We start from the raw sequence: 56209 nt of genomic DNA on the forward strand, positions 1-56209 counted from the left end.
GCCTGAACCGCCGTGTACGGAACCGTACGCACGGTGGTGTGGGAGGACGGCGGCCGTGAGGCCGCCTCCTACCCGATCAACTAACTATCTAGAGCTTGTTTACGATCTCGCGAGCTAGAGCAATGCAAGGCGCTACGCCAGTAACAGCCTTCGGCTGGTCAAACCGGCGAGGAAGCGGACTGGGCTCGCACGCGAGTGTACTTTTGTACATGAGCATTACTCGCTTCACTCGCCCTTCGGGTCGCGCTAAAGCGCGTTGCCGCAAGCGGCTTCCGACCGGGCGGGGGCACCAGCCGGTTTTTAACGCAGCAGGGCCGACGCGCAGCAGATCGTAACAGGCTCTAAGCAGGATTGGCCGACCAGCCCTGCAAGCGCACCAAACTTTCGCGGTAGGGCTTGAGGCCCATGCTCAACAGCACAATGGAGCTGAACACCGCAAAAGCGGTAACGATCAGCAGCGAGTAACGCAGGGCGTTGTCATCGGCAAATACATAGTCGGTGACCAACGCCACCGCCGTCGGGCCTATGCCCAGGCCGATCAGGGTGATCACAAACAGGTAGATCGCCGAAGCCTGGCCGCGCATTGAGTTAGGCATGATCTCCTGAATGGCCGCCGGGGCCACGCCAAACGGCATGCTCAGGAAGAACACCGTCGGTGCCATCAGCACCGCGGCCCACAGCGCACTGTCCATCAGTGGGAAGGTCAGCACACAGGGCACGGCACCCAACGCGGCATACAGGCCGACGCGCATGTTGGCGTCACTGCTGCCACGCTTGACCATCCAATCCGCTAGGCGACCACCGAAGACGATGCCCAGGCAACCAAACACCGCGACAATGCTGCCGTAGACGATGCCCACCTGACCGGCATCCCAGCCATAGGTGCGAATAAAGAAAGTCGGCACCCAGGCGGCACTGCCATAGCCAGCAAACGCCAGGCCGGCAAAACCGAAGTTATGGCACAGCACGGTGCGCCGGTTCGCACGGATATAACGGCCAACGTCCGCCAGCGGCACCGCCACCCCTGCACCAACACCGCGCCGCGCCGGCTCCTTGACCGCCAACATAAGCAAGGTGAACAGCACACCCGCCGCGCCGAGAATCAGGAAAATCAGCTGCCATGGGCGCACCTCGCCGAGTACCGGCAGCATCACATCGCCCTGGGCCGAGGCAAATTTGATCACCAGGCCGCCGAGCAGAAACGCGATACCGGAGCCGAGGTAAACCCCCATCGAATACACGCTGATGGCTGTGGCACGGCGCTCGGCTGGGAAACTGTCGGCAATCAGCGAATAGGCCGCTGGCGACAACGCGGCCTCGCCCACACCCACACCAATGCGGCAGATCAGAAACTGCCAGTACAGCTTGGCCATGCCGCAGGCCGCGGTGGCCGCACTCCAGAACAGCACGCCAATGGCAATCAACCCGCGACGGCTTTTGGTGTCAGCCAGACGGCCCAGTGGAATCCCGCAGACGGTATAGAACAGCGCAAATGACAAGCCCATCAGCAGGCTCATCTGCGTGTCACTGATCATCAAATCGCGGCGAATCGGGCCGACCAACAGGTTGAGAATCTGCCGATCGATAAAGGACAGCACATACGCCACCATCAGGATGGCGACAGTCACCCAGGCACGGGTGGAAGAGGGATAGCCGTTATTGTTGTTGGGCACTGGCAGTCTCCTCGGCACCGCTGGTGCGGTGCACGACGGTTGAAAGAACTGCCAGCTTAGGCCGAGATACAGGGCGATGAGTATCGCCCTTAGGTGTTATCAATCAGACGAATGCGCGGCATCCCTTCGAGCGAATGACAGCCGCGCCACATTCAGTTAGAGCATCAATGGAGCGCGTTCACTCAGGGTTTTCAACGCTGCAACCCAGCTTGGGTGATCATTCAGGCACGGCACCAGCTGCAGGCTCTCGCCGCCCGCCTCGACAAACTGTTCGCGGCCACGGTCGCCAATTTCTTCCAGGGTCTCGATGCAGTCGGCGACGAAGGCCGGGCACATCACCAGCAGCTTCTTCACCCCCTTCGCAGCCAGCTCATCGAGGCGCGCCTCGGTGTAGGGTTCAATCCACTTGGCACGGCCCAAGCGCGATTGGAACGACACCGACCACTGCTCAGGTTTTAGCCCCATGCGCTGGGCAAACAGCTCGGCGCTACGCAGGCACTGCGCGCGGTAACAATTGGCCAGCACCTCGGGTGAGGCCGTACGGCAGCAATCATCGCCCTTCAAGCAATGGCCCGTGGCGTCCAGCTTGTGCAAGTGCCGCTCCGGCAAGCCGTGAAAGCTCAGCAGCAAATGGTCGAAATCCTGCTCCAGATAGGGCTTGGCACTGTCGACCAGAGCATCCAGATATTCAGGCTGATCATAGAACGGCGGCAGGATGGAGAAGCGTATTGGCAGCTGCTGCTCACGCACCACCCGCTTGGCTTCTTTAATCACTGTGGTGGTGGTGCTGTCGGCAAACTGCGGGTACAGCGGCGCCAAGGTGACCTGCTTGATGCCCTGAGTGGCCAGGCGGGTCAGCACGGTTTGCAGTGACGGCTCACCGTAGCGCATGGCCAACTCAACCGGGCCGTGCGTCCAGGATGTTTTCATCGCCTGTTGCAAGCGCTTACTCAACACCACCAGGGGCGAGCCGTCTTCCCACCAGATCGAGGCATAGGCATGCGCCGAGGCCTTGGGACGGTTGATCAGAATCAGTGAAACGATCAGCCGGCGCAGCGGCCAGGGCACATCAATCACATAGGGGTCCATAAGGAACTGGTTGAGGTAGCTGCGCACGTCAGCCACGGAGGTGGAGGCAGGTGAACCCAGATTCACCAGTAACAAGGCGTGATCGGTCATGCGTAATCCTAGTTAGGCTGGCCCAGCAAATCCGCCAGTGCCACATCCAAATGAGTGAAACGAAAACTAAATCCTTGGTCCTGCAGGCGCGTCGGCAAGGCGCGCTGGCCGCCTAACAGCAACTCTGCCAGTTCGCCCAACGCCAGGCGCAGGACAAACGCCGGGGCCGGGATAAAGGCCGGCCGATGCAGCTCACGGCCCAGCGCCTGACTGAAGGCGCGGTTACGCTCAGGCGTCGGCGCGCAGGCATTATAAGGACCGCTGGCCTCCTGCTGCTGCAGGAGAAAATCAATCAGGGCGATTTGATCGTCAATGTGAATCCACGGCATCCACTGCCGACCATCGCCCAGCGGGCCGCCCAAGCCGAGCTTGAACGGTAATAACAGACGCTTGAGAAAACCACCGTCACGGGCCAATACCAACCCGGTGCGCAGCAGCACCACACGCATGCCCAGGGTCTCGGCACGCCGGGCAGTTTCTTCCCAGGCGCCGCACAGTTGCGCGGCAAAGTCTTCGCTGACCGGCGGCGAATCTTCATGCAGCTCGCGCTCGCCGCCGTCGCCATACCAGCCCACTGCCGAACCGGACAGCAACACGCCCGGCTTTTGCTCACGGCTTTGCAGCCAGGCCAGCAGTTGTTCGGTCAGGCCAATCCGGCTGGCCCACAACAGGGCTTTGCGCTTACGTGTCCAGGGACGATCGGCAATTGGCGCGCCCGCCAGATTGACCACGGCATCCAGCGGTTCTTCGGCCAATTCTTCGAGCCGAGCAATACCGCGCACGGCCTCACCACACAGGGCTTTTACCTGCTCGGGACGACGGCTCCACACCGTCAGCTGGTGGCCTTGCTGCAACCAATACCGGCACAGCGCACGGCCGATTAAACCCGTACCACCCGTCAGAAGTATGTGCATCAGTTGTTCCCTCGCATGGCCGTTGCATCGCCTTTGCATAAATGACCGCTCTTGGCGGATTTATGCGCTGCTGTGGCTTTAATCCGGCCACAGGTTGTCTTAACTATAGAAAAGACCGGACATATACCGGACTAGCTTATACACAAAAACAATATTGTATAGCTTTTGTCTAAAGCGTAGCCTAACGCTTGAACACATGAGGTAGACCATGACCACTCTTCTCCCGATCGCCATTATCGGCACCGGCATTGCCGGGCTGTCTGCCGCACAGGCACTGCATGCCGCCGGCCACCCGGTGCAACTGTTCGACAAGAGCCGCGGCAGTGGCGGGCGCATGTCCAGTAAACGCAGCGATGCCGGCGCACTGGACCTGGGCGCACAGTACTTCACCGCCCGCGACCGCCGCTTCGTCGACGTGGTGCAGCAATGGCAAGCCCGCGGTTGGGTCGCCGAATGGACCCCAAGTCTCTACAACTTCAATAACGGCCAGCTCACTGCCTCGCCGGATGAGCAGGTGCGCTGGGTCGGCAGCCCACGCATGAGTGCGATTACCCGCGCCATGCTCGGTGCCCTGCCGGTGAACTTCTCCTGCCGCATCACCGAAGTGTTTCGCGGCGAGCAGCATTGGCACCTGCAGGACGCCGACGGCAATAGTCACGGCCCATTTAGCCACGTCATCGTCGCCACCCCGGCCCCACAAGCCAGCCCCCTGCTGTCGAGCGTACCGAAACTCGCAGGCGCGGCCGCCAGCGTGCCCATGGACCCAACCTGGGCGGTCGCATTGGCATTCCCCACCGCGCTGGAGACCCGGGTTGAAGGCTGCTTTGTGCAGGACAGCCCGCTCGACTGGCTGGCCCGCAACCGCAGCAAGCCCGGACGCGACACACAACTCGACACCTGGGTGCTGCACGCCACCAGCCAGTGGACCAAGCAACACTTGGACATGCCCAAAGAAGCGGTGACTGAACACCTGCTTGGGGCGTTTGCAGAACTGATTGGTTGCGCCGTCCCCGCCCCCGCGCTCAGCCTGGCACATCGCTGGCTCTACGCGCGCCCCGCTAGCGCGCATCAATGGGGGGTACTGGCCGATTCCGACCTGGGCATTTACGCCTGCGGCGACTGGTGCCTGTCTGGCCGTGTTGAAGGCGCCTGGCTCAGCGGCCAAGAAGCCGCGCGACGACTGCTCGAGCACCTGCAATGACCCCTCAAGCACGCAGTACGCCGGCCAAACACCGGCTTAACCCGCGCAAGCTGCTGCTGTCGAAGTGGACCGCCACACAGCCGCAGAACCGCGAGAAGCATTTCCTCGTCACCGAACTGTTCTGTGACGAGGAAGGCACGGTGCTGCAGATCGAACTGCAGGCCGTACTCAATCAGCGCTGCCAGCGTCTTGACTGGCGCGTGCTGGAAAACTCCGAGCAGTGGCGCATGGGCTGGAAGTAACAGCCACACAAAACCATACCGTAGTTGTACAAATTTATTGACTTGTACAATTATAGTCCTATGATGAACCCAAGTTGTACATCCACCAGGATCTGTACAAGTCGTCATAGGAGGTTGCCCATGCGCTCACCAGAAACCATCACCGGCAAACCCAAACTGGGCATCAGTGCCTGCTTACTGGGCTCCGAGGTTCGCTATAACGGCGGGCACAAGGAATCGCGCCTGTGTAGCCGCACACTCAGTGAATACTTTGATTTCGCCCCCGTGTGCCCCGAAGTAGGGATTGGCATGAGCATCCCCCGTGAGCCGATCCGTCTGGTCGGTGACGCGCAAGCGCCGCGCGCGGTGGGTACCGTTAACCGCGAGGTGGATGTCACCGCACCGTTGACCGCATACGGCGAGCGCATGGCGACTGAACTGACTGATATCTGCGGCTACATCTTTATGCAGCAGTCCCCGTCCTGCGGCCTGCACCGGGTCAAGGTTTACCAAGACAACGGCCGTCCCAGTGAACCAGGCCGCGGCATCTTCGCCGAGGCGTTCTGCGCCCGTCACCCCAACCTGCCTGTAGAAGAAGACGGCCGCCTCAACGACCCGGTCCTGCGCGAGAACTTCATCACCCGCGTGTTCGCCTACTCCGAATGGCAACAACTGCTGCGCGATGGCTTGAGCCGCCAAAGCTTGATTGCCTTCCACTCGCGCTACAAATACCTGCTGATGGCCACTAACCCGCAGCAATACAAGCTACTCGGGCGCATGCTCGGCAACCTCGGCCAGCACGACCTCAATGAGTTGGCCCCACGCTATTTCAGCGAGCTGATGAGCGCGCTTAAAAGCTGCGCCACCCGCCGCAGCCACAGCAACGTGCTACAGCACATCAGCGGCTACCTCAAGCAAGCCCTGAGCAGCGAAGACAAGCAGGAAATGCAGCAACTGATCGGCCAGTACCGTCACGGTGTGGTGCCGCTGGTGGTGCCCATGACCCTGCTCAAGCACCACTTCCGCCGCCACCCTGACACCTACATCGCGCAACAGGTTTACCTGCAGCCGCACCCGGAAAACCTCAGCTTGCGTAACGCCCTATGAGTCTTGAGTCGAGCCACCCTGAGGCGAGCGCCGACGACTACCAGGCAGCCATCGCCCAGGGTTTTATGCCGATCCGCGATGTCGCGCGCATCACCGGCGTCAACGCGGTCACCCTGCGCGCCTGGGAACGCCGTTACGGCCTGATCGTGCCGCACCGTACGCCCAAAGGTCATCGCCTGTATTCGGATGAACATGTCGCGCACATTCAGGCGATCCTGACCTGGCTCAACCGCGGCGTTTCGGTCAGCCAGGTCAAGGGCCTGCTACGCAGTAACCAGCCAGCCTTTGCCGAAGCCAGCTCGCAGTGGGAAGCAAAGCGCCAGCAGTTGCAGGAAGCCATTTGCAACCTCAACGAGCGCCGCTTGGACGACTGTTTCAACAGCGAGCTGGCGCTTTACCCACCCAACACGCTGTGCGAACAACTGCTGCTGCCGCTGTTTGAGGAGCTTGAGCTGCGCTGGCGCAACCAGTTTGGAGCGCAGGCCGAGCGAGTGTTTTTCTATTCCTGGCTGCGCAGCAAGCTCGGTGCGCGCCTCTACCACAACAACCGCCAGCACAATGGCGCGCCGCTGTTGTTGATCAACGTTTCTGACCTGCCCATGGCACCCGGTCTGTGGCTGACCGCCTGGCTGGTGAGTAATGCGGGGGTTGCCGTCGAGGTCTTTGACTGGCCGCTGCCACCGCCCGAATTAGCCCTGGCGGTCGAACATATTCAGCCGCGTGCCGTGCTGCTGTATTCCAGCCAGGCACTCAACAGCACGCACCTGCAACGCCTGCTGGGCGGCTATGACTGCCCTTGCCTGCTGGTCGGCCAAGTGGTGCAGATCCACGCGGACGAACTAAAGGCCATTACCCAGCAGAATGCCGAACTGAGCCTGGCGGGCGATCCATTGGCAGCGCTGCACAGCCTCACCGACCTCAACCTGCTGCACAGCTGATGGGACATTCCATGCTGCAATTGATGTGGTTCCGCACCGACCTACGGGTCCAGGACAACAGCGCCCTGGCCGCCGCCATGAGCAAGGGCCCGACCGTGGCGCTGTACCTGATCAGCCCGGCTCAGTGGCTGGCGCACGATGACGCGCCAAGCAAGGTCGACTTCTGGCTACGTAACCTGAAAAGCCTGGCGGGCGAGCTGAGCAAACTCAATGTGCCGCTACTGGTTCGCCTGGCCGACGATTGGAGCGCCGCGCCACAGGTGATCGGCGAGTTATGCCAGCAACTGCAGATCAGCACGGTGCACGTCAACGAAGAATACGGCGTGCACGAAAGCCGCCGCGATCAGGGCGTGGCCGATGCACTCGATACGCTGGGGATCCACTTCAATAGCCAGCTCGATCAGATCTTCTTCAAGCCCGGCAGCGTGCTGACCAAATCCGGCACTTATTTCCAGGTCTACAGCCAGTTCCGTAAGGTCTGTTATCAGCGGTTGCACAGCGCCTTACCGAGTGTGATCGCCACACCCAAGGCTCAAGATCCTCTGACGATCAACAGCGATACCGTACCGGAACAAGTCGCCGGGTTTGCCACGCCCAGCGATACCCTGCGCCAGCTCTGGCCGGCAGGTGAGGCCGAGGCGCGCAGGCGCATGGATGATTTCGCCGCAGAGCAGATCGACTTCTACCAGAGCGCCCGCGACTTCCCCGCCAAACCCGGCACCAGCCAACTGTCCGCGTACCTCGCCGCCGGGGTGATCTCGCCGCGCCAGTGCCTACATGCTGCGTTGGCCGCCAATCAGGGCGAGTTCGACAGCGGCAACATCGGCGTAGTGACCTGGATCAACGAGCTGCTCTGGCGCGAGTTCTACAAACACATCCTGGTCGGCTACCCGCGCGTATCCATGCACCGCGCCTTCCGCCCGGATACCGAAGCGCTAGCCTGGCGTGATGCGCCGCAGGAGCTGAAAGCCTGGCAGGAAGGCCGTACCGGCTTGCCAATCATTGATGCGGCGATGCGCCAACTGCTGGCCACCGGCTGGATGCACAACCGTCTGCGGATGATCGTGGCGATGTTTCTGACCAAAAATCTGCTGATCGACTGGCGCGAAGGCGAGCGCTTCTTTATGCGCCACCTGATCGACGGTGACTTGGCGGCGAACAATGGCGGCTGGCAGTGGAGTTCCTCCACCGGCACCGATTCGGCGCCCTACTTCCGCATCTTCAACCCGCTCAGCCAGTCGCAAAAGTTTGACCCTGACGGGCGCTTTCTGCGCCAGTGGTTGCCCGAGCTGGTTGGCCTGAACAAAACCAATATTCATAACCCGGCGGCCATGGGCGGGTTGTTCGGGATTGCCGACTACCCCGCGCCGATTGTCGACCTGAGCAAGAGTCGCGCGCGTGCGCTGGCCGCCTTCAAAAGCCTGCCGCACTTTGCCGGTGAGGAGGCCTCTTGAGCGACTTTCTACGCCAGTTCGCCCAGGACTTTGCCGGGCTGAACAAAGACAACCTCGAGCGCCTGGGCCAGCTCTACAGCGACGACGCGCTGTTTTGCGACCCGCTGCATGAAGTGCGCGGGCTGGCCAATATGCAGCGCTACTTCGCCGAGATGTACGCCAACGTCAGCGAGCTGCGCTTTGACTTCTATGGCTTTGATCAAGCGCGTGAAGGTGAAGGCTACCTGCGCTGGACCATGAGCTACCGCCATCCGCGTCTGGCCAAAGGCCAACTGATCCGCGTGGAAGGCTGCTCGCACCTGCTGTGGCAAGATAAGAAGGTCTATCGTCACCGTGACTACTTCGACGCCGGCAGCCTGCTCTATGAGCATCTGCCTTTACTCGGCTCGGCGATTCGCTGGCTGAAAAGGAGGTTGGCATGAACGCACGCCGTATTTGGTTAACCGGTGCGAGCAGCGGGATCGGCGCAGCACTGGCCGAACAGCTGCTGCAGCAAGGTCATCGTTTAGCCCTCAGCGCCCGCAGCCTTGAGCCATTGCAGGCGCTGGCCAAGCGCTACCCGCAGCAGGTGTTAGTGGTGGCCGGCGATCTCAGTGATGCCACTCAAGTGCAGGCCATTGGCGAGCATATCGCCCAAGTCTGGGGCGCCCTGGATTGCGCCATCCTGAATGCCGGCACCTGTGAGTACGTTGAGGTCAGCAGCTTCGAAGCCGCCATGATCGAGCGGGTGATGCGCGCCAATCTGTTTACCGCCAGCTACTGCATCGAAGCCGCCCTGCCCTTGCTGCGCCTGGGCAACAATCCGCATCTGGTCGGCGTGGGCAGCTCGGTGACCTTTATGCCGCTGCCGCGCGCCGAGGCTTACGGGGCATCGAAAGCCGCCATGCGCTACCTGATGGACACCCTGCGTATCGATCTGCGCGCCGAGAACATTGCCGTCACCCTGGTCAGCCCCGGGTTTGTCGACACCCCGCTGACGCAGAAAAATGACTTCGCCATGCCCATGCGCTGGCCGGTGGATAAAGCCGCCCGCTATATCGCCGAGCGCTTGGCGGCACAGCCTTATGAAATCGCCTTCCCCGGCCCCTTTATTGCCATTCTCAAGCTGCTGGGCCATCTGCCCATGCGTTTGCAAGTGGCCATCGGCGCCCGCCTGGCGCGCACTGAAGCCAAAACCAAGGACAATCCATGAAAATCGCCATTATCGGCAGCGGCATTGCCGGTTTGACCAGCGCCTACCTGCTTAACCGTCGCCACGACATTACGGTATTCGAGGCCAGCGACTGGATTGGTGGGCACACCCACACCGTGGACGTGCAGGTCGATGGCCAGACCTACGCCGTGGACACCGGCTTTATTGTGTTTAACAACTGGACCTACCCGAACTTTATCCGCCTGCTCAACCAGCTAGGCGTCGGCTTCAAGGACACCGAGATGAGCTTCTCGGTCAGCGACCCAGTGAGCGGCGTGGAATACAACGGACATGGCCTCAACAGCCTGTTCGCCCAGCGCAGCAACCTGATTTCACCGAAGTTCTGGGGCATGGTGCGCGACATCCTGCGTTTTAACCGCGAAGCCTTGAACGACCTGAATCAGCAACGTATTGCCCGCGACATGACCCTCGGTGACTACCTCAAGGCCAATGCCTACAGCGAGCGTTTTATCCAGCATTACATCGTGCCCATGGGCGCGGCGATCTGGTCAATGTCGCTGCAAGACATGCTGGCTTTTCCGCTGCAATTCTTCGTGCGCTTCTTCAAAAACCACGGCTTGCTTTCCGTCTGCGACCGCCCGCAATGGTGCGTGATCGAGGGTGGATCGAGCAGCTATGTCGCGCCGCTGACCGAATCGTTCAAGCAGCATATCCGCCTCAACTGCCCGGTCACTCGGGTTGATCGTGATGAAGACGGTGTAACCGTGCACAGCGCACAAGGTAGCGAGCGCTTCGACAAGGTGGTGTTTGCCTGTCACAGCGACCAGGCCCTGGCGCTATTGGCGCAACCGAGCCGGATTGAGACTGAAATCCTCGGCGCACTGCCTTATGCCGACAACGACGTGGTGCTGCACACCGACACGCGCCTACTGCCGAAACGGCCACTGGCCTGGGCCAGCTGGAACTATCGCCTCGGCGGGCCAGTGGATCAGCCCGCAGCCGTGACCTATGACATGAATATTTTGCAGGGCCTTCAGAGCGACACCACCTTCTGCGTAAGCCTGAATCAGACCGCCTTGATTGACCCGAGCAAAATCCTCGCCCGCTACACCTACGCGCACCCGCAATACAGCCTCGCCGGCACACAAGCCCAGGCGCGCTGGGAAGAGCTGCTGGGGGCCAATCACAGCTACTTCTGCGGCGCTTACTGGGCCAATGGCTTCCACGAAGACGGCGTGGTCAGCGCGCTGCGCGTGGCCCGTGAATTTGGTGAGTTGCTGTAGTGAAAAGCCCAGCAGCAATGAACAGCGCCCTGTACAGCGGCTGGGTGCAACACCGGCGGTTTAGCCCGCGCCTGCATAACTTCCGCTACCGCATGGGCCTGCTTTACCTGGACCTCAGCGAGCAAGAGCGGGTGCTTGCACTGTCTCCGCTGGCCGGCCGTGGCCGCTTTTCAGCCTTCGCCTTTCGCGAAACCGATTACCTGCCGCAGTTCACCGGCAGCGGCATGCGCCTGATCGACGCCGTGCGCCAACGGGTCAGTGAAGCCCTGGGCCGCACGCCACTGGGCCACATTTGTTTGCTGACTCAACCACGCAGCTGGGGCCTGGCCTTTAACCCGGCAAGCTTCTTCTATTGCTATGAGGCCGACGGCCATTTGGCGGCGATTCTCTGTGAGGTCAGCAATACCCCGTTCCGTGAGCGCTATCACTATGTCGTGCCGGCCGAGGGCACAGGGCATCAGCATGTGGCCGTAACCAAGGCCTTTCACGTCTCGCCGTTTCTACCGCGCGACCTGGAATACCGCATGAGTTTCAGCCCGGCCGGCGAACGCCTGGGTATTCATATGGCCGACTGGCAGGCGGATGAAAAAATCTTCGACGCCAGTCTCAGCCTGCAACGCACGGAGCTGAACCGGGCCAGCTTGCACCGCTACCTGGTGCAGTTTCCCTGGATGACCGGCAAGACCGTTGCGGCCATTTACTGGCAAGCCCTGCGCCTGCTACTCAAACGCATCCCCCTGTTCACCCATCGGGCCGCTGAAGGTGATTTCCGCGTTGCCCGCACCGCATCAAAGGACGTCCCCCATGAAAAGCTCTAGCCTTGCGTCTGCCAAACACACCGTGCGCGCCGGCAGCGGCATTGGTGCCAGCCTGTTGCGCCGGGCGGTACTGCGTCAGCTTAAGCAGCTGCGCCATGGCCAACTGCTGGTCATCGAAGGTGAAGAACGCTTGGAGTTCGGTGACGCCCATTCCAACCTCTGCGCCGAGATCCACGTTCAGGATGGTGCGCTCTGGGGCCTGGTCGCCGGCAATGGCTCGATCGGTGCTGGCGAGGCGTATATCCATGGTTACTGGACGTCCCCAGACCTGACTGCGGTGGTTCGCCTGTTCGTCAGCAACCTCGATGTACTGGATGCGATGGAAGGCGGTTTAGCCAAGCTAGGGCGCCCACTGATCCAGGGATTGCACTGGCTTAACCGCAACACCCGCAAGGGCTCGCGCAAGAATATCTCCGCCCACTATGACCTGGGTAATGATCTGTTTGAGCTGTTCCTCGACCCGAGCATGATGTACTCGGCGGCCATGTTCCGCAGCGTCGATGACAGCCTGGAACAGGCGCAACTCAACAAACTCGAACGCATCTGCCAGAAGCTCGCCCTGAAACCCAGCGATCACCTGCTGGAAATCGGTACAGGCTGGGGCAGCATGGCGATCTACGCAGCCACCCACTATGGCTGCAAGGTCACCACCACCACGCTGTCGCGTGAGCAGTTCGCCTACACCGAGCAACGCATCAAGACGCTGGGGCTGCAGGGGCAAATTACCCTGCTGCTAGAGGATTACCGTGACCTCTCCGGCCAGTACGACAAGCTGGTATCGATCGAAATGATCGAGGCAGTCGGCCACCGTTTTCTGCCCACCTATTTTGAACAGTGTGCGGCCTTGCTCAAGCCTGATGGGTTGATGCTGCTACAAGCCATCACCATCCGCGACCAACGCTATGAACAGGCGAAAAACGCCGTCGACTTTATCCAGCGCTATATCTTCCCCGGCGGCGCGCTGCCGTCGGTGAACAAGATGCTCGACGTGATCAGCACCAAGACCGATATGAACCTGCACCACATGGAAGACTTCGGCCTGCACTACGCACGCACTCTGCGCATCTGGCACGACAACCTGCGCCACGCGCGGCACAAGCTGGAGCAACAGGGCTACGACGATTACTTCTTCCGCCTCTGGGAGTTTTACCTGTGCTATTGCGAGGGCGGCTTTATCGAGCGCACCATCGGCACCGCGCAGCTGCTGCTGGCCAAACCAGCGGCCCGTCCAGCGCCACTTTTGGGAAATCTAGATGGCTAAGTTAATCGTCAACACCCTGCTGTTTCAGCTCGGTTGGTTCGCCTGCGTATTTGGCGGCGACAGCCTGTGGTTGCTGATTGTCGCAGGCGTGGTGGCCGTGCATCTGCTGTGGACCAGCAGTTGGGCAGCCGAAGGCAAGCTGTTGGTCAGCGTGTTTATCGCCGGCAGCGCGCTGGATAGTTTTCTGCTTAACCTCGGGGTGTTTGATTTCGGCGAACCGCGCACCTTGATTCCGCTGTGGCTAGCCTGCCTGTGGCTGCTAATGGCCACCACCCTGAATCATTGCCTGGCCTGGACGGCGCGACCCTGGTGGCGCGGCAGTTTGCTAGGGGCCATCGGCGCACCCTTGTCCTATTACGCCGGTGCACAAATAGCCGGGGTTGGTTTGCCGTATGGCACCTGGCAGAGCCTGTTGCTGATCGGCGCGATCTGGGCCCTGGTCATGCCCGTGCTGCACGGCTTCGCCAAGCTCTACCGTGCGCAATATGAGCAAACTCAAAGAACCCGCAAGCCCGCTTAGGTTGCAGCGCCAGCAAACCCTAGGATTTTTGTAGAGCTCTTCGCTGGGTGGCTAAAAATCATCCACCCTACGTCGGCAGCAGGCGTCGCCATAACGCCGATGGCGTACACTGCACGGCATGAGCCAAGAGATTCCGCACACCCAATTATTGGACGCCCCCGCAGTCAGTTGCAGCAACTGCGCGGCCTGCTGCTGCCAGCTGGAAGTCATGCTGATCACCGATACCGGTGTGCCTAAACGCTATATCGATACTGACGACTGGGGCGGTGAAGTCATGCTGCGCCTGGATGACGGCTGGTGCGCCGCGCTGGATCGTAACACCATGCGCTGCACCATCTACGAGGTGCGCCCGCTGATCTGTCGGGAGTTTGAAACTGCCTCCCCCGAATGCCTGGATGAGCGCAAGGGCATGGCCAGCATCTACCGCTAAATGCGCCGTCTGCTGAGATAAAAAAACCGGATTGCTATCCGGTTTTTTTCAACGCGCCCGAGCTCTAGAAGCTCATGCGGTAATGCAGGGTGTAACTCTCAACCCCATCATTAGGCTTTTTAAGCCCAGCGTTCGAGTAATGCAGAGCACGCACGCCGACTTCCTGCCCGGCGAAGCGCACACCGAAACCGATGCGGTCTTCAAACTGGAAGGACGAGCCCAGGTCGTTGTCCTCCAGCTCGGTGCTGCTGAATGCAGCAATACCAATGCCCGCCTCGACATAGGGTTTGAAGCGCTCGCCAGCAAACTCGTAAACGAATACCGGGCTCAGCGACAGGCTGTGGTTACTCGCCGTTTGGTCGCCCTCCCAGTAGGTGTAGGCCCCATCCCAGTAACCGGTCAGGCGACCGACATCACTGGCAAACCAGCTCTGCTGGAAATCAAACTGCGCCCCCAGGCGATAGGTCATGGTCGAGTCCCCGCTTTGCCCAATGGCCACACTCAGGTCCATTGCCTGCACCGCACTCACCGGCCCCCAAGCCAAGGCGGCCAGCGCCGCAAGGGTGATAACTTTTCTCATGGTTATTATCCTTTTCCATTCGATACGAAAAACCGCGTAACCGCTGCCAAAGAGTATAGAAATAGTTAGGGCCGTGAACAGTTCAGCCCTGATAAAACCTATGGCAGTGCACACACCTGGGCCGCTGAACCCCACAGCAAGGGCAGCACGTGCTGCATGGCCTGCGGTTCGGCACTCGACCAAAATTGCGCAGGCTGCGCAGGGCCCGTGGCGAGCAGGTCACGCTCGGCCAACAGCCGCTGCACCTGGCGCGCTACAGCCGCCCCCGTATCGATCAAACTGACCGACTCAGGAACCAGGCGGCGCAAAAGCGGTTTGATGAAAGGGTAATGGGTGCAGCCGAGGATCAGCGTGTCGCACCCTTCAGCCAATAACGGCGCGACATAACCTTGCAACAACTCACGCGTGGCGGCAGCGTCCAGCTCACCGGCTTCGATACGTTCGACCAACCCCGGACAAGGCTGGGTAATCACCCGCACATCACTGGCAAAACGGTCGAGCAAGGCGGCGAACTTGGCGCTTTTCAGCGTACCGGTGGTGGCCAGCACGCCCACCACGCCACTTTGCGTGGCGGCTGCCGCAGGCTTGACCGCCGGTTCCATGCCCACCAACGGCAGCTGCGGGTATAACTCACGCAACTCGGCCACCCCGGCCACCGTGGCAGTGTTGCAGGCCAGCACCAGCGCCTTCGCGCCCTGAGACAGAAGAAAGGCGGCCAGCACCCGGCAGCGCTCGCGGATAAATTCCGGGCTCTTCTCGCCATAGGGCACATGGCCGCTGTCGGCGACATACATCAGCGATTCGTTGGGCAATAAGCTGCGAATCTCGCGCAGCACCGACAACCCGCCAACACCGGAGTCAAACACCCCAATAGGCGCGGCTCTTGATGCGTTACTGGGCATCACTGCCACAGACACTGCAACCCGGATCACGCTTGACCCGCAGCTCACGGAAACGACAGCCCAGCGCATCGATCAATAGCAGGCGACCGACCAGTGGCTCGCCAAACGGTGCCAGTAATTTCAAGGCTTCTAACGCCTGCAGGCTGCCGACCAAGCCCACCAGCGGGCCAGCCACACCGGCTTCGCTGCAGGTCAACTCGGCTTCACTGCCATGGCCGTAGATGCAGTGGTAACAGGGGCTGTCCTCACGGCGCGGATCGAACACCGAGAGCTGACCTTCCAGGCGAATCGCCGCGCCGCTGACCAGCGGCACCTTGGCCGCCACGCACGCGGCATTCACCGCTTCACGGGTGCTGAAGTTGTCCGAGCAATCCAGCACCACATCGACCGCTGCTACAGCGGCGGCCAGCGAGTCACTGTCCAACCCCTGACGATGGGCCTGCAGGCGCAGCTGCGGGTTGAGCGCCAGCAGACGCTGGCTCGCCGAATCGATCTTGCTTTGGCCAATACTGGCGGTGTCATGAATGATCTGCCGCTGCAGGTTGGTCAGGTCGACCGTATCGAAATCCGCCAGGTGCAATTCACCGACGCCGGCCGCCGCCAGATACAGCGCCACCGGTGAGCCCAAACCGCCCAGGCCGACGATCAGCGCGCGGCTGTTTTTCAGGCGCAGCTGCCCGTCGATATCGATCTGTTGCAGGAGAATCTGCCGGCTGTAGCGCAGCAGCTCCTCATCACTCAGCATGTCGTGCGGATTCATGGCATCACTCATTATCGAAACGCCCCAGACTGATGCGCTCATGGCCGCCCAGGTCACGCCGGCTCTCCACGGCGCTAAAGCCACGCGCACTGAGCAGCTCACGCACCGCCGCCGCCTGATCGAAACCGTGCTCCAGCAACAACCAACCACCCGCCTCAAGATAGCCAGGCGCCTGCTGGATGATCAGGCGAATATCATCCAGACCATCCGCACCCGCCACCAGCGCGCTGCTCGGCTCGAAGCGCACATCGCCTTCGGCCAAGTGACGATCATCGGCGGCGATATACGGCGGGTTACTGACAATCAGTTGAAAACGCTGGCCGGCCAGGGCGCTAAACCAATGACTCTCAACGAAGCTGGCATTCCCCAGTTTGAGTCGCGCGCGATTGCGTTCGGCCAGAGCCACCGCCTCGGGGATGCGATCGACACCAGTGACCTGCCAGGCTGGGCGTTCGCTGGCCAACGCCAGGGCGATGGCCCCCGTACCTGTGCCTAGGTCCAATAAGCGCGCCTGCGTGGCGGGCAGCAACGTGAGGGCGCTTTCCACCAGCAGTTCGGTATCCGGACGCGGAATCAGGGTGTGCTCAGCAACCTCAAGCTCCAGGCTCCAGAAGCCCTGCTGGCCGAGGATATAGGCCACTGGCTCACCGGCCTGACGCCGTGCAAGCGCAACCTGGTAGCACTCAAGCTGCGCCGCCTCAACCTCACGCTCAGGCCAGGTGCGCAGGTAGCTGCGTGACTTACCCAAGGCATGGGCGAGCAATAATTCAGCGTCCAGCTGCGGCGTTGGCGAGTCGGGCAGTTCAGTGTGGGCGAGCAAGTGTTCGATGGTGGCCATGGCATTCATTCCGTAGCCCGGATGCACTCCGGGGCAGGCTTCAACGGGCGCTCCCGGCTTGCATCCGGGCGACGAGAAAACGCGAATCAGTCGCCCAGTGCCGCCAGCTGATCAGCCTGGTATTCAACCAGCAGCGGCTCAATGATCGCCTCAACCCCGCCAGCAATCACTTCGTTGAGCGAATACAGGGTCAGGTTGATGCGGTGATCGGTGACCCGGCCCTGCGGGAAGTTGTAGGTGCGAATGCGCTCGGAGCGGTCACCGGAACCCACCAGCAATTTACGCGAATCAGAAATTTCCTTATGCGCGGCGGCTTCCTGCTGGTCTTTCAACTTAGCCGCCAGCCAGGCCATGGCCTTGGCGCGGTTCTTGTGCTGCGAGCGCTCTTCCTGACATTCGACCACTGTACCGGTGGGGATGTGAGTGATGCGGATCGCCGAATCCGTGGTGTTCACGTGCTGACCACCCGCGCCCGAGGAGCGGTAGGTGTCCACGCGCAGGTCGGCCGGGTTGATGTCGATGGCCATCTGCTCATCCGGCTCAGGCAATACGGCAACGGTACAGGCCGAGGTGTGAATACGGCCCTGGGATTCGGTTTCTGGCACGCGCTGCACGCGGTGCGCGCCCGACTCGAACTTGAGCTTGCCGTAGACGTTATCGCCCTCGACCCGAGCAATCACCTCTTTATAACCGCCGTGCTCGCCTTCACTGGCCGACAACACTTCGACGCGCCAGCCCTGCTTCTCGGCATAGCGCGAGTACATACGGAACAGGTCGCCGGAGAAGATCGCTGCCTCATCGCCGCCGGTGCCGGCACGTACTTCGAGGAACACGTTGCGCCCGTCATTGGGGTCTTTGGGCAGCAACATACGCTGCAGCGTGGCTTCCAGTTCGAGCAGCTGCTCTTTGGCCTCGGCCACTTCTTCTTCGGCCATCGCGCGCATGTCCGGGTCGCTGTCTTTGAGCAGCGCCTGGGCGCCCTCAAGATCGTTCTGCACCTTACGGAACGCGCTGAACGCTTGGTATACCGGCTCAATCTCGGCGTACTCCTTGGAGTAGGCGCGAAATTGCGTCTGATTGCTGATTACTTCAGCGTCACCGAGCAGCGCGGTCAGCTCTTCGAAACGATCCTGCAACAGGTCGAGTTTATTGATCAGTGACGCTTTCATTACAGACCTTTATTTTTGGCCGAGCCGGGCGACACGCCCTCCTCGAGGGCAAACAGTTCTTGGGCCACGCCCAGCGCATCAACGCGGCCGTCAGCAGAGAATTTCTTTAGTTGCACGCTGGGGGCATGCAACAACTTGTTGGTCAGGCCACGGGCCAGTTGTGCCAGCACGTCCTCGGCCGATGTACCGTTGCTGAGTAGACGCAGGGCCTTGTTCAGCTCCTCGTCACGCAAACGCTCGGCTTGCTGGCGATAGGCCTTGAGCACATCCACGGCGGCCAGTTCACGCAGGCGCTGCATAAAGTCCTGCGCGCCAACGCTCACCAGCTCCTCAGCCGCTTCGGCAGCGCCCTGACGGCTCTTGAGATTTTCCGCGATCACCTCATGCAGGTCATCGACGGTATACAGGTAGACGTCATCCAGCTCGCCAACCTCGGGTTCAATGTCGCGCGGCACGGCGATATCGACCATGAAAATCGGTTTGTGCTTGCGCTGCTTCAGCGCCCGCTCGACCGCGCCCTTACCGAGAATCGGCAGCTGGCTGGCGGTGGAGCTGATGACGATATCGCTGTTGACCAGCTCGTCCGGGATTTCCGAGAGCAGCACCGCGTGCGCGCCAAATTGTTCGGCCAGGGTGCTGGCCCGCTCAAGCGTACGGTTGGCCACCACAATGCGCTTGATGCCCTGGTCGTGCAGGTGGCGTGCGACCAGGCTGATGGTTTCGCCCGCGCCGATCAGCAGGGCCTGGCTGCGGTGCAAGTCAGTAAAGATCTGCTTGGCCAGACTCACCGCGGCAAACGCCACCGACACGGGGTTTTCACCAATCGCGGTATCGGTACGCACGGTTTTGGCGGTGCTGAAGGTGGCCTGAAACAAACGCCCGAGCAGCGGCCCGAGGGTGCCGGCTTCACGGGCCACAGCAAACGCTGACTTCATCTGACCGAGAATCTGCGGCTCTCCCAGCACCATCGAGTCCAGCCCCGAGGCCACGCGCATCATATGCCGCACCGCTTCGTCATCGGCATGGATATAGGCACAGGCACGCAGTTCGTCGAGGCTCAAACGGTGATAGTTGGCCAACCAGGCAAGCACTTCATCAGCGCTCAGGTCATCCTGCTCAAGGTATAACTCGCTGCGGTTGCAGGTCGAGAGAATGGCCGCTTCCCGGCTGGACGTGTTGTGGCACAGCAGACGCAGGGCCTCAACCAACTGCTCGGGCGTGAAGGCCACGCGTTCGCGGACATCCACCGAGGCGGTCTTATGGTTGATACCGAGGGCAATAAAGGCCATGCACGATCGCTGACTGGGAGTGGAAGCCGGCAATTGTCCTACTTCGGCAAAGCGAGAACAACCACTGCTAGCTATTGTCCTAATAGCCAGGTTTATCCGACTCACTCAGGATCATGGCCGCCCATGGGCTTGCCCGAACGCTTGTGTCATGATGCCGAAACCGCAGGTTGGTCACATACTCGTCCTATGAATAGATCCTTTGCCTTGCTGACTGCCGCAGCTTTTTTGAGCGGTTGCCAGACCTTTGCCCCCTCTACCCCGGATGGCACGCCACCCGTGGAAGACCCCGCCGTGACTACAGCAAAAGCCGAGCCGCAGGTGTACCGCGCCTTCAGCCAGGAAACCCTGCTGTCGCTGCTGGTTGCCGAACTGGCGGGCCAGCGCAATCGTTTCGACATTGCGCTGGAAAACTATGTCGAGCAGGCCAATGCCACTCAGGATGCGGGGGTCGCCGAGCGCGGTTTCCGTATCGCGGAGTACCTGGGAGCCGAGCAATCCGCCTTGGAAACCAGCCTGCTGTGGGCCAAGACCGCACCCGAGAATATCGACGCACAGCGCGCTGCGGCGGTGCAACTGGCCCGCGCCGGTCGCTATGATGAATCCATGACGTTTATGGAACAGGTCCTGCAGCGTCAGGGTGACACCCACTTCGACTTCCTTGCCCTGTCCGCCGCCGAGACTGACCCGGACACACGCGCCGGCCTGCTGCAGAGTTTTGATCGCTTGCAGGCAAAGTACCCAGACAATAGCCAGCTGCAATTTGGTAAAGCGCTGCTGTTGCAACAGGATGAGCGCCCCCAGGAAGCCCTGGAGCTGCTTGAGCAACAACCGAGCAAAAACCGCCCGATTGCCTCCATCCTGCTGCATGCGCGCCTGCTGCAAAGCCTGGAACGCAACGCTGACGCACTGCAATTGCTGGAAAAAGGCATCAAGCTGCACCCCGATGACAGGCGCCTGCGCCTAACCTATGCACGCCTGCTGGTAACCGAAGACCGCCTGGACGATGCCCGAGGCGAGTTCTCCTCACTGCTGCAAGAAAACCCCAATGATGATGACCTGCGCTTCTCTCTGGCACTCGTCTGCCTGGAGGCCGAAGCCTGGAAAGAGGCCATTGTCTATTTAGAGGAACTGGTCGAGCGCGGTAACCACGTCGACGCCGCACATTACAACCTGGGCCGCGCCTATGAAGAGCTTGGTGACACTGCCAGCGCCCTGATCGAGTACGCCTTGGTTGGCCCAGGCAACGACTATCTGCCAGCCCAGGCTCGGCAAAGTGATTTGTTATTCCAGCAACAGCGCGGCGATGAAGCCTCTGAGCGCTTGCGCCAGGCACGTGACAGCCAACCTGATTACGCCATCCAGCTGTACCTGATTGAGACCGAGGCCTGGTCCAAACAGCAGGACACCGAACACGCTTGGCAGTTGATCGAACAAGCCCTGGAGCAGTTTCCGGAAGACCTCAACCTGCTCTACACCCGCGCCATGCTGGCGGAAAAACGCGACAACCTGGCCCTGCTGGAGCAAGACCTGCGTTTTATTCTCGAACGCGAGCCGGATAACGCCATGGCCCTCAACGCCCTCGGCTACACCCTGGCCGACCGCACCACGCGTTACGCCGAAGCCAAGCAGTTGATCGAGCAAGCCCACCAGCTCAACCCGCAAGACCCGGCGATTCTCGACAGCCTCGGCTGGATAAATTACCGCATGGGCAACCTGGACGAAGCGGAACGTCTGCTACGCCAAGCCATGCAGGCGTTTCCCGACCATGAAGTCGCCGCCCACCTCGGTGAGGTACTGTGGGCTCAGGGCAAACACCAAGAAGCCCGCACGCTCTGGCGTGAAGCCCTGAAACAGCAACCTGACAGCGAAATCCTGCGCAGCACACTGTTGCGCCTGACCGGAGCAGAGACACTCTGATGCTTGCGCGCCACCTGATAGTTTTCAGCCTGATTACATTACTCGCCGGCTGCGCCGGCCTGACTTCACGCGAAGCCCTTGAAGGCCAGGGCAACGCGCAAAGCTGGCAAGCGCATAAGCAGCAGATCAGCGGCCTGGATGCCTGGCAGATCAACGGTAAAGTCGGCATCCGCGCCCCCAAAGACTCTGGTAGCGGCACCCTCTTCTGGTTGCAGCGCCAGGATTACTACGACATCCGCCTGTCCGGCCCGCTCGGCCGCGGCGCCGCTCGCCTCACCGGCCGCCCCGGCGCCGTTTTGCTCGAAGTGGCCAACCAAGGCCGCTATCAAGCCGAATCACCAGAACAACTGTTACAAGCCAAACTCGGCCTTAACCTGCCCGTTTCACATCTGCTTTGGTGGATTCGCGGCCTGCCCTCCCCCGACAGCAAAAGCCGCTTAAACCTCGACAGCCAAAGCCATCTGGCAAACCTGAGCCAGGACGGCTGGGATGTTGAATACCTCAGTTACACAGAGCAGAACGGCTTCTGGCTGCCAGAACGCATCAAGCTGAACGGCTTCGATCTGCAAGTCACCCTGGTGATCAAGGACTGGCAGCCACGCCAGCTCGGTCAATGAGCGTCCCGGCGATTCCCGCTGCCGCTGAATTGATTCTGCCGGCACCGGCCAAACTTAACCTGATGCTGCACATCCTCGGCCGCCGCGCTGACGGCTACCACGAACTGCAAACGCTGTTTCAGTTTCTCGACTTTGGCGATGAACTGGGTTTTGCCCTGCGCCAGGATGGTCAGATTCATCTGCACACGCCGATTGAAGGAGTGCCCCACGACAGCAACCTGATCGTGCGCGCCGCGCGCCTGCTGCAACAGCAAAGCGGCTGTAACCTGGGCGCCGACATCTGGCTCGACAAGCGCTTGCCGATGGGCGGTGGTATTGGCGGCGGCAGCTCGGATGCCGCCACCACTCTGCTCGGTCTCAATCATCTCTGGCAACTGGCATGCAGCGAAGATCAACTCGCTGACATGGGCCTCAGTCTGGGCGCAGACGTACCCGTATTCGTGCGCGGCCATGCAGCATTCGCCGAAGGCGTCGGGGAAAAACTCCAGCCGGTGACCCTCAGCGAGCCCTGGTTTCTCGTGGCAATTCCGCAAGTACTTGTCAGTACTGTAGAAATTTTCTCTGACCCTGAGTTGACACGGGATACTCCGCCCATTAAAGTTCGCAGCCTTCTTGAGGGGGGTGGTCATAACGACTGCCTGCCGGTGGTTCAGAAGCGTTACCCAGAAGTACGTAACGCTTTGATTTTGTTGAACAAATTTGTTCGAGCAAAATTAACCGGCACTGGAGCTTGTGTGTTTGGGAGCTTCCCAAACGAGGACGATGCTGATAAAGTCGCCCGCCAACTTCCAGGCACTTTGCCAAGCTTTGTTGCTCAAGGCCGTAACATCTCGATGTTGCACCGAAAGCTGGAAAAATTGGTCAAGAAGTGAATCTACGCTGTAAGTTGTAAAAGCAACGGGTTGTATGTAGGGGCGTCGCCAAGCGGTAAGGCACCAGGTTTTGATCCTGGCATGCGTTGGTTCGAATCCAGCCGCCCCTGCCATTTTCTGTACTCATCCAGGTATACCCTCAGCCGGCAGGTACTGCGCGTGTCCAAGATGATGGTCTTTACGGGGAACGCTAACCCCGATCTGGCGCGACGTATCGTACGTCAGCTGCACATTCCCCTCGGTGATGCTTCTGTCGGTAAGTTTTCCGACGGCGAGATCATGATTGAAATCAACGAAAATGTCCGCGGTAAAGACGTTTTCCTGATTCAACCGACGTGCGCGCCAACCAATGACAACCTGATGGAACTGGTCGTGATGGCTGATGCCTTCCGCCGCTCATCAGCCACCCGAATTACTGCTGTTATCCCCTACTTTGGCTATGCCCGCCAGGATCGCCGTCCGCGCTCCGCTCGTGTGGCTATTAGCGCTAAAGTTGTGGCTGACATGCTTACCGTAGTAGGTATCGACCGGGTTCTTACCGTCGACCTGCACGCGGATCAGATCCAAGGCTTCTTCGATATTCCAGTAGATAACATCTACGGTTCGCCTGTACTGGTGGACGATATCGAAGACCAGCGCTTCGAAAACCTGATGATCGTTTCTCCAGATATCGGCGGCGTCGTGCGTGCACGTGCTGTTGCTAAATCTCTGGGTGTAGACCTGGCGATCATCGACAAGCGCCGTGAAAAAGCCAACCACTCGGAAGTGATGCACATTATCGGTGATGTTGAAGGCCGTACCTGCATCCTAGTCGATGACATGGTAGATACCGCCGGCACGCTGTGCCACGCGGCTAAAGCGCTGAAAGAACATGGCGCATCCAAAGTCTTCGCCTATGCAACGCATGCCGTGTTGTCTGGTCGCGCGATCGAAAATATCGAAAAATCTGTACTCGACGAGCTGGTGGTGACGAACACCATCCCGCTGTCCGCTGCTGCGCAGTCCTGTTCGCGTATTCGCCAACTGGACATCGCACCGGTAGTCGCTGAAGCAGTACGCCGCATCAGCAATGAAGAATCGATCAGCGCGATGTTCCGTTAATTCGTAATACGCCCTGAACGCACACGCCCTGCCCTAACGGCATGGCCTTTCAACCAACCGTCCCGTCGCTGGTCGCAAGCGTAACGGACGGTTTGGTTATTTTGGAGAAATGAAATGACTGTTGAATTTACCCTGAATGCTGAAGCGCGTTCTGACCTGGGGAAAGGTGCGAGCCGCCGCCTGCGTCGTAACGTGGCCATGGTTCCTGCCGTAATTTACGGCGGCGACAAAGCCCCACAATCGATCAGCCTGCTGGCTAAAGATTTCGCCAAACTGCTGGAAAACGAAGCAGCCTACAGCCACGTGCTGAGCCTGAACGTTGCCGGCAGCAACGAAAACGTAATCATCAAAGCCCTGCAGCGCCATCCAGCCAAAGGCTTTGTCCTGCACGCTGACTTCGTTCGCGTTGTCGCTGGCCAGAAACTGACCGCTATCGTTCCCCTGCACTTCATCAACCAGGAAACTTCGGTTGGCGTTAAGCAGCAAGGCGGCGAAGTCTCCCACGTCCTGGCTGAAGTAGAAGTTTCTTGCCTGCCGAAGGACCTGCCTGAATTCATCGAAGTCGACATGGCTGCCGTTGAAGTTGGCCAGATCGTTCACTTGGCTGACCTGAAACTGCCGAAAGGCGTTGAGCTGGTTGCACTGGCTCACGGTAACGACCTGGCAGTGGCTAACATCCACGCCTCCCGCGTTGCTAAAGACGCAGAAGAAGGCGCTGCCGAGTAAATCTCGCAGCGTCGGAAACCAGCTCGGCATGCGACTATGCCGAGCGATTTCCACGAAAGGGCTCCTGACATGACTGCCGTACAACTGATCGTTGGCTTAGGTAACCCTGGCCCCGAATACGACCAGACCCGGCATAATGCAGGGGCCCTTTTTGTTGAGCGCCTGGCTGACAGCCAGCGCATCAACCTCAATGCCGACAAAAAGTATTTTGGCCTGGTGGGCAAATTCAGCCATCAGGGCCGCGATGTTCGCTTACTGATCCCCACCACCTTTATGAACCGCAGCGGCCAGGCCGTAGCGGCATTAGCGAATTTCTTCCGCATTCCGCCGGAAGCCATTCTGGTGGCCCACGACGAACTCGACATGCCCCCCGGCGTCGCCAAACTCAAACAGGGTGGCGGGCACGGCGGGCATAACGGGCTGCGCGACATCATTGCCCAGCTCGGCAATCAGAATAATTTTTACCGCCTGCGGCTTGGCATCGGCCATCCAGGGCACAGCAGCATGGTCTCCAACTTCGTCCTCGGCCGCGCACCACGCAGCGAACAGGAACTGCTGGATACCAGCATCGACTTTGCCCTAGCCGCCCTGCCAGAAATACTTGCAGGTGACTGGAGCAAGGCCATGCACAAGCTGCACAGCCAGAAAGCCTCCTCTTAACTCTTTACCGCCATTCGCGCGAGGGACACACCATGGGATTTAACTGCGGCATCGTCGGCCTGCCCAACGTCGGCAAGTCCACCCTGTTCAACGCCCTCACCAAATCAGGGATTGCGGCAGAGAACTTTCCGTTCTGCACCATCGAGCCGAATAGCGGCATCGTGCCGATGCCCGACCCACGCCTGGCAGCGTTGGCAGCCATCGTTAACCCTAAGCGTATCCTGCCTACTACCATGGAATTCGTCGACATCGCCGGCCTGGTAGAGGGCGCATCGAAAGGTGAAGGCCTGGGCAACAAGTTCCTCGCCAACATTCGCGAAACAGATGCCATCGCCCACGTAGTGCGCTGCTTCGAAGACGACAACGTTATTCACGTTGCCAACAGCGTCGACCCCAAGCGCGACATCGAGATCATCGACCTCGAACTGATCTTCGCTGACCTCGACAGCTGCGAAAAGCAACTGCAAAAGACCACCCGCAACGCCAAGGGCGGCGACAAAGAAGCTGTCGCACAGAAAGCCCTGCTGGAAAAGCTCATACCCCACTTCAGCGAAGGCAAGCCTGCGCGCACCCTGATGAAGACTCTGGGTGACGACGAAAAGCAGCTGATCAAGGGCTTCCATCTGCTCACCAGCAAGCCGGTGATGTACATCGCCAACGTCGCCGAAGACGGCTTTGAGAACAACCCACTGCTCGACATCGTCCAGGCCATTGCAGACGCCGAAGGTGCCCCCGTGGTGCCCGTGTGCAACAAGATCGAAGCAGAAATCGCCGAACTCGATGACGGCGAAGAAAAAGACATGTTCCTCGAAGCCCTAGGCCTGGAAGAACCCGGCCTAAACCGCGTGATCCGCGCCGGCTACGAACTGCTCAACCTGCAAACCTACTTCACCGCAGGTGTCGAAGAAGTCCGCGCCTGGACCGTGAAAGTCGGCGCCACTGCCCCACAGGCAGCCGGCGTAATCCACACCGACTTCGAAAAAGGCTTTATCCGCGCCGAAGTCATCGCCTACAACGACTTCATCCAATACAAGGGTGAGGCTGGCGCAAAGGAAGCCGGCAAATGGCGCCTGGAAGGTAAGGAATACATCGTTAAGGACGGCGACGTCATGCATTTCCGTTTTAACGTGTAAACAAACATTCGGATTCTATCGGATCTTGTCGGACACCAAACCCCTTGTATTTAGCCGATTCAAGGGGTTTTTCTTTTCCACCAACATCCCTCAGAGCACATTGTGATCCACACCTTTACCGGGTACGCTACCGGGTATAGCAATCTCATACCCGGAAAATTAACCGGGTATAGCGCGCCGGAGCAAATATGCCACTTACCGACACTCAGTGCCGCACTGCAAAACCCAAGGAGAAGCCTTACAAGCTCACAGACGGCAATGGCCTCTATCTTGAGGTAAAGCCAAACGGAGTTAAGGCTTGGCGCTATCGATTCGAACTGAGCGACGGTAATACGAGAAAGGAAAGCGTATTTGCCATTGGGGAATACGTGGTCGCCCCCAAGGGTGAAACACCCGAGCAGGCTGAAGATCGCCGCAATGGTCGGCTACTTACGCTTTCAGAGGCGCGCGAAGCGCGCGTTAGAGCACGCTCACTGGTCGTACAAGGCATCAACCCTGCCCATCACCGACAACAAGAACGGGTTAAGCGCGACCATGAGAAAGCAACCACCTTTGACGCAGTGGCCAAAGAGTGGCTAGCTCTAAAGGACTGGGAGGACATAACCAAATCCAGACGGCTTGGAATGCTGGAACGTGTCGTCTTTCCTAAAATCGGGGAACTGCCTGTAAAAGCAATCACACCAGCACACATCCTGGACGTACTAAGATCGGCCGCCAAGGACAACGGGCTATCAGTAGCCAATGAAGCAAAACGCACCATGTCTAGCATCTTCGAGCTAGCCATTGCCACCCTTCGCGCCAGTACCGACCCCGTTCATCCAGTGCGCAAAGCGCTACCCAAAAACAAAACCCAACACAAGCGAGCACTTTCCACAGATGAGATCGGCCAGCTGCTCAGGGACGTTGACTCCCATGGTGGCCGCCATGAAACGCTCTGTGCGTTCCGACTTATGTGGATGACTCTGAGCAGGCCCAATGAAGCAGCTGAGGCTCAATGGTCAGAGTTTGACCTTGAAAAGGCCCTATGGCGCATTCCTGCCGAACGAATGAAAAAGCGTAAAGAGCATATAAACCCACTGCCCACGCAGGCAGTGGAGATGCTGCAGGCTCTAAAAGGCGTTACGGGGAAGTACGCTCATCTGTTCCCGCACCGAGACGTCCGCACCCGCCCTATGGTTTCAGCCTCGTTTCGCCAGATGCTTAACGTTCTAGGCTGGGGCGGCAAATACAGCCCACACGCCACTCGAACTACAGGCAGCACCAGACTCAATGAAATGGGCTTTTCCGCAGACTGGATCGAAATGCAACTGGCTCACACCGAACAAAATACAGTGCGCGTCACCTACAACCATGCGAAATACCTGACCGACAGAGCACAAATGATGCAGCAATGGGCTGATTTGCTGGATCAATGGAAAAAGGAAAGCACTTAGATGGGCGCTGATGGCGGACTGGGCCGAGTTCTGCACGAGCCAAAAGTGACTACTGAGCCCCCAGAGCAGCCAGTAGCAACAGGCAAAAACCGGCCAGTAGCGGACAATGTTTGAGTATGAAATTGGGGGTGATTCAGTTGATGAGTGTAAAGCAAGCGCCGCTGCAGCGAGATGGTTAAGAGGCCGTTCATATGGCCGGCATTTTTTTGCCTGAAAGGACCATAGGACTTCTGATCCCATGATCGAGTAAAAACTTAACAAGGCGAGATCGGCTAAGGCTGCCGAAATTGACGTTGAGTCCGCGCCCAGAGAAGTCACGGCCGCTGACGAAGCTAGGAGGTTGTTTTTACATTCCCGGTCGCTCATGTGGCCTCAAATCGAAGACCAGCACCTCGGCTTGCTAGCCATGATTGAACTCCGAGACCTGGGTGTGTCGGATCTTTAAGCCATCACCAGCTTTCAGACGATGACCGTTAACACTGATCTGAGACCGAGCGTACCTGCTTAGGTTTTGGCTTTTTGGCCAGTGTTGAACCTTGGGCCGTCACCGGGTTGCTGAGTCGTCCATGGTTATTGCTTTATTACGTGACAGTGACAGTAACTGGGTAAAAAGCGGATTTTTAGTTCATTAATAGTGAACTTAATTACTAGTATTATTAGTTTGATGTTATCTATGAGGCTCTGCACACTACGCACCCCTGTTGACCGAGAAGCCAGTATTACGCGCTAGCGAGCTTGTTTGTGAGAGCTCTGCGGCTACGTGACAGCTTTGCAAAATCGCGTAGACAGGTTTCTTTGCCGCGTATTCCGTGCTTTGGACCTTCTGATAATGAATGCTACCGACGATACCCGTCCTTCTCCTGCCTATAACTACTCAGTTGTCCGCCAATTCACGCTGATGACATTGCTCTGGGGCATTCTTGGCATGGCCATGGGGGTGTTTATCGCCGCCCAATTGGTCTGGCCGGAACTGAACTTCGGTCTGCCCTGGACCAGTTTCGGGCGTATCCGACCGATTCACACCAACCTAGTGATTTTTGCGTTCGGTGGCGGGGCGCTGTTTGCTACTTCGTTGTATGTGGTGCAGCGCACCAGTCGGGCAGCGCTGGTTTCCAATGGCCTGGCGCGCTTCGTATTCTGGGGTTGGCAAGCTGCAATCGTAGCCTTGATGGTGAGTTATCCATTAGGCATCACCACCTCCAAGGAATATGCCGAGATGGAGTGGCCGATAGCCTTGTGGGTGGCCATCGTTTGGCTGGCTTACACCTACCTATTCTTTGGCACTATCGCGCGGCGTACGGTCAAGCACATCTATGTCGGCAACTGGTTCTACGGGGCATTCATCATCGTCACGGGCATGGTGCATGTGGTTAATCACCTGTCGGTTCCCGTCAGCCTGCTGAAGTCGTACTCGATCTATTCCGGTGCCACCGATGCAATGATCCAGTGGTGGTATGGGCACAGTGTGGTGGGCTTTATTCTATCTGTGGGTTTCCTTGGCATGATGTATTACTTCGTGCCCAAACAGGCTGCGCGACCGATCTATTCTTACCGGCTGTCCATTGTTCACTTCTGGGCCATCATCGCCCTGTATATCTGGGCTGGCCCGCACCACCTGCACTACACCGCCTTGCCGGACTGGGCGCAGACGCTGGGTATGGCGATGTCGATCATCCTTCTGGCACCCAGCTGGGGCGGCATGATCAACGGCATGATGACCCTCTCGGGTGCCTGGCATAAGTTGCGCACCGACCCGATCCTGCGTTTTCTGGTGGTTTCGCTGGCGTTCTACGGCATGTCGACCTTCGAAGGTCCGATGATGGCGATCAAGACCGTCAACGCCCTGTCGCACTACACCGACTGGACCATCGGCCATGTTCACGCCGGGGCTTTGGGCTGGGTGGCAATGATCTCCATCGGCACGCTGTATCACATGATCCCCAAGCTCTATGACCGCGAGCAGATGTACAGCGTCGGCTTGATAAACACACACTTCTGGCTGGCCACCCTGGGCAGCGTGCTGTACATCGCCTCGATGTGGGTCAATGGTATAACCCAGGGCCTGATGTGGCGTGCGGTCAATGAGGACGGCACTCTGACTTACTCCTTCGTTGAGGCCCTTGAGGCCAGCCATCCAGGCTTTATTGTGCGGCTGGTGGGCGGTGCGATCTTCGCCAGTGGCATGTTGTTGATGGCCTGGAATACCTGGATGACCATACGCTCCAGCGAGCGCACCGCACATAAGTCGGTTGGAGTGCATGCCTGATGTTTATTCTCGGACTCGTGGTGTTCTGCGGCGGCCTTTATTACTGCATCGGCCTGAGCTCGTGCGACGAGCTGGAGCAAGCCGCACTGCTGCCGTTCGCCGATGACGCACTGGCCGCGCGCAATATGACCGCCGCCACCGGCCGCGTCTGCGACCGGGTAATGGAGCCGCTGGCAGAGCCAGTGGCGTGTCCGCGAGCGAGCAGGTGGGATGCCTGAATCCGGAGTTTCCATACCCACGGAGGGGACCCGTGCCTTACCCCTTGGCACGCTTCAGGGCTTACGCGTGTGAGCCCTTTTTCTCACTACAGATGCACCGAACCATGCCCCAACCTCGCTCTGCGCTGCTGAACTGGCTCTACGCTTTCGTCCCTCAGTCGATGAACACCCATCCCCGGGAGTGGCTGCGTGCCGGCCTGGGCGCGGGGCTGGGCGTGTTGTTGACTACCTGGCTCTGTCATCAGCTATTCGGCCCCACAGTGGCCGCGCAATTAGTCGGTCCGCTGGGGGCCTCGGCGGTGCTGTTGTTCGCGGTGTCTTCGGGGATGCTTGCGCAGCCCTGGTCGATCATCGGCAGCTACCTCACCGCGACGGTGGTGGCCCTATTGGTTGTCCATTGCACTGGCAGTTCTATGCTCAGTGCCAGCATAGCGGTCGGTTTGGCCCTGATCCTCATGTGCCCGCTGCGTTGCCTGCACCCGCCGGGTGGCGCTGTGGCGTTTTGTGTTGCCATAGGTGATGGACATATTCGCGGCCTGGATTGGCAGATCATCTACCCGGTGATGCTCAACGCCTGTTGCCTGCTGGTCTTCGCCTTGCTGTACAACAACCTGAGCTGGGTGCGCTATCCACGGGCGCACGCTGTGCCTACCGGCAAAACTCACAATACCGATGATCTGGCACCGCAGGAGCGCGTCGGCATTACGGCTGGTGACCTCGATCATGCCCTGGAAGATATGGGCGAATTTATTGACGTGACCCGCGAGGATTTAGAGCAGCTTATCCGTGCCACTGAGAAATACGCACTGCGGCGCAGCATGGGTAATATCCGCGCCTGGCAGATCATGTCCCTGGATGTGCGCAGCGTGACGCCGAACACCACATTGCGCCAGGCGCTGCGTCTATTCGAGCACCACCATGTGCGCAGTCTGCCGGTGCTTGATGAACAGCGTCGACTGGTCGGTGTGGTCAGCCTGACGGACTTGCTCGGTCATTCACGCAGGGCTCGCCGCCTCAAATTTCCTGGACGTGGGAATATTCCGGTCAGCCGTGTGATGAGCCAGCCGGCGATCTCGACGGACAGCGATACCCATGTGGTCGAGCTGATTCCACTGCTGTCGAGTATGGGGCTGCATTGTCTGCCGGTCTTGGAAAAAGGCGAACTCGTGGGCATCGTGACCCAGACGGATCTGATTACGGCCTTGCACCGTGACCTGATTGCCCATCTGGGCTGAAATCCGGGCATTGCCGAGAGTCATTCCCGGGTGGGTATGTGGATCAGATAATCGGGTCCCAGCGTTGGGACCAGTCCGTATCGCTTCTGACGACTTCGCGTAGCAGGGCAAAGGCCTGCTGCAGCACCGCCGAATCACGTTCGCGGGAATACACCAGATAGGTCGGATAGCTGAACTCTGGTGCTTTCTCCATCCGTGCCAGTAAGCCGCTGTCGAGGTAGCTCTGCACCACGCGGGTGCGAAAGTAACCGCTGCCGCCATGTTCAAGGATGTACTGCAAGGCCAACGGTCCAAGGTTAAAGCCCAGGGATGCCTTGGCTTTTCCCGGCAATGCGGCATCGTGCTGACGTCGGAACGCTTCACCCCAGTCAATGTAGATATAAGGCTCTGGATTGGTGGGTAGATAAACCTGGATCAGCTTTTCTTCCAGTAACTCCTCGACTTGTAGGCTTGGCCAATAGCTCGGTTGGTAAACCAGGGCCGCATCCAGTGTGCCCACTTCCAACTGATGCAACAGGCGTTGAGCATCGCCAACGTCGGCCCGCACGGCATGGGTGCTAATACCCTCGCGTAAGGCCCGTACCCATTTGAGCATCAACGGGTTGCAGAGACTGACCTCGCCGCCCACGTGGAGGATGTTGTGATAGCCCTTGACCAGGGGCAGATCCCGTTGCGCGGCTTCCCAGGTGAGCACCATCTGGTTGGCATGCACGACGAAAACCTCACCGTCGGCGGTCAGCTTGGCCCCGGCGCGGTTACGGACAAACAGTTTGCAGCCAAGCTGACTCTCCAGGCTCTGGATGCGCGCGGTAATAGCGGTCTGGGTTACGTGCATGCGCTGGGAGGCTGCAATAAAGCTGCCGCCACGGACGATTTCGAGAAAGGTGCGGGCGAGATCAATGTCCATGGATGGGGCCAGTGGCGGTTTTGAGGTCGCATTATAACCACCTCCCCCTGTTGTCAGGCGGTAAGAAACTACAGTCATGCCTGGCCCGGTTAGCGCACATCTGAGGGCGATTCAAACACCACCACAGCTGCACCTACATCTCCCTGCTGGCATCTCGATTTTGAAGGTTACGTACGTCTGAGATTGTTCTCCAAGATTTCAATGCGGTTACCTGTGTGTCGCAAATCGAGTCTGCGACGTGCGGGGGTTATCGCGGCTAGCGCATGCGACACAAGATACGTATCGCAGCGCGAGCTTGCGGCACATCTAGGGTGTCGCAGTTAGGCTATGTTGTCGTGGCAAGCAGCTTTCGTGCGGATGGGGCTGTCTGTGGCTGTTTCCAATAGAGGGGTCGAAATCACTGGACTGAATTGAGCTGAAACGAGCAGGCGAAGAGAGCGGTGGCCTGTACTAAGCGGCTTTGGCACGAACCGAAACGCTCAAAGGCGGGTTCACATCCCACATCGCTGGATGTGGCAAATTGCGCAGCGTGGATTGCCTGAAGTCAAAGTCCACTTCTGGCCGACTCCAGCCTGACGAGACAGGCGACTCCCGGCCACAAGCGGTCATCTGCCGTCTACAAAATCCGTGGCGATTCAGTCGTTCTTAAAATGTTCATGTCTGGCCGAAAGTAGCTAATTGATCGACAATTAATATACCCCTTTGCTACCGGCACGCCGAAATGGATCAGATACTTTCGATTCTCTCCGAAACCATCCCCAAAGCCCGTACTCTGGAGCAGCTCACACGGCCCTTGCTGAGCCTGCTCAGCAAAGTCACTGGTATGGAATCGACCTACCTAACGACCATTGATACCGATGCAGGCGTCCAGCGTGTCGAGTTCGCCCGCAACGTCGGTGACATGGTTATCCCTGAAGGGCTGGTCGTGCCATGGGAAGATACGCTGTGCAAGCGGGCACTGGACGAGAACCGCATGTACTCGGACAACGTTGCTGAGTGCTGGGGTGACTCAGAGGCCGCAGCAGCTTTGGGCATCAGGACCTATGTGAGCGCGCCTATCAGATCGCTGGATGGACGTGTACTGGGTACAATCTGTGCCGCCAGCTCAGATCAGGTGGCCCGCACTCCAGACGTGGAGCCACTGCTGATGCTGCTCTCTGGGTTGCTGAGCTACTCCCTAGAACGTGAGCTGCTGGTGGAGCGACTTCAAGTCGCCAACGCCGAGTTGGCAACACTGGCGTTGATAGACCCCCTGACCGGCCTGTCCAACAGGCGTGCCATCCTAAACGATATCGTTCGCTTGTTCGCCCAGGCCAAGCGAGAGAACACTTACCTGCTAGTTGGGGTCATCGATCTGGATGGCTTCAAGCTCATCAACGACACCTACGGTCACCAAGCTGGAGACCAGTTTCTGCGTGGCGTAGCCACCCAACTGCAACATTGCCTCAGGACCAGCGATACAATCGGGCGTGTTGGTGGGGATGAGTTCATCGTAATAGCTATGAGCACTCCATTCGAACACCTGGACATGGCAAACGACATGCAGCGTGCCGCCGAGCTAATGCAGAATCGCCTGACCAACGCGACAATAGGGCGATATGGGTTAGGGCAAGATATTGGCGATATCGACTACATCGGCGCAAGCGTCGGTGTAGTGGCGGTGATGCCGGACAGCATGACTGCGGACGAGGCAGTCATGCTGGCAGACCGCGAAATGTACAAGGTGAAGCAACAACGTAAACATCAAAAATTGTAGAAACCATTCTGCAAAGTGAATCACCAACTTTTGTAGATACCAGATGACTGCTTTTGGCCGACTCCAGCCCGTTGCGCCTTTGGTTACGCAGCTGCAAAGCAGCCATTCGATCCGAAAAAATCTCAACCACACATTACTGCAATGACATCACCACCAAAGAGGCTTGACCCATGTCATTGCACTGTCCTCGCTGTCATTCTCCCAAAGTTGCTTCATTCCATCAGGCCATGAAAGTCGGCGCAGCCATCGGCACCGTAGGCGGCGTTGCGCGTGGTGTCAGCGCTGCACTGGCTGGCGGCCAAGCAGGTGCGCTGATTGGCACTATCGCAGGGCCTTTCGGCGTCACTCTCGGTTACGTATCAGGTGCCATCCTTGGCGGCCTAGCCGGCGGGGTTGGCGGTTGTGCGCTCGGCGCGCAGCTGGGCGATACGCTCGACCGCCATGTATTGGCCCACAACCTCTGCTTGCTCTGCGGTCATCGCTTCAACCTGCCGGCCTGATTTCGGCACCACCTCCCCTTCATGTCAATCGTCCGGACGGTGCTGCGCTGTGCGCGGCGCTTTATGCCGGCCTGCAACCAAAGGAATCTCAACTATGGCTCATCTCGTCGAAACTATTGCCTACGCTGGCGCTGCTCCGTGGCATGGCCTGGGCAATCAACTCACGCAAAAACAACCCATCGAAGTCTGGCAACGCGAAGCCGGCATGGACTGGCAGATCCAGGAAAGCCCTGTGCATTTCAAATCTGACAGCATCGGCCCGCTGGGCGCTATCCACTCGTTCCCTGAGCAGAAGGTGCTGTTCCGCTCGGACACTAAGGCACCGCTGTCGGTGGTTTCCAACCGTTATCACACGGTGCAGCCGCGCGAGGTGCTGGAGTTCTACCGGGATCTCACCGAGGTCTCTGGATACGAGCTGGAAACGGCTGGTGTGCTCAAGGGTGGACGCAAGTTCTGGGCGCTGGCACGTACCGGTCAAGGCGCTGCAATAAAGGGTCATGACCAGGTAAACGGCTATCTGCTGCTGGCCACATCCTGCGACGGCACCCTTGCCACCACTGCAACGCCCACAACGGTGCGTGTGGTGTGCAACAACACCCTGACCATTGCCCTGGACGGCACCAGCCGTGCGATTAAGGTGCCGCACAACACGCGCTTTGACTCAACGGTGGTGAAGAAACAGCTCGGCATCGCCGTCTCGCAATGGGACGATTTTATGTACCGCATGCGTGCGCTGGCTGAGCGCAAAGTGCAATGGCATGAAGCGCTGGGCTTCTTTATGAACGTGTTGTGCGAGACCAGTCCAACCAGCGTAATGCCAGAGGTCTTACCCAACGAACGCGCGCTTCGCAAGGTCCAGGAACTGTACGAAGGTCGTGGCCGTGGCAGTCAGCTCGACTCGGCACGTGGCACCGCCTGGGGCCTACTCAATGCCGTCACCGAGTACGTCGACCACGAACGCCGTGCGCGCAGCAACGAGTACCGCATGGACTCGGCCTGGTTCGGCCAGGGCGCGCAGATCAAGCAGCGCGCACTGGACAGCGCGTTGAAACTGGCCGCTTAGCCACACGACAGCAGTCACCCGGCCGACTTCGCCGGGTGGCTGTTCGACGCCAAACTGAAGTTCGTCGATACTGACCGCTCATCATCTAGAAGGAACTTAACCGTGAAACAGATCGCTATCGTTGCCCTACTCGCGCTGATCATCAGCGGATGCGACACCCCCAAAGAAGAGACTGCTCAGGCCACACAAACCCCAGCAATGTGTGCCAAAGACACCGACTGCAAAGGCGACCGCATCTGCGAGAGCGGACAGTGCACGTCACCAGCGGCACAGCCCCTGATTGCGGCAAAACCTGAGCCCCTCCAACCTGCAGCCCCCAGCGTTGCTTATGAAACCGTGCTGGTTTCTGACAGCGAAACAGGCCCATTCACGGTCACGTCCATAGAGGGTGGAAACGCCATTTATTACCCTTCCAGGGCTGGCGCTATGAACCTGCTTGAGTCGGTCGTTGAGTACCCAGATGGCACAGGCTATGTGGTGATTGAAAAGGCTTATGCCTTTGGGCCGACTAAGTACGTGCTGATTGTCTCGACAGGGGAAAACGGTATGTCCTGCCCCGCGTCGACCTACGTCCTTAGCTTCGACACACAAAGCGAGTATGTCGACGGCAGAGCCAGGATTGATGGCTGCTCGGAAATTGTCGAGGCCTTTGCTGACGGCAACAAGCTGAGCATTAAGAAAGAGGGTGAAACCACCGTCGTTTTCAACGGCAAGGTGATGTAACCACCCAGCCTATTTAACGCCCCATCTTTGCCCGCTATAGCCGGGTTAAAGAATCACTCCCCAAACACCCTGTGAAGGCAGCCTTCACAGGGTGTTTTTTTATGCCCGTGAGGTAACCACATGAAAGCCACTTCATCGAACGGCAACACCAGCAGCACCAGCAAGCCGCGCCCGGCGCTGCGCCTGATCAGCACAAAGGAACTACCACGTGAAGATTGGTTGGCGGTGCGTAAACAGGGTATCGGCAGCTCGGATGCCGGCGCAGCCGTTGGCCTCAACCCCTATAAATCTCAGCTCGAACTGTGGATGGAGAAAACCGGTCGTGACACCACGTTACCGAAGGCCGATCCGCACGACGAAGAAAGCCCAATGTACTGGGGAAATGTGCTGGAACCGGTGGTGGCCTGGCATTACAGCAAGCGCACGGAAAAGAAGGTGCGGCGTATCAACGCCGTGCTGCAACACCCAGATCCTGAGCTGTCCTGGATGCTGGCCAACATCGACCGCGAGGTTATTGGTGCTGACGACGTGCAGATCCTCGAATGCAAGACGGCCGGCATAAACGGCGCACGCCTCTGGAAAGAAGGCGTGCCTGAATATGTGCAACTGCAGGTCATGCACCAGCTCGCTGTCACCGGCAAGCAGGCGGCAGATGTAGCAGTACTGCTGGGTGGCCAGACACTGGAGATCCACCGCATCGAACGGGACGAGCAGATGATTGCTCGCCTGATCGAGCTGGAGCGCAAGTTCTGGCACTACGTCGAGACCGACACGCCGCCGCCTGCTGATGGCTCAGCGTCGGCCGAAATGGCACTGCGCGCGCTCTACCCGGAGGACAGCGGCCAGACCGTCGACTTCAGTGGCCGTGCCGGTTTGGCAGCGGCCTACCTGGAACTCAAGGCGGTGCGCCAATCCATCAGCGAGAAGGAAACGCGCGAAGCCCAGCTCAAGCAGATGCTGCAACAAGCCATGGGTGATGCCACCCGCGCGGAGTTCAGCCACGGCTTTATCAGCTGGAAGAAATCCAAGGACAGCATCGTCTTGGATGTCGAAAGCATGCTTAAGGACAAACCTTACCTGCAAGCGCGTTACAGCAAAACCAAGCAAGGCAGTCGGCGCTTCCTGATCGGCTAATCCCCCCTCATCCCCACCCCCTTGGCCAGTCCATGCAGATAGCGCTGCGTGGCTGGCCTTTTTTTGTTTGCAGGAGAACCACCATGCTCAAAGGTCTAGCAATCACCCCGCCAGTACTTGGGCGGATTTCTATCGGTAAGGTCATCGAGAAAAACGGCAAGCGCCTGCCGGAAAAGGATGATCAATTCACCATCACCTCACAGGTGCAAGGCAAGGACGGCTGGCTGCTGCATCCGCTCAATGACGAGCTGCGCAAAAGTCAGGAAGACAAACTGCGCAGCATCCCGGTGCGCCTGCTGTTCAACGAACCGGAACTGAACTTTCGCGCTGACTACACGCTGTTTGATCGACAGACCGGGCGGCCGTTGTGCGTCGGTAATGGCGAGACGTGTAAGCGAGTTACCCAGGACGGCATGCAATCACTGCCCTGCCCTTCGCCGGATGCCTGCCCACTGGCCAAAGGCGGTGCCTGTAAGCCTTACGGCCGGCTGAACGTGCTGATCGGTGATGACGATCCTTTGGGCAGTTTTGTGTTCCGCACAACCGGCTTCAACAGTATCCGCACCCTGGCTGCTCGGCTGCATTACTTCCAGGCTATCTCGGGTAACCGCTTGGCCTGCCTGCCGTTGGAGTTGCGTTTACGTGGCAAGTCGACTCGGCAAAGTCACGGCACACCGATCTTTTACGTCGACCTCACGGTACGTGGCGACATCGACATGAGTGAAGCGCTACGCGTTGCCAATGAGCTGGATGAGCAACGGCAAGCTGCTGGTTTCGATCAGGCTGCGCTGGATGAGGCGGCACGTCGAGGCTTTGGCAACGGTGCGTTCGAGGACAGCGAGGAAGACAGTGGCGCAGTGATAGAGGAATTCTTCTGTGCTGAAGGCGCAGAACAGCCAACAACCAAACCCACTCCGCAGCCAAGCGGAAAACCTAGCCTGGCTGAGAAACTGGAAAGCCAATGCCAGCACCAATCCCTTAACGCCTGAAACCGGCCAGCCGACCCATGGAGCACGAGATGAAACTGCACAAGCTAAAAGCCGGTGAAGCCGCTGGCACCTACCTGGTCGAGTCTCCGGTGAGCGAGGCCGACATCCTGCTGATGGCCAAACAGCTGGCCAGCCAACGCCTGCGCCGGGGACGGCAACTGACGGCACCACGGGACGTATTCAGTCATCTGCAGGCGCTACTCGAAGGCTACGAGCACGAGGTCTTTGCCCTGCTGATGCTGGATTGTAAGCACCGGATCATTACCTTTCACGAGCTGTTCCGGGGCACCTTGGACGGAGCAAGCGTCTACCCCCGGGAGATCGTTAAAGTCGCCTTGAAACACAACGCTGCTGCCGTGATCCTGGTGCACAACCATCCCTCCGGCGATCCCGAACCCAGCCAGGCGGACCGCACGCTGACCGACAAACTAAAGGAGGCGCTGAATCTGGTCGGAGTTCAGACGTTGGATCACATCATCGTGGGACACGAAGGCTGTGTGTCATTGGCGGAACAGGGCTACCTATAAGGAGGCGATATGACGCTACTGTTACGCATGGTCGCAGCCGTGATTGTGTTTGCCGGCATCCTCGCTGGCTGCCTGGCGATGTTGCTGGTGGCGGTTCTGATGGTGCGCTTTGTGCCGCTGTTGATTGCGGTGGTGCTGGCGTGCTGGATCTACCGGAACCTGCAAACCCGAACACCTATATAACCCTTATATAAGTGCGGGCAGTCGAAAGGCTGCCCGCACCGGCTCCGATTTTTCTTTTGCTCTGAACACTAGGCTGCTCAGCGAGCCCGCCTTGCATACACGCCTCACACAGCGTTTCAGCCTGCGCCAGCACCAGCTGGGCTGCCTCTTCCTGCTGGTCGGGTGGGTATTTGTATTTACGCAGGATGCGCTTAACCATCAGCCGCAATAAAGCCATGGCCACTACCGAGCGAAACGGCTAATGCAGAGCAATGAACACACACCAGGCGCTCAGCCTCGGTGACACGCCGCATCCGCTCCCTTCCAATACTGAGCGCATGCCCGGATAGTCCATCGGCGGCACAGATGCGGCGTTGGCGGCCTATACCGGGTCAGCGCTGCAGTCCGAACCGCTGCGAGCCCTGCACACTGTTTTCTTCATTTTGCCGAGCACCTGTACACACAAGTCGCTGTGTGGCATGACGCGGCAGGCCAATACCACGCCCGCAGCTTGTTCATCGGCGCTGACATGAGAGCGGCTCATGACGCCTGCGGCATAACTGCCTTCGACAATTTGCACCTTGCAGACTCCGCAGCCACCACCGCGGCAACCGACGGGGATGCCACGCCGACCCAGGCGCGCCATTCCATCGAGCACTGACTCGCACTCGTCGCAGGCGTATTGCTCGCCGGTATCTTCAATCAGGACTTGATGCTTCATCGCGCACACTCACTAAGCAGAAGTGGCCATCGGTAACAGCCCCAGGGCTTTCAGGGCGGCATTCGCGCAGATCTCGTCCTGCTCCTCAGTGCCACCGGAAACGCCGATGCCGCCAATGCAAACACCATCGAGAATGATCGGTACGCCACCACCGAGAACCACCAGGCGCGGACGACTGGTAAGGCCGATGCGCAGTCGCTCATCGTCACCGATCTTGCCCATCCACTCCTTGGTGGCAAAGCCAAAGCTGGCGGCGGTATAAGCCTTGTCGATTGCCAGCCCCTCGGAATGTAGAAAGGCTCCGTTCATGCGCAAATAGGCCAAGGTATTGCCATTGCGATCGACGACCGCCGCATTGACCTTGATCCCCAGCCGCTCGGCGCGGCTTAACGCCGACTCAACCGCAAGCGATGCACCTACCCAGCTCAAGGTGGCTATTTCATCGCAATACAGCTCTGGGGTTTTCATCCGGCCACTCCAAGCTTGGCGGCACGGGCACTGATTTCCTGCTCGCGCAATGCATCGGCACCCAACCCGCCGATGGACCAGTCCTGCGGTTCGACGCGGGTACACCTGCCGCGCACAAGTCTGCGTTCAACCTCCAGGATGTCGACCAGCAAGTTGGTAAAGCCGCTCATCAACTGCCGACGCTCGTCCAGCGGGCGCCCTTCCAGCACGATGAAGTCAAAATACGGCGCATGCAGGCCGTTAGCGCTGACAACGTCACCGGCCACGGCGCACTCATCTGCCGCATGCAGGGTGACAAACGCCCGTACTCGCTCTATGGGGGACTCCAGCACCTGGCTGTAAAGCTGAGAGGCGGCTTTTAACAGCTGGACTTTTTGCTCGGCCGAACAATGGCCTTGCACAAGGTGAAAGTTCACGACTGGCATATTGACGATCTCGCTAGATGTTCTTGGATTTATTAGCTAACAGCTCGACCCGGAAACACTCAGGGCAAACCACGACGGCGGCCGGAATCCAGCATCAGGGTCGAGCCCGTCATCGCATCGGCCTCGGACGCCAGCAGAAGGCTCACGGCCCAGGCCACTTGTTCTGGCGTGGTAAAAGCGCCGATCGAGGACTCCTGACACATCTCCTGCAACACCTCCTCGGCACTGATGCCACGCTGCCGGCCACGGTCGGCCGCCACCCTGTGCAAACGCTCGGTGTCGGCTGGCCCCGGAGCAAGCAAGTGAGCGGTCACCCCGCGCGAGCCATAAGCCAGACTCAGCTGACGCACGGCATTGACCAGCGCCGCATTGGCAATCCCAGCCGATGCTGCATAGGCCGTGGGCTCAAAACCGTAGTGACCGCCGATGGCGACCAGACGCGAGCCTTTTACCAGGCGTTCATCCACCGCCCGGGTCAGCCGCAACAAGCCGCCGACCTTGATATTCACCGCATCCACCAGCGCCGAGGTCGGTGCATCGATAATGCCGCCGACCACCGCCACACCTGGGCCATGGACGATCATTCGTACTGGCCGATCCAGCACCGCGCGAATCTGCTCCACAGCCTCATCACTGGCGATGTCGGCCACACAGGGAATCAGCCCAGGATTCAGGCTGGCCAGTTCATCCAGCGCCGCTGCGCTGCGCGCAACCGCCACAACATCCAGGCCGTTGGCACACAGTCGAGCCACTATCCGCTGACCAAAAGCACCAGTAGCGCCGACCACCACGGCCAATTCTTTGTCCATATTCATCATCCGCCCCCGCTACAAGTAAGGTGCTGCCGCGCATACCCTGGAACCGTCACGTGGGCAGCACAACTCCACGCTCCCGAGCCATGGTCATGGCAGTGTCCGGAATCATGTCTTCCTGACCGCCGATCATTTTCTTGCGGCCCAACTCGACCAGGATGTCGCGCGCAGGAACACCAAACTGCTGGCTGGCGCGCTTGGCGTGCAGCAGGAAGGTGGAGTAGACGCCGGCATAGCCGAGGGTCAGCGACTCACGGTCAACCCGCACAATGTGCTCCATCATCGGCACGATGATGTCTTCGGCCACGTCCATCAGCTTGAACAAATCAGTGCCGGTTTCGATGCCCATTCGTTCGCACACAGCAGCGAAGACTTCCAGCGGTGTATTGCCAGCACCCGCGCCAAGGCCGGCAACTGATCCATCAATGCGGCTCGCACCCGCCTCGATGGCGGCAATCGAGTTGGCCACACCCATGCCCAGGTTGTGGTGGCCGTGGAAACCAATCTCGGTCTCAGGATTGAGCACTTCACGCAGAGCGCCAATACGAGCCTTCACATCCTCAGGTAGCATGTAACCGGCCGAGTCGGTGACATACACCGTCTGCGCACCGTAGGACTCCATCAGCTTGCCCTGCTTGGCGATGCCGGCCGCATCATTGAGGTGCGCCATCATCAGAAAGCCGGTGGTGTCCATGCCCAGCTTGCGGGCATAGGCGATGTGCTGGGGCGAGGTGTCCGCCTCGGTGCAATGGGTAGCCACGTGCACGCTGCGCGCGCCGCAATCGTAAGCCGAGTGCAGCTCGGCCATGGTGCCGAGACCCGGAATCAGCAGCACGGAAACCTTGGCCTGCTTCATCAGCGGTGCTACCGCGCTGATGTATTCCTCGTTGGTGTGCGGGGCAAAGCCATGCTGCAACGAGTTGCCACCCAGGCCACCACCATGGGTGACCTGAATGTACGGCACACCGGCAGCATCCAGCGCGGTGGCGACCTTGACCATCTGCTCGACACTGATCTGCTCACGCTTGGCGTGCATGCCATCACGCAGGCACATGTCATGCAGGATTACCTTGCGGCCCTTGAGGCTCGAATTGTTGGACTGGCTCATTACGCGACCTCCGGTGCTTTAAGTTGAATGTTGCCGGCGAGGATTTCCTCAGCAAACATTTCTGCGGTACGCGTGGCGGCTGCGGTCATGATGTCCAGGTTACCGGCATAGGTCGGCAGGTAGTCACCCAGGCCTGCAACCTCCATGAACACCGATACCTTCTTGCCGTCAAAAACAGGCCCGTTGACCAGGCGGTAGCCCGGCACGTACTTCTGCACCTCGGTGATCATCTGCAGAATCGACTCGGTGATCCGGGTTCTATCCGGCTCGTCATCCGTCAGGCAGTAGATGGTGTTACGCATCATCATCGGCGGTTCGGCCGGATTGATAATGGCCAGCGCCTTGCCCTTGCGCGCCCCACCGACTTTCTCGATGGCGCGTGAGGTGGTGTTGGTGAACTCATCCAGATTGGCACGGGTTCCAGGGCCAATCGACTTGGACGAAAGGCTGGCGACAATCTCGGCGTACTCGACACCTTGAATGCGCGAGACGGCGTTGACCACGGGAATGGTGGCCTGGCCGGCGCAAGAGATCATGTTGACGTTCATCGCCAGCTTATCCGCGTGTTCGCGCAGGTTCACCGGCGGCACGCACAGCGGCCCGATAGCCGCTGGCGTAAGGTCAATCATCAATACGCCGAGCGCGTTGAGTTTGCGGCTGTTTTCGGCATGCACATAGGCACTGGTGGCATCGAAAGCAATCTGAATACCATCTTCCAGCACATGTGGCAGCAGGCCATCGACACCTTCATGGGTGGTTTTCAAGCCCATTTCACGGGCACGCAGCAGGCCCTCGGATTCCGGGTCGATGCCAACCATCCAGACCGGCTCAAGCACCGGGCTACGCATGATTTTGTAGATCAGATCAGTGCCGATGTTGCCCGATCCGATAAGTGCACATTTGATCTTTTTCACTGGGCCCGCTCCTTTTTCGCGTCGCGCTGGGTCTTGGTCATACCGCCGACATAAAACTCTTCCTGACCGTGTTCGGTGATCAGGATGCGAACGGTTTCGACTGGGCAATCCAAGCTCGAACTGACCGCCTGGGTCACTGCGGCCGCGACCCGTTGTTTTTGCTCGTCGGTACGGCCGATAACCATGTGCATTTCGATGATTGGCATGGGGAAGTCTCTTGGCTTGTTCTGTTAGTCGACGAAACGCATTGATACGCTGCCCAACTCCTGGAAGCGGGCTACGACACTGTCACCGGGCTTCACCGCAATGGCTTCGGTAATCGCGCCACTCATGACAAAGCTGCCGGCGGGCAGCACTTCACCCAGCTCGGCCAGAATGTTCACCACCATGGCGATGGCTTCTGCCGGGTGGCCGAGCACCGCGGCGGACGCGCCCATGGCAACCATCTCGCCGTTGATCTCGATCACCACGCCGAGGGTGCGCAGGTCGATGTCTTCGACATAGCGCGCCCGGCCACCGCCAACGAAACGCGCGGAAGAGGAGTTGTCGGCGATCACGCTTTCCAGATCAAACTTGAAGCCGGAGAACCGCGAGTCGATGATTTCCACCGCTGGCAGCACATAGTCAGTGGCCGCCAGCACCTGTTCGGCGGTGCAATTGGGGCCGCGCAGCTCGTCCTTCATGACAAACGCCACTTCGCACTCGACACGCGGGTGGATCAGGTCGGCCACTGAGATGGCAGAGCTTTCCGGGCGCGCCATGCGGTCGGTGAGAAAACCGACTGAAGGTACGTCAACGCCCATCTGCACCATTTTGGCTTTGGAGGTCAGCCCGGCCTTCCAGCCGATAAGTTTATGGCCCTGCTCGATAAAGCGCCGGCGCAACTCGGTCTGCACCGCATAGCTATCGGCAATGGTAATGCTTGGGTATTCATTGGTCAGCTTGGGAATGGCATAGGCGCGAGTTTGTGCGCCTTCAACCCGCTCGCTCAGACGAACGATATCCTCGCGAGAAAGTGTCAGTTTGCTGTTCATGCCGCGCTCCTCCCGGAAAATTTCACCCGGCAACTACCAAGCCCACCGACGGTACATACCAACTCGTCGCCATCAACCACCGGCACCAATGCCGATTGCGAGCCGGAGAGAATCACCTCACCCGCCTTGAACGGGATACCCAACTCACCCAGGGTGTTGGCCAGCCAAGCCACGGCATTCGCCGGGGAACCCTGCACCGCAGCCCCGACGCCGGTGGAGAACAGTTCGCCGTTCTTCTCCAGCACCATGCCAGCCAGGGTGATGTCCAACTTGCGTGGGTCGCCTTTGGTCTTACCCAGCACGAATACGCCGCAGGAGGCGTTGTCCGCCACGGTGTCCTGAATCTTGATCTGCCAGTTCTCGATGCGCGAATCGACGATTTCGAAGCACGGCAGCACATAATCGGTGGCGCGAATCACGTCCATGGCAGTAATCCCCGGCCCTTTCAGGTCGTGCTTGAGGACGAAGGCCAGTTCGGCCTCGGCCTTGGGCTGGATCATCTGGCTGAGGTCGATGGTGTCGCCTTCAGCGAACAGCATGGCCGAGGTGAGCATGCCGAAGTCCGGCTGATAGACACCAAGAAAATCCTGCACCGGTTTGCTGGTGGCACCGATCTTTTTGCCGATGATAGTTTCTCCAGCAGCCAGACGACGTGCGACAAAACGCTCCTGAATCCGGTAAGCATCCTCGATGCTGATCTCCGGCTCACGACTGAGCAGTGGTGCAATTGCCCGACGGGTGATGAATGCCTGATAAAGCTCTTCGCCGTACTGCTCGATCTTTTGCTTGTCCATAAGTGCCTCAGAGTTTTACGCAGACGTTGCGGGTTTCGGTGTAGAACTCCAGCGAATGCACGCCGCCTTCACGACCGATGCCCGATTGCTTGGAGCCGCCAAATGGGGTGCGCAGGTCACGCAGGAACCAGCTGTTGATCCAGGTGATACCCACATCGATACGCCCAGCCATGCGGTGAGCACGCGCCAGGTTGCTGGTCCAGATGGTGGTCGAAAGGCCGTAATCGGTGGCGTTGGCCTTTTGCACCACTTCGTCTTCGCTATCGAACGGCGAGATATGGCAGCAAGGCCCGAAGATTTCTTCCTGCACCACCGCAGCGGTTTCCGGCAGGCCGGTCCAGATGGTCGGCTGCACCCAGGCGCCGCCGGCCAACTCGGCCGGCATCTCCGGCACGCCGCCGCCGGTGACCAGGGTGGCGCCCTCTTCCACAGCCTTGCGGTAGTAGGACAACACCTTCTGCTGGTGTTCCTGGCTGATCAGCGGGCCGAAGTTGGCGTGACGGTCATCGGGGCGGCCGTACTTGACCGCCTCGGCCTTGACCTTCAGGGCCTGGACGAAACGCTCGAAAATCGGCCGCTCGACATACACCCGCTCAGTACCCAGGCACACCTGACCGGTGTTGAGGAACACCGAGCGCGAGAAGCTTTCCACCGCCGCATCAAAGTCGGCATCTGCAAACACGATGCCGGCGTTTTTGCCGCCCAGCTCGAACGACACATCACGCATGCCTTCTGCGGCCGCCTTCATGATCGCGGTGCCGGTACGGGTCTCGCCGGTAAAGGTGATGGCATCCACTTGCGGGTGACGGGTAACGAACTCGCCCGCCGAATCCGGACCGAAACCGTGCACCACGTTGTACACACCCTTGGGAATGCCCACTGCATTCATCACTTCGCCCAGCAAGGCTGCGGTTTGCGGTGACTCTTCGGACGGCTTGACCACTACGGTGTTGCCACAGGCGAGGGCCGGACCGACCTTCCAGGTCATCAGCATGAACGGCGCATTCCATGGGCAGACCACACCGATCACGCCCTTGGGGCGACGGATCGAGTAGTTCAGCGCGCCACGGCCATCGGGCGTATCCATCTGGAAGGATTCGCTGGCGACGTTCTTGATCACGTCGGCAAACACTTTGAAGTTGGCCGCGCCGCGCGGAATGAAGACATGCTTCATCACGTGCTCGGGCTGGCCGGTGTCGGACATTTCGGCCTCGACGAAGTCGTCGAAACGGCGGGTGATCTCGTTGGCCACGCCGTACAGCAACTCGATGCGCTGATCGGTGCTCAGGCCGCCCCACTCGCCGTGCAGGGCACTGCGGGCGGCGCGGACGGCAGCATCGACTTCGCCACGACCGGCTTCACTGACCGAGCAGATGATGCGGTTATCCAGCGGGGAACGTTTGTCGAACCGCTTGCCACTGGCAGCGGCGACAAACTCACCGGCGATGAAGTTTTCAATCTGGCGCATGGGAACTCCGGGGGTATTGTTCTTTATGACTACCGGCTGCACCTGCCCAGGCCAGCCGGTATGTGTCCCTGTGTGCGAGTCTAGAAAAGCCAATCAATACCGACTAATACTTTATTTGGCCAATCCACATACCCTTAAGGTATTGAATATGGCGAATAAAAATCAGCCGTTATCCGCTCCCCGGGTAAGCACGGCGGGAGCGCAGCAGCGCGCTCAGACGGCTTTGAACAGGGGGCTGCGCACCTGCTGGGCATCGGCCGCCGAGATGAACTTCTCGGTGTAGATGTCGCGCTCAAACAGGCGCCCCTGCATCAGGGTGCTGATGCAGGAATCAATCATCAGCGGCGGCCCGCACAGGTAGGCCTTGTGCCCACGGAAATCGTTGTCGAAGTGCGCCTTGGCGGCGTCATGCACGAAACCGCGGAAGCCCTGCCAGTCCGAGTCCTCGGGTTCATGGGAGAGCGCCGGCACATAGCTGAAGTTCGCATGCTGGCGGGCCATGGCGAGAAATTCTTCGTGGTAATACAGCTCGTCACGGTTACGCTGGCCGTAGATCAGGGTGATCGGCAGCTCACAGCCTTCGGCCAGCAGATCGAGAATCATCGAGCGCGGGCTGGACAGCCCCGAGCCACCGCCCATGAAGATCACCGGCGTGCGCGCCGACTTCTTCACGAAGAAGCGCCCGTAAGGCCCAGTGATGCTCACCCGCTCGCCGACCCGCAGCTGCTCGTGGACATACGCGGTACCGCGACCGCCCGGCACGATACGGATATTCAGCTCGATTTCGCTGCCATCCGCCGGCGCGCTGGCCACCGAGAAAGCCCGACTGCCAATGCCGTCGGGCAACTGCAGGTTGATGTACTGGCCGGCCTGGAAGTGCATGCCCGCGCCGTCGAGCTTGATCCAGACGCCCTTGATCGTCGGCGTCAGGGTCTCGATGCGGCTGACCGTGCCGGCGAAATCGCGCACTGGCAGGTTTTCGGCATCCGGGTCTTCGTCGATTTCCGCCTCGATCACCAGATCGCTTTCGGCGGTGGCGCAGCAGGCCAGGCACTTCTTCTCTTCGCGCTCGAAATCCATCAGGGCAAAGCTGGAGGCTTCGCCGTGCTCGATTTCGCCATCCACCACCTGGATCTTGCAGGTGGCGCACAGGCCGTGGCAGCAGGCGTGCGGCAGGTAGATACCGGCACGCAGGGCGGCGTCGAGGATGGTCTGACCCTCCTCGATCTCGATGGTCTGGCCCAGCGGTTCAATCGTCAATTCGTAACTCATGGCCCGCCCCTCAGCTAACCGCGCAGATGCTGTTGAGACCCGGCGTCTTGAAGCGCAGCTGGTCTTTGTGGCCAATACCGTTGTCGGCCAGGCTGGCCTCGAAGTTCGGCACCCAGGGCTGGTTGCCCTTGAGCCACTGGACCGCCTGCCAGTCGACCGCGGCGGCATCCGGGTCGGCCTGCAGCAGCGGTTTGAGCGCGGTTTCCAGCAACTCGGCAAAGCGCGTCTGCGGCGGCAGACACAGCAGGAATGGGGCAGCAAACAACAGGTGGTGATCCCAGCTGACGTAAACCAGCTGCTTGCCGTTGAAGTTCTCAACGCGATCACGGGCAACGCCTACGTACTCTTTACGGGCGACTACAGGCATGGTGTTCTCCTTGTTATTGTGTCGGGGCGTGAGCGCTGCAAAAGCAATGGCCACGCCCGTCAGAGGCTTACTGGTTGGACGTAGCCATCCCGCGCCACATCTCGAAGTTGCGGCGGTCGGCGGAATCGGCGAAGTCACCGTTGTCCTGGCCGTCCTTGAGCGAGACCCAATCCATCCAGGCGCCCAGGTCGCCATTGGTCGGCGCCTGGAACAGCGCCGGCATGGGCAGCCAAGCCTGTATGTATTTCTCCGGCTCGTTCTCGAAGATGCTCTGGCAGTGATCTGAGCAGAAGTGGTACTTGTCGCCCTTGTATTCCGTTTCGCGGTGGCAGATCAGGGTCGGGTCATCCGGCTCGGTGAACACGCAAGGCAACTGACAGCACTGGCATAGTTTGGCCAGGCCGTAGTTCTTCAATGGCGTGCCTGCGGCCTCCAGCTTCTTGATGTGCTCCCAGCGCGGGCGGTAGTACTTGTCGAAGGTCGTCGGGTACTTGGCCGACAGCCATTGCAAATCTTCGTCAGAGGGAATCCAGGCGTGGAACGAGGTGCCGAAGCTCCACTGGTAGAAGCCCAGCATGAACTGGTGTGACATATGGTCGATGGCGGCTTCAGCGTCATCCCAGCTCTTTGGCGGACGAATGCCGTAGCGCGCCAGATCCTTGAACAGTGCGCCACCGTTCTCGGCGCCGTAGATTTCCCAGGCCTCGCGCCAGGACATGACACGCTTGGGCAGCATGTAATCCATCATGGTGCTGACCAAACCGAGTACGCGGAAGCCGCGCCAGAACCACTTGTCGATCCAGCCCTGGACGATCGGCAAGTTATCCGGATCCTGTTCGAGCATGAACTTGATGCACTCCAGGCCCAGGGTCATGTGCCGCGCTTCATCGGACTGCGCGGAGAAACCAAAGGTGACGGTGGCCATGTCGCCGTTATAGGCGGCACCGGACATAAACGGCACAAACAGCAGATTGGTCAGCACGTACTCGAACGAAAAGCCAATGGCGATCATGAACTCGAACGGTCCGGCAGACATGGCATCGTCAAAGAACGAGCGCGCTACCGAGGTGTACCAGATACGGTCGCGCTGATCGGCAAAGGCATGGAAGCCGTTGTAGAACTTGTTGTAGTTGGACAGCGCGTGGATCTGCGTCTGCGCATGGCGCAGCTCATCAATCGCCTGCATCTGGCAAGCCACTTGCGTACCCACGCCACGGAACTCGCGACCGGCACGAGCAAAGCCTTTGTGTGAGGAATATTCGGCGGGGCTGATGGCCTGCAGGAATATCTTCAGCGCCGACAGGTAGCGCGCATCGGTGATATTCAAGTGGCCGTTGTTCTGCGCATGGGCGTCGATGATGGCGTAGAACTTGCGCTCTTTTTCTGCCTGATATTTCCAGTAGGCATCCATGGTCAAGCGGAACGGATCTTCCCACTTGTTCCAGTCATGGATCTTCAGCCCTTCGTAGGCGATGTAGGGAAAGATTTCTTCCTCGGTGCGATACGACGGATCCCAAGCCAGGTCGCGCGTCAGCAGTCGGTACTTGTCTTTCGCATTCATCTTTTTGTTAGCGGTTTTCATGTCCATTACAAATGTCCTCGCTTAGTTGCCCCAGCTCAGGGTCAAGGAGTCTTCGTCTTCAACGACGTTGCCAGAGAGCGTGATCAAATTGACGTTCAGCTCTTGCATGTCGAAGCTGCGGCCCAGTTGTTCTTCGATGGTTTCGCGGCGGATGACTAGACGACCCGGCGCATTGATCTTGACCATGGCCGGTTCGCGATTGACGACCGCCTCGGGGTTGTCCAGTTCGATGGCCTCGATAATCGGGCGCGTTTCTTCGTTGGTTTGCAGTGCAATAAATACAGTCGACATAAAAATTCCTCAGACCACCACGCCGGTTTTATCGAGGCGGGCCTTGAAGGCAGCCAGTTGTTCACCCATGACTTCATCGGCCTGCCCGGCAAACGCCTGTTCGATCACCGGCAACAAAGCTGCTGCGGCGCGATCACGCCAAGTGATGGTCCAGGCCTGCAATTGCTCGCGGTTTTGCTCGGACTCGGCAGCAGCGACCTTCATCACCGCATCGACCCACTTGCGGGTTTCATCGAACCAGTCGCTCATGAACTGCGCGAGCATGGCCACTACCGAACCACCATTGGCCGCAAACTGCTCATCGACGATGCGCTCGTACACCAGCGGATACAGCAGTCCGTCCATGGCCACGTTCTGCGCGACAAACAGCTCTAACGGATCGCGCACGACCAGGCAGTCCTCGGTGTAACGACGCAACCCTTGCCAGGCATCACCGTCCATCCAGGCGGCCTTACCCTCCTCCAAGGCTTCGGTGCCGCCGAGCAGCAGGCCGATGCGCGACAGGTATTGGGCGATGCCCAGGTTATCCATGGCGTGGTACATGCACGGCTGGGTAAACACCGTGCCGTAGCCATAGCTACAGATGAAGGTATTGTTCAGGTTGGCGCCCCAGGCGGCATGGCGTAGCGGCACCAGCAGATTGAGCGCGCGGCGGCGCAGATCATCCGGCAGCATGTCGGCCAAACCACGGGTTTCGACGAAGCTGAAGTTGGCTTCAGTGTTTTCCTGCTGGCGGGCACGGGCCAGGGTGTAGGTGCTGTAGTAGAACTGGCGCGGGTCTTTCAGGGCATACCAGTCGCTCATCACGATCTTGGTGATACCTGCGTCGTAGAGCGCCTGATCCGGATCCCAGGTCGGCCGGTAGTGCAGGTTTTCCGCCGCCTGGATGTCGTAGCTGCCCTCCTGATAACGCGAGGCTGGTTTGTCGCCAAAGCGCCGGGCCAGGTGGTCAAACGTCTGCCGCAAGGGCTGGATGCTGACCGTGCGAAGATCGATGTGCATGTGTCTCTCCCACCGGCGCCTCACCCAGGGTGAAGCGCCCAATTCGATTAGTTTTTGAAACGAACCTGAGTAGCATCCGCCAGGCGCCAGTCCCATTGCCCCGCCTCGTCGTCCTCACCATCGACCTCAGGTAATGCCGGCATCGACTCGACCTGGTTGGTGCGACAGAACTCGTCGAACGCTTCGTGCGTCAGGATCATTTCCACGAACAACTCGGGTTCGCCGATGGCGAAGTCGAACTCGACAAAGTTGCTGCCACGGCTACCGGTGACTCGAACGAAACGCTTGCGCGTATCGAGGTCGGCCGGCTGCATGTCCAGTGACTCATCAGGCAAGTTCATGGGGCGCCCTCAGGTCACAACGGTCAGGAAGGTTTCGTGCAACTTGCGCTGTGGGTAATCGAGACCCTGGGCAAAGTTGTCATAGGTCCAGGACAGTGGCTCGTAGTCCGGATAGGGGTGGTAGCCGCCCATGAAGGTTTCAAAGCGGTTACCGGAGGGATCCCACGCATAGATGGTGCAACCGCGAGTCACGCCGTGACGGGTTGGACCGATGTCCACGTTCACTTCGTTCATCGACATGATGTCGCCGGCGCGCAACACCTGCTCCCACGACTCGAGCAGAAAGGAGCAGTGGTGCAGCTTGCCCTTCTCCGGGTACTCGACGAAGGCGATGTCATGAACCTTGTGCGAGCACGACAACCAGATGCCCATGTCGCTGTCGCCATCCGGGCTGAGCACGCGCTCGACCAGGTAAAAGCCCAGGACTTCGGTGAAGATTTTCTGCACTTCGGCAATATTCGGCCCGTACAGCAGGCAGTGGTCTAGCTGTATGGGAGCAATGCCATGCTCGCGCTGGGCATTCCAGGGGGCCGGGTTGACCTCGGAAATGCCGTTGCCGACGCAGGTTTTCTCCGCGTACAACTCGATCAGATGGCCAGACGGCAACTCGAAGCGCACGCGCTCGCCGGTTTCCAGCATCTCTCCCGCAGGGATGCGGGTCGTGGTCAGGCCGTAGGCCTGCAGATCGGCGTCGAGCTTTTCCAGGGTGGCCTTGTCCAGCACCTTGAAGCCAAAGAAATCGATACCGGCAGTATCCGCCTCGCGGATGATGTAGCAGCTGTGATCGCGTTCATCCCAGCATTTGAAATACACCCGGCCCTGGTCGTCACGCCCGGTCTCTACCAACCCCAGCACGTTGCGGTAGAAGTGGATGCCTTCTTCGAGGTTCAACACGCGTACCTGGGCATGCCCTGGACGCAATACACCTGTCATCGCCATTTGTTGTCTCCATTATTGGCTTGATGCGGTTTGCTCTACGCCGCCTTGATCGGCTGGCGAAAGCTGGATTTACAGCTTCAACCGAATAATGCAGAGATGGTGCCAACAAAGTTAAAGCATTGATCTATATGAATTTAATGAAAAATATAAGGATTTTTAGGTGCCTTGCTACGTGACGCTTCTGTCCATCACCCCCTCCAGCCTTACAAAAACGTAAGGCTAGCGCTGCGGCAAAACGCCACATATCGCGGCTACTCAGGCGCGCCGGCCAAACAACGGGGCGATTAACCGGTTACACAGGAAAAAAAAAGGCGTCGAACGACGCATCTGACACAAAACCGAACAATCTCCATGCCTTTCTCGCGCTGAGGGCGAATCGAAGTGCAATGGCGGTGCGCCGGCGAGCCCGAAAGAGCAGCGCTATACGCTTTTGTCAGGCATCAGGCATGGTATCGCCGTCCTTCAGCGTCTGCTTCACCCGGTAAGCCAGCTGCCTGCGAGTGATGCCAAGCAGACGGGCCGCGTGGGTCAGGTTGCCATTGGCACGCGCCACAGCGAGTTGTAGCAGGCGTGCCTCATGGGCCTGCAGGTCGAAGTCGTCGACCAGCAAAGCCTCATAGAGCTGGTCTTTCTTCGCCTCATCGGCATTACCGACCTTGCCCTCGCTGTCGATCGCCGCACCCGGAGCAATAACCGGGGCCATACCGGGAAACAGATGCTCCACTTCAATTTGCCCGCCAGACGGCACCAGCAACACTGCCCGTTCCACCAGGTTTTCCAGCTCGCGGACGTTGCCCGGCCAGTCGTAGGCCATAAGCCCCTGCATGGCCAGATCACTGATGCCTTGAATGCTCTTGTGATACAGCGGGGCGTACTTTTCGATCAGTACCGAAGTCAACACCGGAATATCCGACTTACGCTGACGCAGTGGCGGAATCTCCAGGGGATAGGTCGCCAGGCGGTAGTAAAGGTCAGATCGGAAACGGCCATCAGCAATCGCCTGCTGCAAATTGACGTTGGTCGCCGCCACCAGGCGTACGTTGACATTGCGCAACTTGTCGTCGCCAAGACGCTCGACTTCGCCGGTTTGCAGGACGCGCAACAGCTTGACCTGAGCAGCCGGCGACAGCTCGCCCAACTCATCGAGAAATAGCGTACCGCCATCGGCGCGCTCGAACTTGCCGGGGCGTGAAGCCTGCGCACCGGTATAGGCCCCTTTCTGTACGCCGAACAGCTCCGATTCGATCAGATCGTTGGGAATGGCGGCGCAGTTGACGGCGACGAAAGGTTTGTCGGCACGACCGCTGTTTTCGTGCAGCCACTGGGCAAACACTTCCTTGCCGACCCCGGTCTCGCCCAGCAGCAGCACTGTTATCGGGCTGTTGGCGGCCTTGCTGAGCAGACTGAAAGCGGCGCTGAACGCCGGCGAACTGCCCACCAGCTTGCCCGACGGACGCTGCTCGCGTTGGCGCCCACGCAGCTGCCATAACTCGTCTTGCAACTGCTCGAAGGATGTTTCCTGAGTTTCCGGCGACAGACAATGCTCCAGAAAATCCTCATTGCCCCACGCCTCGAGGGGACGCCCTTCCAGCATGCAGGCGGAGGCGCCACAACAGACGCACTGGGTTTCGCGAAAGATGATCACGCGTTTAAAGAAGCGAGTGACATAGCCCGATGCATAACCGGCCATATTCCAGCAGGCCGGTTCACTGCTGACACCGAACAACTGCAAATGGGATTCCGCCTCCCAGGAGTTGTCGCAATTGACTGTGCCGAAAAAGGTGCCTTCTTCCCAGTCGATTTTGGCGTCGAGAATGGTCGAGCGTACCAAGCCCTCGAACGCATGCAGCTCTGGGCCGATCTTGAATACGTCGTAGTTTTCGCCTTCACCATGAAGTTTATGCGCGAGGTCGGCATCATGCTGACCAGCTGCAAATCCCATGCGAAACAGCAGCCCCTTTGCACGATTGGGGCCAAGGGACTCAAACAGTTCCTGGCGCAAAGCACCAAAGGCTTTGGCATGCATCAACAGCATGCGGTTCTCGTCGAGCCAGATTTGCCCGCTCTCGATATTGAAGCGCAGTCGTGAACGCAAATTGAAGCGTTCGACCAGAGGTTGCTCTGCCATTTAAACCCCTAAAGCAGGCCAGCTTAGTGGCAAGGCCCTGGAATCCACCTAGCCGCTGGCATTTATTGTTGTAAGTGCGAGCTATCGTCTTCGCTTGATGGGCCTCTGTCTGTACGACTGATGCAGTACATGACAGTTTAAAATCTTGGTAAGTCTCGCCAACCAAAGGCGCAGCGCGATAACGCAGATCATCATGCCTTACCACTCAGGCCTGACCAAGCAAGCGATCATGAATCCGCCGATAAGCGCCCACTCTCTGAAACAAAATAGAGAGGGCTGCTCTGCGAGCCTCTAGACGGTTGCTGCAGCACCCTGCCCCTCGCCAGGCAGCTAAACAATTTCATGACCAGGGCATGAATATGTTGCATGTGCGCAGGTATCTGCGAATGAGCCCAGACATCAAGCACCATGAGGCTGTGGCCCCGGGCTTCTCGATACTTAAATATGGCGACCACCGCGAGTAGCAGCGCTAGCACGCCCCGCATCCAGGCTCAATTTACTGAGCATTGCCATTGCGTCCCTTCACCCGCATTGCGTTCACCAGGCCGTCCATCGGGAGCGACCTGGTTATCGCGGTGACTCAACTCAGGACTGAGCAACTAGCGCTTGCGGACGAAACAGGAAGTGCGCCAGAGCGGGTAGGAGGATAAGTGCGCCAAGCATGTTCCAGACGAACATGAATGCCAGCAGGATACCCATATCGGCCTGGAACTTAATTGGCGACCAGGCCCAAGTGGCCACGGCCAGCCCCAAAGTGATTCCGGTCAGCACGACCACCTTGCCGGTGGAGATCAGCGCCTTGTAGTAAGCCTCGGACAGGCTCATGCCTTCCTTCATCCGCGCCAGGGTCACGGTCATCACATACAGCGCGTAGTCCACACCAATGCCAACACCGAGCGCGATCACCGGTAGCG

At 59.2% G+C, this 56209-nt stretch carries 60 protein-coding genes, 1 tRNA gene and 1 pseudogene (1 of these 62 cut by a window edge); 32 read left to right on the forward strand and 30 right to left on the reverse strand.

The features are described 5' to 3' along the window. Nucleotides 1-341: 341 nt before the first annotated feature. The 3 genes from N1078_RS12105 to N1078_RS12115 form a co-directional block, all read right to left on the reverse strand. Nucleotides 342-1673 carry a spinster family MFS transporter gene (locus N1078_RS12105; protein ID WP_274088433.1) on the reverse strand — a complete coding sequence of 444 codons (1332 nt, stop codon included), beginning with the start codon at nt 1671-1673 and terminating at the stop codon, nt 342-344. Nucleotides 1674-1829: 156 nt separating this feature from the next. After that, complete coding sequence (gene hemH, locus N1078_RS12110) at nt 1830-2852, reverse strand: ferrochelatase (protein ID WP_274088434.1); 1023 nt, start codon at nt 2850-2852, stop codon at nt 1830-1832. 8 nt (nt 2853-2860) lie between these two features. Then, nucleotides 2861-3766, reverse strand: a complete 906-nt coding sequence (locus N1078_RS12115) for a TIGR01777 family oxidoreductase (RefSeq protein WP_274088435.1) — start codon at nt 3764-3766, stop codon at nt 2861-2863. Nucleotides 3767-3974: 208 nt separating this feature from the next. On the opposite strand from N1078_RS12115, the gene N1078_RS12120 reads away from it, so the two are divergent. The 12 genes from N1078_RS12120 (at nt 3975) to N1078_RS12175 (ending at nt 14152) form a co-directional block, all read left to right on the forward strand. Then, nucleotides 3975-4967, forward strand: a complete 993-nt coding sequence (locus N1078_RS12120; protein WP_274088436.1) for an NAD(P)/FAD-dependent oxidoreductase — start codon at nt 3975-3977, stop codon at nt 4965-4967. Then, complete coding sequence (locus N1078_RS12125) at nt 4964-5209, forward strand: TIGR02450 family Trp-rich protein (RefSeq protein ID WP_274088437.1); 246 nt, start codon at nt 4964-4966, stop codon at nt 5207-5209. The genes N1078_RS12120 and N1078_RS12125 overlap by 4 nt, the downstream gene beginning before the upstream one ends. 120 nt (nt 5210-5329) lie before the next feature. After that, entirely contained in the window at nt 5330-6295 is a 966-nt protein-coding gene (locus N1078_RS12130; protein ID WP_274088438.1) for a YbgA family protein, read from the forward strand. Next, nucleotides 6292-7233 carry a MerR family transcriptional regulator gene (locus N1078_RS12135; protein WP_274088439.1) on the forward strand — a complete coding sequence of 314 codons (942 nt, stop codon included), beginning with the start codon at nt 6292-6294 and terminating at the stop codon, nt 7231-7233. Before N1078_RS12130 ends, N1078_RS12135 begins: the two co-directional genes overlap by 4 nt. A gap of 14 nt (nt 7234-7247) precedes the next feature. Further along, nucleotides 7248-8687: a deoxyribodipyrimidine photo-lyase gene (gene phrB, locus N1078_RS12140; RefSeq protein ID WP_274088500.1), complete on the forward strand. Its 1440-nt coding sequence runs from the start codon at nt 7248-7250 to the stop codon at nt 8685-8687. After that, nucleotides 8684-9109: a nuclear transport factor 2 family protein gene (locus N1078_RS12145; protein ID WP_274088440.1), complete on the forward strand. Its 426-nt coding sequence runs from the start codon at nt 8684-8686 to the stop codon at nt 9107-9109. Before phrB ends, N1078_RS12145 begins: the two co-directional genes overlap by 4 nt. Further along, nucleotides 9106-9879, forward strand: a complete 774-nt coding sequence (locus tag N1078_RS12150; RefSeq protein WP_274088441.1) for an SDR family NAD(P)-dependent oxidoreductase — start codon at nt 9106-9108, stop codon at nt 9877-9879. The genes N1078_RS12145 and N1078_RS12150 overlap by 4 nt, the downstream gene beginning before the upstream one ends. Next, nucleotides 9876-11123 (forward strand): NAD(P)/FAD-dependent oxidoreductase, encoded by a 1248-nt coding sequence (locus tag N1078_RS12155; RefSeq protein WP_274088442.1) that lies wholly within the window; start codon nt 9876-9878, stop codon nt 11121-11123. Before N1078_RS12150 ends, N1078_RS12155 begins: the two co-directional genes overlap by 4 nt. A 17-nt stretch (nt 11124-11140) precedes the next feature. Beyond that, on the forward strand, nt 11141-11941 hold the full coding sequence (locus N1078_RS12160) for a DUF1365 domain-containing protein (RefSeq protein ID WP_274088443.1): 801 nt from the start codon (nt 11141-11143) through the stop codon (nt 11939-11941). Next, nucleotides 11928-13202 (forward strand): SAM-dependent methyltransferase, encoded by a 1275-nt coding sequence (locus tag N1078_RS12165; RefSeq protein ID WP_274088444.1) that lies wholly within the window; start codon nt 11928-11930, stop codon nt 13200-13202. The genes N1078_RS12160 and N1078_RS12165 overlap by 14 nt, the downstream gene beginning before the upstream one ends. Continuing rightward, entirely contained in the window at nt 13195-13722 is a 528-nt protein-coding gene (locus N1078_RS12170) for a DUF2878 domain-containing protein (protein ID WP_274088445.1), read from the forward strand. The genes N1078_RS12165 and N1078_RS12170 overlap by 8 nt, the downstream gene beginning before the upstream one ends. 118 nt (nt 13723-13840) lie before the next feature. Next, nucleotides 13841-14152 carry a YkgJ family cysteine cluster protein gene (locus tag N1078_RS12175; RefSeq protein WP_274088446.1) on the forward strand — a complete coding sequence of 104 codons (312 nt, stop codon included), beginning with the start codon at nt 13841-13843 and terminating at the stop codon, nt 14150-14152. A 64-nt stretch (nt 14153-14216) separates the two neighbouring features. Here N1078_RS12175 and N1078_RS12180 read toward each other — a convergent pair whose 3' ends face one another. From N1078_RS12180 to hemA, 6 genes are all read right to left on the reverse strand, one after another. Beyond that, nucleotides 14217-14732 carry an acyloxyacyl hydrolase gene (locus N1078_RS12180; RefSeq protein ID WP_274088447.1) on the reverse strand — a complete coding sequence of 172 codons (516 nt, stop codon included), beginning with the start codon at nt 14730-14732 and terminating at the stop codon, nt 14217-14219. Between the two features lie 98 nt (nt 14733-14830). Beyond that, a complete protein-coding gene (gene murI, locus N1078_RS12185; protein ID WP_274088448.1) occupies nt 14831-15634 on the reverse strand; it encodes a glutamate racemase in 804 nt (267 codons plus the stop codon). Then, nucleotides 15624-16379, reverse strand: coding sequence for a molybdopterin-synthase adenylyltransferase MoeB (locus N1078_RS12190; RefSeq protein ID WP_274088501.1), 756 nt, complete (start codon nt 16377-16379; stop codon nt 15624-15626). Before N1078_RS12190 ends, murI begins: the two co-directional genes overlap by 11 nt. Nucleotides 16380-16398: 19 nt before the next feature. Further along, nucleotides 16399-17232 carry a peptide chain release factor N(5)-glutamine methyltransferase gene (gene prmC / locus N1078_RS12195; protein WP_274088449.1) on the reverse strand — a complete coding sequence of 278 codons (834 nt, stop codon included), beginning with the start codon at nt 17230-17232 and terminating at the stop codon, nt 16399-16401. An 86-nt stretch (nt 17233-17318) separates the two neighbouring features. Then, nucleotides 17319-18401, reverse strand: coding sequence for a peptide chain release factor 1 (prfA, locus tag N1078_RS12200; protein ID WP_274088450.1), 1083 nt, complete (start codon nt 18399-18401; stop codon nt 17319-17321). Further along, entirely contained in the window at nt 18401-19690 is a 1290-nt protein-coding gene (gene hemA / locus N1078_RS12205) for a glutamyl-tRNA reductase (protein ID WP_274088451.1), read from the reverse strand. The genes prfA and hemA overlap by 1 nt, the downstream gene beginning before the upstream one ends. A gap of 186 nt (nt 19691-19876) precedes the next feature. On the opposite strand from hemA, the gene N1078_RS12210 reads away from it, so the two are divergent. The 12 genes from N1078_RS12210 to N1078_RS12265 all read left to right on the forward strand — a co-directional run bounded on the left by N1078_RS12210 (nt 19877) and on the right by N1078_RS12265 (nt 31868). After that, entirely contained in the window at nt 19877-21607 is a 1731-nt protein-coding gene (locus N1078_RS12210; protein WP_274088452.1) for a tetratricopeptide repeat protein, read from the forward strand. Further along, nucleotides 21607-22224 carry a lipoprotein insertase outer membrane protein LolB gene (gene lolB / locus N1078_RS12215; RefSeq protein WP_274088453.1) on the forward strand — a complete coding sequence of 206 codons (618 nt, stop codon included), beginning with the start codon at nt 21607-21609 and terminating at the stop codon, nt 22222-22224. Before N1078_RS12210 ends, lolB begins: the two co-directional genes overlap by 1 nt. Then, complete coding sequence (ispE, locus tag N1078_RS12220) at nt 22221-23096, forward strand: 4-(cytidine 5'-diphospho)-2-C-methyl-D-erythritol kinase (RefSeq protein ID WP_274088454.1); 876 nt, start codon at nt 22221-22223, stop codon at nt 23094-23096. Before lolB ends, ispE begins: the two co-directional genes overlap by 4 nt. A gap of 38 nt (nt 23097-23134) precedes the next feature. Then, nucleotides 23135-23209 (forward strand) — tRNA-Gln (locus N1078_RS12225). Between the two features lie 46 nt (nt 23210-23255). Then, nucleotides 23256-24197, forward strand: coding sequence for a ribose-phosphate pyrophosphokinase (locus N1078_RS12230; protein ID WP_090251437.1), 942 nt, complete (start codon nt 23256-23258; stop codon nt 24195-24197). A 114-nt stretch (nt 24198-24311) separates the two neighbouring features. Next, a complete protein-coding gene (locus tag N1078_RS12235) occupies nt 24312-24923 on the forward strand; it encodes a 50S ribosomal protein L25/general stress protein Ctc (protein ID WP_274088455.1) in 612 nt (203 codons plus the stop codon). Between the two features lie 69 nt (nt 24924-24992). Continuing rightward, the gene (gene pth, locus N1078_RS12240) at nt 24993-25583 is read left to right on the forward strand and encodes an aminoacyl-tRNA hydrolase (protein WP_274088456.1); all 591 of its coding nucleotides are present in this window, start codon (nt 24993-24995) and stop codon (nt 25581-25583) included. 32 nt (nt 25584-25615) lie between these two features. Then, nucleotides 25616-26716 (forward strand): redox-regulated ATPase YchF, encoded by a 1101-nt coding sequence (ychF, locus tag N1078_RS12245; protein WP_274088457.1) that lies wholly within the window; start codon nt 25616-25618, stop codon nt 26714-26716. 188 nt (nt 26717-26904) lie between these two features. Beyond that, nucleotides 26905-28149, forward strand: a complete 1245-nt coding sequence (locus tag N1078_RS12250; RefSeq protein WP_274088458.1) for a tyrosine-type recombinase/integrase — start codon at nt 26905-26907, stop codon at nt 28147-28149. Nucleotides 28150-28978: 829 nt separating this feature from the next. Continuing rightward, nucleotides 28979-30415, forward strand: coding sequence for a cytochrome-c oxidase, cbb3-type subunit I (gene ccoN / locus N1078_RS12255; RefSeq protein ID WP_274088459.1), 1437 nt, complete (start codon nt 28979-28981; stop codon nt 30413-30415). After that, on the forward strand, nt 30415-30633 hold the full coding sequence (locus N1078_RS12260; protein ID WP_143508166.1) for a hypothetical protein: 219 nt from the start codon (nt 30415-30417) through the stop codon (nt 30631-30633). The genes ccoN and N1078_RS12260 overlap by 1 nt, the downstream gene beginning before the upstream one ends. 104 nt (nt 30634-30737) lie before the next feature. Continuing rightward, the gene (locus tag N1078_RS12265) at nt 30738-31868 is read left to right on the forward strand and encodes an HPP family protein (protein ID WP_143508165.1); all 1131 of its coding nucleotides are present in this window, start codon (nt 30738-30740) and stop codon (nt 31866-31868) included. A 43-nt stretch (nt 31869-31911) separates the two neighbouring features. Here the strand turns inward: N1078_RS12265 and N1078_RS12270 are convergent, their stop codons facing one another. Further along, nucleotides 31912-32775: a LysR family transcriptional regulator gene (locus tag N1078_RS12270; RefSeq protein ID WP_274088460.1), complete on the reverse strand. Its 864-nt coding sequence runs from the start codon at nt 32773-32775 to the stop codon at nt 31912-31914. Nucleotides 32776-33496: 721 nt separating this feature from the next. On the opposite strand from N1078_RS12270, the gene N1078_RS12275 reads away from it, so the two are divergent. The 8 genes from N1078_RS12275 to N1078_RS12310 all read left to right on the forward strand — a co-directional run bounded on the left by N1078_RS12275 (nt 33497) and on the right by N1078_RS12310 (nt 39650). Continuing rightward, the gene (locus tag N1078_RS12275; protein ID WP_274088461.1) at nt 33497-34531 is read left to right on the forward strand and encodes a sensor domain-containing diguanylate cyclase; all 1035 of its coding nucleotides are present in this window, start codon (nt 33497-33499) and stop codon (nt 34529-34531) included. 227 nt (nt 34532-34758) lie between these two features. Next, complete coding sequence (locus N1078_RS12280) at nt 34759-35031, forward strand: hypothetical protein (RefSeq protein ID WP_274088462.1); 273 nt, start codon at nt 34759-34761, stop codon at nt 35029-35031. Nucleotides 35032-35125: 94 nt separating this feature from the next. Next, nucleotides 35126-36094, forward strand: coding sequence for a DUF932 domain-containing protein (locus N1078_RS12285; protein WP_274088463.1), 969 nt, complete (start codon nt 35126-35128; stop codon nt 36092-36094). A 102-nt stretch (nt 36095-36196) separates the two neighbouring features. Beyond that, nucleotides 36197-36817, forward strand: coding sequence for a hypothetical protein (locus N1078_RS12290; RefSeq protein WP_274088464.1), 621 nt, complete (start codon nt 36197-36199; stop codon nt 36815-36817). A 120-nt stretch (nt 36818-36937) separates the two neighbouring features. Continuing rightward, nucleotides 36938-37951 carry a YqaJ viral recombinase family nuclease gene (locus tag N1078_RS12295; protein ID WP_274088465.1) on the forward strand — a complete coding sequence of 338 codons (1014 nt, stop codon included), beginning with the start codon at nt 36938-36940 and terminating at the stop codon, nt 37949-37951. An 83-nt stretch (nt 37952-38034) separates the two neighbouring features. Further along, the gene (locus N1078_RS12300) at nt 38035-38940 is read left to right on the forward strand and encodes a recombination directionality factor (protein ID WP_274088466.1); all 906 of its coding nucleotides are present in this window, start codon (nt 38035-38037) and stop codon (nt 38938-38940) included. Between the two features lie 29 nt (nt 38941-38969). Next, nucleotides 38970-39467: a RadC family protein gene (radC, locus tag N1078_RS12305; RefSeq protein ID WP_274088467.1), complete on the forward strand. Its 498-nt coding sequence runs from the start codon at nt 38970-38972 to the stop codon at nt 39465-39467. Nucleotides 39468-39476: 9 nt separating this feature from the next. Further along, nucleotides 39477-39650 carry a hypothetical protein gene (locus N1078_RS12310; protein WP_274088468.1) on the forward strand — a complete coding sequence of 58 codons (174 nt, stop codon included), beginning with the start codon at nt 39477-39479 and terminating at the stop codon, nt 39648-39650. 103 nt (nt 39651-39753) lie between these two features. Here the strand turns inward: N1078_RS12310 and N1078_RS19680 are convergent. The 20 genes and pseudogenes from N1078_RS19680 to N1078_RS12405 all read right to left on the reverse strand — a co-directional run. Beyond that, a pseudogene (locus N1078_RS19680) lies at nt 39754-39864 on the reverse strand (type I restriction enzyme endonuclease domain-containing protein); the annotation flags it as partial. Nucleotides 39865-40011: 147 nt separating this feature from the next. Further along, nucleotides 40012-40350, reverse strand: coding sequence for a 2Fe-2S iron-sulfur cluster-binding protein (locus N1078_RS12315; RefSeq protein WP_274088469.1), 339 nt, complete (start codon nt 40348-40350; stop codon nt 40012-40014). Between the two features lie 12 nt (nt 40351-40362). After that, nucleotides 40363-40818: a GlcG/HbpS family heme-binding protein gene (locus tag N1078_RS12320; protein WP_051939144.1), complete on the reverse strand. Its 456-nt coding sequence runs from the start codon at nt 40816-40818 to the stop codon at nt 40363-40365. Then, entirely contained in the window at nt 40815-41243 is a 429-nt protein-coding gene (locus N1078_RS12325; protein WP_038606386.1) for a tautomerase family protein, read from the reverse strand. Before N1078_RS12325 ends, N1078_RS12320 begins: the two co-directional genes overlap by 4 nt. A 59-nt stretch (nt 41244-41302) precedes the next feature. Beyond that, complete coding sequence (locus N1078_RS12330) at nt 41303-42052, reverse strand: SDR family oxidoreductase (RefSeq protein WP_274088470.1); 750 nt, start codon at nt 42050-42052, stop codon at nt 41303-41305. A 55-nt stretch (nt 42053-42107) separates the two neighbouring features. Next, the gene (gene dmpG, locus N1078_RS12335) at nt 42108-43163 is read right to left on the reverse strand and encodes a 4-hydroxy-2-oxovalerate aldolase (RefSeq protein WP_274088471.1); all 1056 of its coding nucleotides are present in this window, start codon (nt 43161-43163) and stop codon (nt 42108-42110) included. Beyond that, on the reverse strand, nt 43163-44077 hold the full coding sequence (locus N1078_RS12340; RefSeq protein ID WP_274088472.1) for an acetaldehyde dehydrogenase (acetylating): 915 nt from the start codon (nt 44075-44077) through the stop codon (nt 43163-43165). Before N1078_RS12340 ends, dmpG begins: the two co-directional genes overlap by 1 nt. Continuing rightward, nucleotides 44074-44283 carry a tautomerase family protein gene (locus N1078_RS12345; RefSeq protein ID WP_274088473.1) on the reverse strand — a complete coding sequence of 70 codons (210 nt, stop codon included), beginning with the start codon at nt 44281-44283 and terminating at the stop codon, nt 44074-44076. The genes N1078_RS12340 and N1078_RS12345 overlap by 4 nt, the downstream gene beginning before the upstream one ends. A gap of 24 nt (nt 44284-44307) precedes the next feature. Next, nucleotides 44308-45111 carry a 2-oxo-3-hexenedioate decarboxylase gene (gene dmpH / locus N1078_RS12350; protein ID WP_274088474.1) on the reverse strand — a complete coding sequence of 268 codons (804 nt, stop codon included), beginning with the start codon at nt 45109-45111 and terminating at the stop codon, nt 44308-44310. Beyond that, on the reverse strand, nt 45108-45905 hold the full coding sequence (gene dmpE, locus N1078_RS12355) for a 2-oxopent-4-enoate hydratase (protein ID WP_274088475.1): 798 nt from the start codon (nt 45903-45905) through the stop codon (nt 45108-45110). Before dmpE ends, dmpH begins: the two co-directional genes overlap by 4 nt. A 7-nt stretch (nt 45906-45912) precedes the next feature. Then, entirely contained in the window at nt 45913-47373 is a 1461-nt protein-coding gene (locus N1078_RS12360) for a 2-hydroxymuconic semialdehyde dehydrogenase (protein ID WP_274088476.1), read from the reverse strand. Between the two features lie 213 nt (nt 47374-47586). Further along, nucleotides 47587-48645 carry an NADH:ubiquinone reductase (Na(+)-transporting) subunit F gene (locus tag N1078_RS12365; protein WP_274088477.1) on the reverse strand — a complete coding sequence of 353 codons (1059 nt, stop codon included), beginning with the start codon at nt 48643-48645 and terminating at the stop codon, nt 47587-47589. Between the two features lie 10 nt (nt 48646-48655). After that, nucleotides 48656-49012, reverse strand: a complete 357-nt coding sequence (locus N1078_RS12370; protein WP_274088478.1) for a phenol hydroxylase subunit P4 — start codon at nt 49010-49012, stop codon at nt 48656-48658. A gap of 67 nt (nt 49013-49079) precedes the next feature. Then, complete coding sequence (locus N1078_RS12375; protein ID WP_274088479.1) at nt 49080-50600, reverse strand: YHS domain-containing protein; 1521 nt, start codon at nt 50598-50600, stop codon at nt 49080-49082. Nucleotides 50601-50615: 15 nt separating this feature from the next. Beyond that, on the reverse strand, nt 50616-50885 hold the full coding sequence (locus tag N1078_RS12380; protein ID WP_131700732.1) for an MmoB/DmpM family protein: 270 nt from the start codon (nt 50883-50885) through the stop codon (nt 50616-50618). Between the two features lie 9 nt (nt 50886-50894). Next, nucleotides 50895-51887, reverse strand: coding sequence for an aromatic/alkene monooxygenase hydroxylase subunit beta (locus tag N1078_RS12385; RefSeq protein ID WP_274088480.1), 993 nt, complete (start codon nt 51885-51887; stop codon nt 50895-50897). Between the two features lie 47 nt (nt 51888-51934). After that, nucleotides 51935-52228: a phenol hydroxylase subunit gene (locus tag N1078_RS12390; protein ID WP_274088481.1), complete on the reverse strand. Its 294-nt coding sequence runs from the start codon at nt 52226-52228 to the stop codon at nt 51935-51937. Nucleotides 52229-52237: 9 nt separating this feature from the next. Further along, entirely contained in the window at nt 52238-53167 is a 930-nt protein-coding gene (locus tag N1078_RS12395) for a catechol 2,3-dioxygenase (protein ID WP_274088482.1), read from the reverse strand. Between the two features lie 433 nt (nt 53168-53600). Then, entirely contained in the window at nt 53601-55295 is a 1695-nt protein-coding gene (locus N1078_RS12400) for a sigma-54-dependent Fis family transcriptional regulator (protein WP_274088483.1), read from the reverse strand. 585 nt (nt 55296-55880) lie between these two features. Further along, nucleotides 55881-56209, reverse strand: the final stretch of a protein-coding gene (locus tag N1078_RS12405) for an efflux RND transporter permease subunit (protein ID WP_274088484.1). 2074 nt of this gene lie beyond the right edge of the window; only the last 329 of its 2403 coding nucleotides appear in the window; the start codon falls outside the window, past its right edge; the stop codon is at nt 55881-55883.

It is taken from the genome of Pseudomonas sp. MIL19, assembly GCF_028680365.1.
GTDB classification, from domain to species: Bacteria; Pseudomonadota; Gammaproteobacteria; order Pseudomonadales; family Pseudomonadaceae; genus Aquipseudomonas; species Aquipseudomonas spirodelae.

What these genes read in the sequence shown, in the direction of transcription:
- N1078_RS12385 (WP_274088480.1), bottom strand. Translation starts at nt 51,887, where the DNA reads ATGCACATCGATCTTCGCACGGTCAGCATCCAGCCCTTGCGGCAGACG.
- N1078_RS12130 (WP_274088438.1), top strand. Translation starts at nt 5,330, where the DNA reads ATGCGCTCACCAGAAACCATCACCGGCAAACCCAAACTGGGCATCAGT.
- N1078_RS12175 (WP_274088446.1), top strand. Translation starts at nt 13,841, where the DNA reads ATGAGCCAAGAGATTCCGCACACCCAATTATTGGACGCCCCCGCAGTC.
- N1078_RS12370 (WP_274088478.1), bottom strand. Translation starts at nt 49,012, where the DNA reads ATGCCTGTAGTCGCCCGTAAAGAGTACGTAGGCGTTGCCCGTGATCGC.
- N1078_RS12380 (WP_131700732.1), bottom strand. Translation starts at nt 50,885, where the DNA reads ATGTCGACTGTATTTATTGCACTGCAAACCAACGAAGAAACGCGCCCG.
- N1078_RS12250 (WP_274088458.1), top strand. Translation starts at nt 26,905, where the DNA reads ATGCCACTTACCGACACTCAGTGCCGCACTGCAAAACCCAAGGAGAAG.
- N1078_RS12170 (WP_274088445.1), top strand. Translation starts at nt 13,195, where the DNA reads ATGGCTAAGTTAATCGTCAACACCCTGCTGTTTCAGCTCGGTTGGTTC.
- N1078_RS12165 (WP_274088444.1), top strand. Translation starts at nt 11,928, where the DNA reads ATGAAAAGCTCTAGCCTTGCGTCTGCCAAACACACCGTGCGCGCCGGC.
- N1078_RS12180 (WP_274088447.1), bottom strand. Translation starts at nt 14,732, where the DNA reads ATGAGAAAAGTTATCACCCTTGCGGCGCTGGCCGCCTTGGCTTGGGGG.
- N1078_RS12320 (WP_051939144.1), bottom strand. Translation starts at nt 40,818, where the DNA reads ATGAAAACCCCAGAGCTGTATTGCGATGAAATAGCCACCTTGAGCTGG.
- dmpG (WP_274088471.1), bottom strand. Translation starts at nt 43,163, where the DNA reads ATGAGCCAGTCCAACAATTCGAGCCTCAAGGGCCGCAAGGTAATCCTG.
- dmpE (WP_274088475.1), bottom strand. Translation starts at nt 45,905, where the DNA reads ATGGACAAGCAAAAGATCGAGCAGTACGGCGAAGAGCTTTATCAGGCA.
- N1078_RS12295 (WP_274088465.1), top strand. Translation starts at nt 36,938, where the DNA reads ATGAAAGCCACTTCATCGAACGGCAACACCAGCAGCACCAGCAAGCCG.
- N1078_RS12265 (WP_143508165.1), top strand. Translation starts at nt 30,738, where the DNA reads ATGCCCCAACCTCGCTCTGCGCTGCTGAACTGGCTCTACGCTTTCGTC.
- N1078_RS12400 (WP_274088483.1), bottom strand. Translation starts at nt 55,295, where the DNA reads ATGGCAGAGCAACCTCTGGTCGAACGCTTCAATTTGCGTTCACGACTG.
- N1078_RS12365 (WP_274088477.1), bottom strand. Translation starts at nt 48,645, where the DNA reads ATGAGTTACGAATTGACGATTGAACCGCTGGGCCAGACCATCGAGATC.
- N1078_RS12315 (WP_274088469.1), bottom strand. Translation starts at nt 40,350, where the DNA reads ATGAAGCATCAAGTCCTGATTGAAGATACCGGCGAGCAATACGCCTGC.
- N1078_RS12190 (WP_274088501.1), bottom strand. Translation starts at nt 16,379, where the DNA reads ATGCTGAGTGATGAGGAGCTGCTGCGCTACAGCCGGCAGATTCTCCTG.
- N1078_RS12275 (WP_274088461.1), top strand. Translation starts at nt 33,497, where the DNA reads ATGGATCAGATACTTTCGATTCTCTCCGAAACCATCCCCAAAGCCCGT.
- ychF (WP_274088457.1), top strand. Translation starts at nt 25,616, where the DNA reads ATGGGATTTAACTGCGGCATCGTCGGCCTGCCCAACGTCGGCAAGTCC.
- N1078_RS12210 (WP_274088452.1), top strand. Translation starts at nt 19,877, where the DNA reads ATGAATAGATCCTTTGCCTTGCTGACTGCCGCAGCTTTTTTGAGCGGT.
- N1078_RS12395 (WP_274088482.1), bottom strand. Translation starts at nt 53,167, where the DNA reads ATGGCGATGACAGGTGTATTGCGTCCAGGGCATGCCCAGGTACGCGTG.
- N1078_RS12260 (WP_143508166.1), top strand. Translation starts at nt 30,415, where the DNA reads ATGTTTATTCTCGGACTCGTGGTGTTCTGCGGCGGCCTTTATTACTGC.
- N1078_RS12120 (WP_274088436.1), top strand. Translation starts at nt 3,975, where the DNA reads ATGACCACTCTTCTCCCGATCGCCATTATCGGCACCGGCATTGCCGGG.
- N1078_RS12360 (WP_274088476.1), bottom strand. Translation starts at nt 47,373, where the DNA reads ATGCGCCAGATTGAAAACTTCATCGCCGGTGAGTTTGTCGCCGCTGCC.
- prfA (WP_274088450.1), bottom strand. Translation starts at nt 18,401, where the DNA reads ATGAAAGCGTCACTGATCAATAAACTCGACCTGTTGCAGGATCGTTTC.
- ispE (WP_274088454.1), top strand. Translation starts at nt 22,221, where the DNA reads ATGAGCGTCCCGGCGATTCCCGCTGCCGCTGAATTGATTCTGCCGGCA.
- N1078_RS12285 (WP_274088463.1), top strand. Translation starts at nt 35,126, where the DNA reads ATGGCTCATCTCGTCGAAACTATTGCCTACGCTGGCGCTGCTCCGTGG.
- pth (WP_274088456.1), top strand. Translation starts at nt 24,993, where the DNA reads ATGACTGCCGTACAACTGATCGTTGGCTTAGGTAACCCTGGCCCCGAA.
- N1078_RS12270 (WP_274088460.1), bottom strand. Translation starts at nt 32,775, where the DNA reads ATGGACATTGATCTCGCCCGCACCTTTCTCGAAATCGTCCGTGGCGGC.
- N1078_RS12390 (WP_274088481.1), bottom strand. Translation starts at nt 52,228, where the DNA reads ATGAACTTGCCTGATGAGTCACTGGACATGCAGCCGGCCGACCTCGAT.
- N1078_RS12375 (WP_274088479.1), bottom strand. Translation starts at nt 50,600, where the DNA reads ATGGACATGAAAACCGCTAACAAAAAGATGAATGCGAAAGACAAGTAC.
- N1078_RS12115 (WP_274088435.1), bottom strand. Translation starts at nt 3,766, where the DNA reads ATGCACATACTTCTGACGGGTGGTACGGGTTTAATCGGCCGTGCGCTG.
- dmpH (WP_274088474.1), bottom strand. Translation starts at nt 45,111, where the DNA reads ATGAACAGCAAACTGACACTTTCTCGCGAGGATATCGTTCGTCTGAGC.
- N1078_RS12330 (WP_274088470.1), bottom strand. Translation starts at nt 42,052, where the DNA reads ATGGACAAAGAATTGGCCGTGGTGGTCGGCGCTACTGGTGCTTTTGGT.
- N1078_RS12160 (WP_274088443.1), top strand. Translation starts at nt 11,141, where the DNA reads ATGAACAGCGCCCTGTACAGCGGCTGGGTGCAACACCGGCGGTTTAGC.
- hemA (WP_274088451.1), bottom strand. Translation starts at nt 19,690, where the DNA reads ATGGCCTTTATTGCCCTCGGTATCAACCATAAGACCGCCTCGGTGGAT.
- N1078_RS12235 (WP_274088455.1), top strand. Translation starts at nt 24,312, where the DNA reads ATGACTGTTGAATTTACCCTGAATGCTGAAGCGCGTTCTGACCTGGGG.
- ccoN (WP_274088459.1), top strand. Translation starts at nt 28,979, where the DNA reads ATGAATGCTACCGACGATACCCGTCCTTCTCCTGCCTATAACTACTCA.
- murI (WP_274088448.1), bottom strand. Translation starts at nt 15,634, where the DNA reads ATGCCCAGTAACGCATCAAGAGCCGCGCCTATTGGGGTGTTTGACTCC.
- radC (WP_274088467.1), top strand. Translation starts at nt 38,970, where the DNA reads ATGAAACTGCACAAGCTAAAAGCCGGTGAAGCCGCTGGCACCTACCTG.
- hemH (WP_274088434.1), bottom strand. Translation starts at nt 2,852, where the DNA reads ATGACCGATCACGCCTTGTTACTGGTGAATCTGGGTTCACCTGCCTCC.
- N1078_RS12345 (WP_274088473.1), bottom strand. Translation starts at nt 44,283, where the DNA reads ATGCCAATCATCGAAATGCACATGGTTATCGGCCGTACCGACGAGCAA.
- N1078_RS12310 (WP_274088468.1), top strand. Translation starts at nt 39,477, where the DNA reads ATGACGCTACTGTTACGCATGGTCGCAGCCGTGATTGTGTTTGCCGGC.
- N1078_RS12125 (WP_274088437.1), top strand. Translation starts at nt 4,964, where the DNA reads ATGACCCCTCAAGCACGCAGTACGCCGGCCAAACACCGGCTTAACCCG.
- lolB (WP_274088453.1), top strand. Translation starts at nt 21,607, where the DNA reads ATGCTTGCGCGCCACCTGATAGTTTTCAGCCTGATTACATTACTCGCC.
- N1078_RS12300 (WP_274088466.1), top strand. Translation starts at nt 38,035, where the DNA reads ATGCTCAAAGGTCTAGCAATCACCCCGCCAGTACTTGGGCGGATTTCT.
- prmC (WP_274088449.1), bottom strand. Translation starts at nt 17,232, where the DNA reads ATGGCCACCATCGAACACTTGCTCGCCCACACTGAACTGCCCGACTCG.
- N1078_RS12280 (WP_274088462.1), top strand. Translation starts at nt 34,759, where the DNA reads ATGAAAGTCGGCGCAGCCATCGGCACCGTAGGCGGCGTTGCGCGTGGT.
- N1078_RS12325 (WP_038606386.1), bottom strand. Translation starts at nt 41,243, where the DNA reads ATGCCAGTCGTGAACTTTCACCTTGTGCAAGGCCATTGTTCGGCCGAG.
- N1078_RS12135 (WP_274088439.1), top strand. Translation starts at nt 6,292, where the DNA reads ATGAGTCTTGAGTCGAGCCACCCTGAGGCGAGCGCCGACGACTACCAG.
- N1078_RS12155 (WP_274088442.1), top strand. Translation starts at nt 9,876, where the DNA reads ATGAAAATCGCCATTATCGGCAGCGGCATTGCCGGTTTGACCAGCGCC.
- N1078_RS12150 (WP_274088441.1), top strand. Translation starts at nt 9,106, where the DNA reads ATGAACGCACGCCGTATTTGGTTAACCGGTGCGAGCAGCGGGATCGGC.